A 53,859-nucleotide genomic window follows, 5' to 3' on the forward strand; every position below is an offset into this window, starting at 1 on the left:
TCACCGCGAAGAATCCGGTCCCCGGCCGGGGACGCATCGCGGTACGCGGCGTCGCCAGGCAACTGTCGCGCGAGGAGACCACCTTCACCGTGCTGTTCGCCGACGACGATTCCGAACAGGCCCGCATGGAGGCCACCCGCCGCGACTTCGTCGCAAACGTCAGCCACGAGCTCAAGACCCCGGTCGGCGCGATGAGCCTGCTTGCCGAGGCTCTTCTGGAATCCGCCGAGGACCCCGACGCCGTGCGACACTTCGGTCAGCGCGTGCTCGGCGAATCGCGCCGCCTCGGCAAGATGGTGACCGAGCTGATCGCCCTCTCCCGCCTGCAGGGCGCGGAGAAACTGCCCGAACTCGAGGTGGTGGACGTGGACACCGTGGTCACGCAGGCGGTCGATCGTTCCCGCACCGCCGCCGAAGCCGCCGGGATCACGGTCAGCACCGACCGCCCGAGCGGGCTCGAGGTGCTCGGCGACGAAACCCTGCTGGTCACCGCCCTGTCCAACCTGGTGGAGAACGCGATCGCCTACTCGCCGGCCGGTTCGCACGTGTCGGTGAGCCGCTCGCTGCGCGGCGATCACGTGGCGATGGCGGTCACCGACCGCGGCATCGGCATCGCCAAGGAGGACCAGGAGCGGGTGTTCGAGCGATTCTTCCGGTCCGACAAGGCGCGTTCGCGTCAGACGGGCGGCACCGGACTGGGCCTGGCTATCGTCAAACACGTGGCCGCCAACCACAACGGGGAAATCACCCTGTGGAGCAAGTTGGGCACCGGATCGACGTTCACCTTGCGCATACCCGCCCACCACGAAGCAGGCGCCGACGACGACCACGACGGCGCCGTGGTGAGCACGATAGAAACAAGCCCGCGTCCTACCGGACCGGGCCGACCGAATGGTGTGGAGGCACGCAGATGACGAGTGTTCTGATCGTCGAGGATGAGGAGTCGCTGGCCGATCCGCTCGCGTTCCTGCTGCGCAAGGAGGGTTTCGAGGTCACCGTGGTCGGTGACGGGCCGTCCGCGCTCGCCGAGTTCGACCGGTCCGGTGCGGACATCGTCCTGCTCGACCTCATGCTGCCCGGCATGAGCGGCACCGACGTGTGCAAGCAGTTGCGCACCCGCAGCGGCGTCCCGGTGATCATGGTCACCGCTCGCGACAGCGAGATCGACAAGGTGGTCGGCCTGGAGCTGGGCGCCGACGACTACGTCACCAAGCCGTATTCCGCTCGCGAACTCATCGCGCGCATCCGCGCGGTGCTGCGCCGCGGCGCGGGCGACGAACTGGACGGCACCAACGAGAGCGGCGTGCTGGAAGCCGGTCCGGTCCGGATGGACGTCGATCGGCACACCGTGATGGTGAACGGCAAGCCGGTCACGTTGCCGCTCAAAGAGTTCGATCTGCTCGAATACCTGCTCCGCAATTCCGGGCGGGTGCTCACCCGCGGTCAGCTGATCGACCGCGTGTGGGGCGCCGACTACGTCGGCGACACCAAGACTTTGGATGTGCACGTCAAGCGACTGCGCTCGAAGATCGAGGCGGACCCGGCCAAGCCGGAACACCTGGTCACGGTGCGCGGCCTCGGCTACAAACTGGAGGCATGACCGCCCGCGCGGCGCGGAACACGAACGGCCGAGAGCACCGCGGTGCTCTCGGCCGTCGCGTCGGCGGACGTCAGGGGAAGTAGATCCAGGTGGTGCCGAGCGGGGTCTCGGTCTTCTGCAGGGTGATCCAGCCCAGATCGTCTTCCTGCATGCAGTCGTAGAGGTCCGTGGTGTTGGTGCCGCGGCAGGCGATGGTGTGCGAAGTGCCGTACGGGCTGGCGATCAGGAGCTTGCCCGCGGCCTTGGCGTTGACCGCCGCCGGATCGGTGGCCGCCACGAACTCCGTGGTGAAGTCGTAGAACTTGTGCGGGTCGCCGTTCGGCTCCGCGTGGGCTACTCCGGTCAGCGAGAGGGCGGCGCCCAGGGCGATGGTCGCCGCGGTGAGAACTTTCTTGGACATAACGGCACATCAAACCCCATCGGAGTGAAGCGCGCATGGCGACGGGGTGAACCACGCGCGGTACCGCGCGGCGAACGGCCGCCCTATCGGGCGCTCGGTCGGCAAACGATCAGGCGAGCGGATCCGTGGAATCGGGCATCCGCTGGGCATGCACCGTCGCCGGATGGATGGCGATCAGGCCGAGGCCCTCGCGGCGCTTGCAATGTCTGGCCAGCTCCGCGTAGGCGGGCGCGCCGATCAGTTCGGTCAGCTCGGGGCCGTAGGACTGCCAGACCGGCTTGCTGCCGACGTGCGCGTCGGGGGAGCCGGAGCAGTACCAGTCCAGATCCTCGCCGCCGGGCCCCCAGCCGCGGCGGTCGTACTCGGTGATCACGGTGCGCAGGATCTGCACGCCGTCGGGCCGGTCCACCCAGTCCTGGGTGCGGCGGATCGGCAGCTGCCAGCACACGTCCGGCTTCACCTCCAGCGGCTCCATGCCGCGCCGCAGCGCCATGGTGTGCAGTGCGCAGCCGACGCCCCCCGCGAAGCCGGGGCGATTCAGGAAGATGCAGGCGCCCTCGAACCGGCGTGTGCGCAGCGCGGGCTCGTCGTCCAACTCGTCGAGTTCCAGGTAGCCGCCCCTGGTGATCTTGCCCTGCGCGTTGGTCGCCTCGCCCCGCAGCTGCCAGTCCTGGGGTGTGAGCATCTTCACAGCGCGACTCAGCCGTTTGCGGTCGTCCTCGTCGGAGAGGAACGCGCCGTGCGAGCAGCAGCCGTCATCCGGCCGGTCGGACAGGATGCCCTGACAGGCGGGGGTGCCGAACACGCACGTCCACCTCGACAGCAGCCAGGTCAGATCGGCGACGATCAGATGCTCGTCGTTTGCCGGATCGACGAACTCGATCCACTCCCGGGGAAAGTCGGGATCGACTTCGGGGGCTGGGTCGATCTTCCCCGCTGGTCGGGGCCGGGTCTGGCTGCTCTGGGATGCGCCTACCGTCACGAAATAGGACGCTAACAGTTCAGTCGCCTGGGTTGTAGTGCCGCGTCACCCAGTACCGTGTTCATGTGCGGCTTGGGGTACTCGATGTCGGAAGTAATACCGTTCACCTGCTCGTGGTGGACGCGCATCGTGGTGGTCACCCCCTGCCGATGAGCTCGACGAAGGCCACCTTGCGGCTGGCGGAGAACATCGACGCCGCGGGTTGCATCACCGAGGCGGGCGCGCAGCGGCTGATCGACACCGTCGCCGAATTCGCCAGCATCGCCGAGACGTCCAAATGCGTCGAACTGATGCCGTTCGCCACCTCGGCGCTGCGCGAGGCGGCCAACTCCGAAGAGGTGCTCGGCCGCGTGCGCGCCGCGACGGGCGTCGACCTGCGGGTGCTGACCGGCGTCGACGAGGCGCGGCTGACCTTTCTCGCGGTGCGCCGGTGGTACGGCTGGAGCGCCGGGCGCATTCTCAATCTGGACATCGGCGGCGGCTCGCTGGAAATGACCAACGGCGGCGACGAGGAACCCGACGTCGCGGTGTCCCTACAGCTCGGCGCGGGCCGGTTGACCAGGGAATGGCTGCGCGAGGACCCGCCGGGCAAGCGGCGGGTGGCCGTGCTGCGCGACTGGCTCGACGCCGAGTTGGTGGTGCCCGCGAAGAAGCTGCTCGAGCCGGGTAAGCCCGATCTGGCCGTTGGCACTTCGAAGACATTCCGGTCCCTGGCCCGACTGACCGGAGCGGCGCCCTCGGCGGCGGGCCCGCGGGCGCGTCGTACACTCACGAGCTCGGGCCTGCGGCAACTGATTGCGTTCATCTCGCGAATGACGGCGGCGGACCGTGCAGAATTGGAAGGCGTAAGTTCCGATCGGTCACAGCAATTGGTGGCCGGCGCATTGGTCGCGGAGGCGAGTATGCGGGCACTTTCGCTTGATTCCTTGGAGATTTGTCCGTGGGCGCTGCGTGAAGGGCTCATCCTGCGCAAACTGGATACCGATATGAATGGTGGACCCGAAGCAACGTACTCAGCGGGCACGGCGACCGGAGACGGTCGGCCCGCGTCCGGCGGCGGCACGCCCGCCCCGGGCTCGATCGGGACGGTGTCGTCATGAGTGAGGACTCCAAACAGCTGTCGGTCGCGGAACTGCTGGCACGAAACGGCCAGCAGAGCGGTGGCTCGTCCGGCGGTGGCAGGCGCCGCCGCAGTGGCCGGGGCATCTCCGTCGCCGAACTGACCGGCGACCTGCCGGTCATCCGGGAAGGCGGTGGTCACTCCGCGCACGCGGCGCCCGATGCCGGTGCGGAGGAGCCCGCCTACGCGCCGCCCTCGTTCGATCCGCCCCCGCCGGAGCCTGCGTCCTACGCGCCCGAGCCGCAGCCCGACCCGTCGTCGTATTCGCCCATGTCGGGCCCGATTTCGATGTACGACCCGCTGGCCGGCTACGCGCAGCCCGACCCGCCGCGAGCCGATCCGCCCCCCGGGCGATCCAGCCGGGTCATGCCCGGCCGGGACATGCCCTCCGCGCGGCACGGCACGTCCTACGATCCACTGTCGCCGGATACCCCGGTGTCGGACCTGTTTTCGGCGGCCCCCGGTCCGTACGTGCCCGACCTGCCGGGTGGCGTGCCCGAGACGCCTCCGCGCTCGGGGCGCAGGCGCAGGCGGGAGGAACCGGAGGAGGAGGCCACCGAGGTCCGGTCCTGGCATGAGGTCCGGCCCGAGCCGTTCGGCCGGGACCCGCTGCCCGGTCGCGGAGCAGGCGAGCCGGGCCGCAACGGTCGCGCGGAGTTCGACGAGCCCGGCTTCGGCCGCTCGCCTCTTCCCGAGCGTAACGGCGCCGGGGGCGGTCGCGCCGCGCGGCGCAGGGCGGCGGAGGCCGCGGAAGCGGCCGAGGATCTCGGCCCGTCCACCGCGGCCTGGTCACCCGCCACCGGTGGTTTCGCCCCGGAGTCGGAACCGCTGCCCCTCCCGCCGCCGCCCGATCCGCGTCCGAAACCGGGCAGGCCCGCGGCGCCCGATCCGCAGCCGGATGCGCACCGAAGACCAGCTCGCCGGGAGGGCGTCGGCGAGAACGGTCTACCGGCCTGGTCGGCCCGGCGGCACAAGCCGCAGGGCGATCCCCCGCCGGAATCCGGCGGCATTCCGACGGCCGCGTGGTCGCTGGCCAACCAGGACCAGCAGTTGCTCTCCGGCCAGACGGTCGCAGGCGACCTGCTGCGCGATGGCGTCGACCGGGCCGAGCGCGGCGCTGCGCGGCGCGGCGGTCGCGGTGGGCGCGGTGGGCGCGCCGCCGAGGTGGCGGAGATGGACGGCGTCACCGACGTCTACGAGCCGATCGAGCTGGACGAGGGCGACGATGACGACCTCGCCGACGAACCTCGCGCCGCCACCAGGGCAACCGCGCCGCGCCGGTCCAGGGCGGCCAAGAAGGCGGAGGACGACGAAAACCGGCGCCAGTGGATGATCCTCGGCGGACAGAGCATCGGCGCCGCTGTCGCGGGCATGCTGCTGTTCAAAGGCTTCGAGCGCATGTGGGAGATGCTCCCGTGGGTGGCGCTGGCGCTGGCGATGATCGTGATTCTCGGTTTGGTGGCCCTCGTGCGGATTCTGCGCAGGACCGACGACATCCTCAGCACCGTGATCGCCGTGGTCGTTGGCATCTTCGTCACGCTGGGGCCGTTGGCATTTCTTCTCAGCACGAACTGAGCAGGGAGCAGTCGTGGCGAATATAGGACAGGCGAACGAGACCGGGGTGGGGTCGCGCACCGGCGCGGGCCCCCCGGAAGACGGCGGGGATCTGTCCCGGCCGAAGCCGATCCAGGTGGGGCTCTCGACCGCCTCGGTGTACCCGCAGAATACGGAGGCCGCGTTCCGGTACGCCGCCGAACTCGGTTACGACGGCGTCGAGCTGATGGTCTGGGCCGAGCCCGCCAGTCAGAGCATCGCCACCGTGCAGGCCTACTCGCGCCAGTACGGTGTGCCGGTGCTTGCGGTGCACGCGCCATGCCTGTTGATCTCGCAGCGGGTGTGGGGTTCGGATCCCGTGGCGAAACTCGAGCGCAGTGTGCGCACCGCCGAGTCGCTCGGCGCGAGCACGGTGGTCGTGCACCCGCCGTTCCGCTGGCAGCGCCGCTATGCCGCCGGGTTCGCCGCGCAGGTGGCCGAGCTGGAAGACAACAGCCCGGTGATCGTCGCGGTGGAGAACATGTTCCCGATGCGGGCGGACACGCTGTTCGGCCGGCGGGAGGGTGCGGTGAAACGGCTGGAGCGGCGCGGCGGCCCGGGTCCGGCGCTCACCGCCTTCAGCCCCTCCTACGACCCGACCGACACCGGCTTCCGCCACTACACGCTGGATCTGTCGCACACCGCCACCGCCGGTGCCGACCCCTTGGCCCTGGCCGCCCGCATGGGCCCCGGTCTGGCCCATCTGCATCTGGCCGACGGCCGGGGCGCCGCGCACGACGAACATCTCGTTCCCGGCGAGGGCTCCCAACCGTGCGTGGAGGTGTGCGCGACCCTGGTCCGCACCGGTTTCACCGGTCAGGTCGTCGCCGAGATCAATACGCAGAACGCGCGCACCACCAAGGAGCGGGCCGACATGCTGCATCGCACGCTGGCCTTCGCGCGCAAGCATCTGGTCGTGGCCGCCGCGCCCACTCCCGCCGGCGCGAGCCGGAGGTCGCCCGAACCACCGATGTGACGCTCGTCGCTACTCCGGTATGCGGCGATGCGATCCTGTCCGAGGTGCGTTGTACGCTGTACGAACCCCTCGGCGGCAATCCGGCTACGTGGCCGCGAATGCCGCCATCGGGTGAGGTCGACGCAGGACAGGAGTGAGGATGACGACGGAGCTGACGGCCGATTTCGGCCCGGCGGCCACGACCGACGCACCGTTCAGCCGGGTGTGCGCGCTGGAAGAGGCGCCGCCGACCACCCCGGGAACCGGTCGCTATCTGGGCATCATCGACGACATCTGGACGGTCGGCCCGAAGGTGCACGGCGGGACGATGGTCGCCGCGAGCGCGGCGGCGGCGACGAATTGGCTGCGGGCGTCCGATCCCGCGCTGGTCGGCATGGCGCCGATCGCCGCCAGTTCCGATTTCCTCGGCGCCCCGAATCCCGGCGAGGTCGAATACGAGGTGCGGGTTCGCAAGATCGGTCGGCAGATCTGCCTGGCCGACACCGACCTCGTCCAGGACGGTCGCGTCCTGGTGCGCACGGCGCTGACGTTCAGCCGCCTCGACGACGCCGACCCGATCTACGCGCCGGAGCATTCCGACATGCCCGAGCAGCCGCCTGCCGACGCCGTCGGCTATGAGCCCGGCTCCACGATGGGCGACATCGTGCACGTCGGCCGCGGCGCCGAGATCCATCTCGACCGCGAGTGGGCCCGCTTCCTCGAGGGCGCGAAGGGCGAGCCGCGGCTGCGGATGTGGATGCGCCCGAGGCCGGGCGACGAACAGGACCCCGACGTCGCGATGTACTTCGCCATGATGAGCGCCGACATGAGTCCGCCGGTGCCGATGAACCTCGGTCACTTCGGCTGGGCCCCCACCGTGCAGATGACCACCTACCTGCGTCGCAGGCCCGCGCCGGGCTGGCTGCGGATCATCGCGACCACGCACGAGGTGGGTGGCCGCATGTTCGACGAGGACCAGTTGGTGCTCGACTCGACCGGCGCGGTCGTCGCGCAGAGTCGTCAACTGGCGCTCGTTCCCCAGCGCTGAGCCCCGGCGCGCGCCGTCTAGCCTTGAGCCCCATGACGAGAATTGCGGTGATCGGTGGCGGGCGCATCGGGGAGGCGTTGGTCGCCGGGTTGCTGGAGTCCGGGCGGCTGACCAAGGACCTGGTCGTCGTGGAGACCCACCGGGAGCGGGCCCATCAGCTCGCCGACCGCTTCGGGATCCGGGTCACCGACGACTTGGCCGATGCCGCCATCGGCGCGGATCTGCTGGTGATCGCGGTGAAACCGGGCGATGTGGACGCCGTGCTCGCGCCGCTGGGCAAGGCGGAGATCGGCAGCGACCGCGATCAGGTCCTGGTCTCGCTGGCCGCCGGTGTGCCGACGGCGCGGCTGGAGGGCAAGATGCCCGCCGGATTCCCGGTGGTGCGGGTGATGCCGAATACGCCGATGCTGGTGGGGCAGGGGATGAGCGTCATCGCGCCGGGTCGCTACGCGCGCGAGCAGCATCTGGAGCTGGTCGCCGAGATCCTCGGCGCGGTCGGCAAGGTGGTCACGGTGGCGGAGAGCCAGATGGACGCGGTCACCGCCGTGTCCGGATCGGGGCCCGCCTATTTCTTCCTGGTCGTGGAGGCCATGGTCGACGCGGGCGTCGGGCTGGGGCTCACCAGGGATGTGGCCACCCAGCTCGTCGTGCAGACCATGGTCGGCTCGGCCGCCTTGCTGGACGGCTCTGGTCAGACCGCCGTGGAACTGCGCGCCGCGGTCACCTCGCCTGCGGGGACCACCGCCGCGGCGATCCGCGAGCTGGAGCGTGCAGGACTACGTTCGGCATTCCTGGAAGCGCTCTTCGCGGCCAAGCAACGGTCGGTCGAACAAGGCGCGTCCACGGAGTGACCGGTCTGTATGAAATCGGAAAACCCGATTTCTCACTCCCGTCGCAGTAACACCACTGGTCCCGCTAAGCTTCAAGGAGCACGTGCGTGTCTGTTCCGCCGGTGGGGAAGCCGGTGGCGCGGACGTGCCGGAGGTCAATGGTGCAATGATGTCTGCGAACAAGATGTCTGCGAATTCCGGAGCGTCCGGCGGCTCCGGTCCCGCGGGCGGTCGGGGGAATTCCCGTACTCAGCGAGAGGCCTCGACGCAGGGGCAATCCGTGCTCGGCGGCGGCACCCAGTTTCTCACCGTCGCCGAAGTGGCGAGTCTGATGCGGGTGTCCAAGATGACGGTCTACCGGCTGGTGCACTCGGGCGAGTTGCCCGCCGTGCGCGTCGGCCGCTCGTTCCGGGTGCACGCCAAGGCGGTACACGACTATCTGGAAACGTCCTATTTCGACGCCGGATGAGGCGGTTTCGAGACCAGCGGGGCGTGCCGGTACGATAGACCCTCGGTTCGTGTTCGCCCGCCGGTGGCATCGCTGTTCGTTGCCTCGTGGTATCCGGCGGCGCGAACACGGGGCGTGAGCTTGCCCAGCGACCCCGGCCCGTCGGCCGGGGCCGGGGCGGACGGACGTCCGGCAATCGCGCACGGGCAGCGTGCGCGCCGAGTAGAGAGAACGCGAGGACAACCCTATGGGTTCTGTGATCAAGAAGCGCCGCAAGCGCATGTCGAAGAAGAAGCACCGCAAGCTGCTTCGCCGCACGCGTGTCCAGCGGCGCAAACTCGGCAAGTAGGCATCGCTGCGTGTTAGCTGCGAGGGGCCCGTCACCAATAGGTGACGGGCCTTTTGTTTGAAATTTGAAATTTTGGAATCGCCATTTGTATCACGTGACTGAAGTCATCGTTAGATCCTGGTTAATCCTCTCGGTGAGCGGGTAGGCAGCCGCTACGCTGGGCACTGGGAATAATCACAAGGGCGGGCTGGCAAGGGAAAGGGTGCCGGTGGGTTCTGAGGGTCGGGAAGGACACGCGCCGAAGGTAGTGCTGGTCACTGGAGCCAGCCGCTTCTTCGGCGGCACGGTCGTCGCACGCCTCGCCCAGGATCCCGGGATCGAGCGCATTCTCGCCGTCGACACGATGACGCCGGGCCGAGAGTTGCAGCGGCGCATGGGCCGCGCCGAATTCGTGCGAGCGGACATCCGAAACCCGTTGATCCGTAAGGTGATCGATGGTGGTGAGGTGGACACCGTGGTGCACACCGCCCTGCTGACCCGCCCGCCCGCTGGCGGCGGTCGCGCGGTGATGAAGGATCACAACGTCCTCGGCGCGATGCAGCTGTTCGCGGTGTGCCAGAAGGTGGCTTCGGTGCGCCGGGTGGTGCTGCGCTCCTCGTCTGCGGTGTACGGGTGCAGTGCGAAGGATCCCGCGAAATTCAGCGAGGAAATGAGCGCCCGCACGCCACCGCGCGGCGGGTTCGCGCGCGACATGATCGATATAGAGGGTTATGTTCGCGGCCTCGCCCGGCGGCGTCCCGATATCGCCACGTCAATTTTGCGATTCGCGCCGATCGTGGGCCCGCGGCTGGCCGCCCGCGGTGCGCAATATCTGCGTTCGCCGGTGACCCCGACCGTATTCGGTCGGGACGCCAGGATGCAGCTGCTGCACGAGGAGGACGCGGTGGCCGCGCTGACCCACGCGGCACGGCGTACGGTCAGTGGCACGTATAACATTGCGGGTGACGGCGCGCTGACGCTGTCGCAGGCGGTCCGGCGGGCGGGCCGGATCGAGTTGCCCGTTCCCTTCACGATGTTCCGCACGGCGGGTCGTTTCCTCATGAGCCCGGTGATGCGGGAGTTCTCCGCCGAACAGCTCGACTATTTCCACTTCGGCTGTGGCCTGGACACCACGCGCATGCGCACCGAACTCGAGTTCGTGCCGCGCTGGACAACGGTGCAGGCGTTCGACGATTTCATCGGGGGCGCAGCGTTGCGGCCCGTAGTCGATCCAGCGTGGATCGACGCCGCAGAACACAAACTGCTCGGCCTGCTCGGGGCCGGTACGGGAGCACACCAATGAATGACGTAGCGAAAGTCATCCAACTCCACGATCTGCAGATCGAGACGCGCCAGCGTCCGGTGCCACGCCGCCTGGCCGCTCCGAGTCCGGTGACCTCGCTGGTCGAGCGGCGCGCGGCGGTGACGCCCGCCGCGCCGCAGTCGCTGTCCGGGATGCTGCGCGGGGCGCTCGGCAAGCAGATCTCCAAGACCGCGGACTTCGCGCGCCGCAGGCTCACCGGCGACTACCAGGTCGACGAATTCGGTTTCGACGAGCACCTGCTCGAGTCGGTCATCCTGCCCGCCCTGCGCCCCCTGTCGGACCTGTGGTTCCGGGTAGAGGTCAGCGGGATCGAAAACCTGCCGGAGGCGGGTGGCGCGCTGATCGTGGCCAACCACGCGGGCACCGTGCCGCTGGACGGCCTGATGCTGCAGCTGGCCGTGCACGACCGGCACCCCAAGCAGCGCGCGCTGCGCTTGCTGGCGGCCGACCTGATCTTCGAGACGCCGGTACTCGGTGTGCTGGCGCGCCGCGCGGGCCACACCCTGGCCTGCCGGGAGGACGCCGAACGACTGCTGCGCTCCGGCGAGCTGACCGGCGTGTTCCCGGAAGGGTTCAAGGGCGTCGGCAAGCAGTACACCGATCGCTACAAGCTGCAACGCTTCGGCCGGGGCGGCTTCGTCGCCGCGGCGGTGCGCACCGGCGTGCCGATCATCCCGTGCTCGATCGTCGGCTCCGAGGAGATCTACCCGAAGCTGGCCGATCTCAAGCCGCTGGCCCGGTTGCTCGGCCTCCCGTACTTCCCGGTGACGCCGCTGTTCCCGCACCTGGGCCCGCTCGGCGCGGTACCGCTGCCGTCCAAGTGGTACATCGAATTCGGCACTCCCGTCCCGACCACGCCCTACGAGCCGGAGGCCGCCGACGACCCGATGACCATGTTCGAGGTCACCGACCAGGTACGCGAGACCATCCAGCAGACGCTCTACAAGCTGCTCACCAAGCGCCGCAACGTCTTCACCGGGTAGGGGTTGCTAGTGGTCGTCGCGGCGGCGGGTTACGGCGGCGGCGACGGCGCCACCTGCCGCGCCGAGGGCGAGGGCGGTGGGCACGCCGATCTTCGCGGCCTTGCGGCCGGTGCGGAAGTCGCGAATCTCCCAGCCGCGGTTCTTGGCGACTTCGCGTAGGTCCGAGTCCGGGTTGATCGCCACGGCGGTGCCGACCAGCGAGAGCATCGGCACGTCGTTGTGGCTGTCGGAATACGCGGTGCAGCGCTTGAGGTTCAAGCCCTCGCGGATCGCCAGCGTGCGCACCGCGTGCGCTTTGCCCAGGCCGTGCAGGATGTCGCCGACCAGTCGCCCGGTGAACGTCCCGTCCACGCTCTCGGCCACGGTGCCAAGCGCTCCGGTGAGGCCGAGCCGCTTGGCGATCACCTGCGCCAGTTCCACCGGGGTCGCGGTCACCAGCCACACCTGCTGGCCCGCGTCCAGATGCATCTGCGCGAGCGCGCGAGTGCCGGGCCAGATCTTGTCGGCGATGATCTCGTCGTAGATCTCCTCGCCCAGCGCGGCCAGTTCGGCGGTCGAGCGCCCGGCGATGAACGCCAGCGCCTTCTCCTTGCCACTGGCCATATCGGTGCTGTTCTCCTTGCCGGTGACCCGGAATTTCACCTGTTTCCAGGCGACGTCCACCAGATCGGAGGTCTTGAAGTACTTGCGCGCCGCCAGACCCCGGGCGAAATGCACGATGGATGCGCCCTGCACCATGGTGTTGTCGACGTCGAAGAACGCCGCCGCGGTCAGGTCGCGCGGCGCCTCGATGCCGGCCTCCGCCTCGCCCGCGGCGAGTTCCGCGTCGTGCAGGGTCAGCGCCGCGTCGGCGCTCGCCTCACCGGCCAGATTGGCCCGCAATTCCTCTTCACTCGGGCCGAAGGGGCTGCGCGAGATGCGGGCGAGCTGGTCTTGCAGACCCTGGCCCATCTGGCTCAGGTTCCACCGCGCCGGAAACTCACCGAATCGTCCCGCGATGAATCCGGCCCTCGCCACCTTCGATCGTTCCGGCACCAGTACCTCCGCCCGTCGCGCGAACCATGTCAACAGTAGCCGGATCATGCGACAGTCACGGCAGAAGGCGGCGCGCGCCACATTCGCGTGGCGCACACCGAGCCCTCGCGGTGTTCGGCCCCGGATTAAATTTCGGTCATGACCAATCACACACATTCGGTGACATTGCTGACTCGCGCGGGGTGCGGGCTGTGTGCGACGGCACTGCGACAGCTGAGCGTGATCTGCGCCGAATTCGGTATCGAACCGGGGACCGTCGACGTCGACGAAGCCGCCGCTACCGACCCTGGCCTGCGCGCGGAGTACGGCGACCGGCTTCCCGTCGTTCTGCTCGACGGCCGCGAACACAGCTATTTCGATGTCGACGAGACCCGATTGCGGGCGGACCTGAAGCGCTGAGTACCCCGTTTTCCGTCCGATTCGGCCGCTGCGCTGGTCGCGGCGGAAAATGAGGCCAATTTCACCGACTTTGTGCAGGGCTTCACAAGCAGTTACGGTGGTGGCACGCGACCCGCATGCCGAGGCTGCGGAGCCGCCCCGAAATCCGAAACTTCGACACCATGGCACCGGACCGTCCCCGGGTCAGCGGGGTCGAGCGACGAACCGGAGCCCGAGGCCCGGGACGAGGAGCCGACGACGTGACAGAGCAGCATGAGGCGCCAGGTGGCGTCTCCGGCAGGGCTCTGCAGAAGGACATCCCGCAGGCCACCGTCGCGCGGCTGGCTACCTACCTCCGGGTCCTCGCCATGTTGGCCGACGACGGTGTTGCCATCGTATCTAGTGAGGAACTGGCTGTCGCGGCGGGTGTCAATTCGGCCAAATTGCGCAAGGATCTGTCCTTCCTCGGCCCCAACGGAGTTCGCGGCGTCGGCTACGACGTGGCCAAGCTCCGCGCCCGGATCGAGGGCGTCCTCGGCCTGTCCCAGGGCCACCGCGTCGTGCTGGTCGGCGCGGGGAACCTGGGCCGCGCCCTGGTCGGCTACGGCGGATTCCGACGGCGCGGTTTCACGGTGGTCGGCATTTTCGACAGCGACCCCGGCGTGATCGGCATACCGGTCGCAGGCCTGGTGGTGCGTGACGTCACCGAGCTGGCCGCCGCGGTCGCCGATCTGAAGCCGACCATCGCGGTCATCACCGTGCCCGACGATGCCGCCCAGGACGTGTGCGACCGGCTCGTCGCGTCCGGACTGCAGTCGATTCTGAGCTTCGCCCCCTGCGAGCTGGTCGCACCGGCGACGGTCGAGGTCCGTCGCGTCGACCTGGCCGTCGAGATGCAGATGCTCTCGTTCGAACGGGTGCGCAACGCCGAGCAGCCCCCGCTGCCGGAGGTCGCGCACGCCGGGTCGGGGCGCATCGCGCACCGTCTGCCGACGCCGCACGCGGCGCCCGCGCACCCGGCGCTCCAGCACTCGGCAACCCCGCATACGGCAACCTCGCATACGGCAACGGAGCCAAGCAGCAAGGGATCGGTGGTCACACCATGAGTGAGCGCAGCGAGCGAATCATGCAGCACAGCACGGCGGTTGGCCCCGCCTGTGCCGGGACGGTGGCGGCATGAGCGTTCTCCTCGTCGGCATCTCGCACCGCAGCGCGCCGGTCCCGGTCCTGGAGAAGGTGGCCGTCACCGATGCCGACCGGCCGAAACTGATCGACCGCCTGATCTCCTCCAGCCGCGTGTCCGAGGCGATGATCGTCTCCACCTGCAACCGGGTGGAGGTCTACGCGGTGGTCGACGCCTTCCACGGCGGCCTTGCCGAGATCGGTGACCTGCTGACCAAGCATTCCGGCCTGCCGATGCCCGATCTGACGAAGCACGCCTACGTCCGTTACTCCGAGGCCGCCGCCGAGCATCTGTTCGCTGTGGCCAGCGGACTGGACTCGATGGTGGTCGGCGAGCAGCAGGTGCTCAGCCAGATCCGCGGCGCCTACGCCTCCGCCGACGCACAGCAGGCGGTCGGACGGACCCTGCACGAACTGGCGCAGCACGCGCTGCGGGTCGGCAAGCGGGTGCACTCCGAAACCGGCATCGATCGCGCGGGCGCATCGGTGGTGTCGGTGGCGCTCGATCGCGCGCAGCAGGTACTCGGCCCGCTGGCCGGCCGGACCGCCGCGGTGGTCGGAGCGGGCGCCATGGGCGGTCTCGCGGTCGCGCATCTCTCGCGCGCCGGGATCGGCCGGATCATCGTGGTGAACCGCACTCTCGCGCGGGCGCGCAGACTCGCCGAGACCGCGCGAACGCACGGCGTCGAGGCCGAGGCCATGGAGCTGTCGCGGCTCACCGAGGCGATGGCCGCGAGCGACGTGGTGGTCACCTGCACCGGTGCGGTCGGCACGGTCGTGACGCTCGCCGACACCCACCGCGCGCTCACCGAGCGCGAGCGCGGCGAGGAATTCGCCACCGTGGAGCGGCCGTTGGTGTTCTGCGATCTCGGCTTGCCGCGCGATGTCGAGCACGCTGTGGCCGGACTGCCCGGCGTCACGCTCATCGATATCGAGACATTGCAACGCGATCCGGCGGCGGGCGCCGCCGCAGGCGACACCGCGGCCGCGCGGTCGATCGTGGCCGACGAATTGGCCAAATACCTTGCCGGCCAGCGGATGGCCGAGGTCACCCCGACGGTGGCGGCGCTGCGCCAGCGCGCCGCTGAGGTGGTCGAGGCCGAACTCCTCCGGCTGGATTCGCGGTTGCCCGGCCTGGCCGACCCGGAACGCGACGAGGTCGCGCGCACGGTGCGCCGGGTGGTCGACAAGCTGCTGCACGCGCCGACGGTGCGGGTCAAGCAGCTCGCGTCCACGCCGGGCGGCGACAGCTACGCCGAAGCGCTGCGCGAATTGTTCGAACTCAAACCAGGTGCGGCCCAAGCGGTTGCCGCGCCGATGGAGATCACCGCGCTCGCCGGAGATCATGCGGAGATCACAGCGGCCGACGCGGAGATCGCGCTGGCCGACGACTTCACCGCAGGCCATCGCGGCGAGGAACAGGGGCAGACGGCATGACCATGGTGCACCGAGAAGACAACGCGACCGCGGAGGGCACCCGTACCCCGTGGCGGATCGGCACCCGGGGGAGCCTGCTCGCGCTCACCCAGGCGGGCACGGTGCGCGACGCGCTGATCGCGGCCGGGCAGCCGGCCGAGCTGGTCGTCATCAAGACCGCAGGCGACCTGTCGTCGGACCCGGTGCAGAAGATCGGCGTCGGCGTGTTCACCTCCGCGCTCCGCGACGAGCTGGCGGCGGGCGCGATCGACATCGCCGTGCACTCCTACAAGGATCTGCCCACCGCGCAGGACCCGCGCTTCACCATCGCCGCGATCCCGCCCAGGGAGGACCCGCGCGACGCACTGGTCGCACGCGACGGGCTGGTGCTCGGCGAGCTGCCCGCCGGCGCCAAGGTCGGCACCTCCGCGCCGCGGCGCGCCGCGCAGCTACGGGCGCTCGGGCTCGGCCTCGACGTCGTCCCGCTGCGCGGCAACCTGGACACCCGGTTGCGCAAGGTCAGCGAGGGCGAGCTGGACGCCGTGGTGGTGGCCAGAGCCGGACTGGCCCGCATCGACCGGCTGGACGCGGTCACCGAGGCCTTGGAGCCGGTGCAGATGCTGTCGGCGCCCGCTCAGGGTGCGCTCGCGGTGGAATGCCGCAGCGACCACGCCGCACTGGTGGAGATCCTCTCCGGACTGGACGACGCGGCCACCCGCGCGTCGGTCGTCGCGGAGCGGTCACTGCTGGCCGAACTGGAGGCCGGCTGCACCGCGCCGATCGGCGCGCTCGCCGAAGTGGTCGAATCGCTCGACGACGACGGACGGATCGTGGACGAGCTGTCGCTGCGCGCCTGCGCGGCGGCCGTCGACGGATCCGACGTGCTGCGGGCCTCGGTGGTCGGCGCCCCGGCCGACGCGGAGGAGCTCGGCCGTGCGCTCGCCCGCGAGTTGCTCGACATGGGTGCGCGCGAGTTGCTCGCCGCCGAACCGGATGACGGTTCCCCCACCCGGGCGGTGAGTTCGCCCGCCACAGACTTGCCCAACCCCAGCCCAATGGAGAACAGCCGATGAGCGGAAGCACAGGCACCGTGCCCTCGGGTATGCCGGAGCCGAGCGCAAGCGAGGTGCAGGCATGAGCCGAGCCACGAAGAAGCACCCCGGTCGCATCCTTTTCGTCGGATCGGGTCCTGGTGACCCGGCGCTGCTCACCGTCCGGGCCCGTGAGGTGATCGGGCGGGCGACGCTGGCGTTCACCGACCCGGACGTCGACAAGGGCGTGCTCGCCCTGATCGGCACCTCGGTCGAGCCGGGGCCGGACGGGAAACGTCCCGTCGACGTGCGGCCCGCGCTCGGCGAGCCCGCCGAGGTGGCCAAGACACTGATCGCCGAAGCGCGCGCCGGGCACGACGTGGTGCGTGTGGTCGCGGGCGACCCCATGACCACCGACTCGGTGATCGCCGAAGTCAACGCCGTCACCAGGTCGCACATGGTCTTCGAGGTGCTGCCCGGCCTGCCCAACGGCTCCGCGGTGCCCAGCTACGCCGGCATCGCACTGGGTTCCGGGCACACCGAGGCGGACGTGCGCGGCGAGGTCGACTGGGCAGCGCTCGCGGCCGCCCCCGGCCCGCTCGTGCTGCACGCGACCTCCGGGCATCTCGCCGAGACCGCGAGCGCCCTGGTCGAGCACGGCATGGCGCCGCAGACGCCGGTCGCGGTGACGGTGCGGGGCACCACCCGTCAGCAGCGCACCATCGAAGCCACCCTGGCCACGCTGAACAGCGCCGCCTCGGAACTGGTCGGCCCGCTGGTGGTGACCATCGGCAAGGTGGTCGCGCACCGGTCGAAGATGTCCTGGTGGGAGTCGCGCGCGCTGTACGGCTGGACCGTGCTGGTGCCGCGCACCAAGGATCAGGCCGCGGAGATGAGCGAACGGCTCGTCACGCACGGCGCCATCCCGATGGAGGTGCCGACCATCGCGGTCGAGCCACCGCGCAGCCCCGCCCAGATGGAGCGCGCGGTCAAGGGTTTGGTCGACGGGCGCTACCAGTGGGTGGTGTTCACCTCCACCAACGCGGTGCGCGCGGTCTGGGAGAAGTTCGCCGAGTTCGGCCTGGACGCGCGGGCGTTCTCCGGTGTGAAGATCGCCTGCGTGGGCGAGGCCACCGCGGAGAAGGTGCGGTCGTTCGGCATCAACCCGGAGTTGGTGCCCAGCGGCGAGCAGTCCTCCGAGGGGCTGCTGGCCGACTTCCCGCCCTACGACGACGTGTTCGACCCGGTGAACCGGGTGCTGCTGCCGCGCGCTGACATCGCCACCGAGACGTTGGCCGAGGGCCTGCGCGACCGCGGCTGGGAGATCGATGACGTCACGGCCTACCGCACGGTGCGCGCCTCGCCGCCGCCCGCGGAGACCCGCGAGATGATCAAGACCGGCGGCTTCGACGCGGTCCTGTTCACCTCGTCCTCCACGGTGCGCAACCTGGTGGGCATCGCGGGCAAGCCGCACGCGCGCACCATCGTGGCGTGCATCGGCCCCAAGACCGCCGAGACCGCCATCGAATTCGGCCTGCGCGTGGACGTGCAGCCCGAGGTGGCCCAGGTCGGTCCCCTGGTCGAAGCGCTGGCCGAGCACGCGGCCCGGCTGCGCGCCGAAGGCCTCCTGCCGCCTCCGCGGAAGAAGAGCCGCCGCAGTAGGTAGCTGTGTTGGGTTTTTCCAGCGCCTGCGGCGCTGGGTGTTCGCGGCCCTCTGGTGGCTCGCGTCCGAGCGACCACCGCTTGCTCCTCCGTCGCGTACGCGGCGGCCACTCGGACGCGAGCCGGGCCGCGAACGGCGCATGCTCGATCTCGCTTCGCTCGAAAGACGTGGTTGGGGTGTGCTGGGCGCGTAAGGCCGATCGCTACGACCAGAGCTCGCCGTTGTGGCCGCGTAGGGCGGATCCCGGCTGGCGACTGCGTTTACATGCTGGGCCCACGGCGGATGCCCGCTGCCCGCTGCCCGGCGAACAGGCGCCCGGCTGGGCATCGTTGCGCATCATGATGGGGGTCGGCCTGCGCGCCCGACCTCCGTCATCGGGCTTCCCGACGCCGATCTCGGCGAGGTGGTCGATATCGTTCGGTGCGTTACGACCCGCATCGTGATGTGGACTCGTGCCGTTCGTCGATTGTGAGCCCAAGGGATTTCCGGGCACCGTGATGGATGCGCTTTCGTTCGTGCGCGGTCGCGAAGGTGTGCTGCGATGCCGCTTCGCGACCGCGAGCCTAGAACGAGTGATCGGCGCTCAGTACCGCTTGCGCATCAAAGTGCGGACCATGGAGCAGGTCGCGTCGGACGGAGGTCGGATGCCGATCACCTCGGCGGTGTGCCTGATTCGCTTGTTCGTGGCATAACTCGGGGCGTAGACGCCGGAGTCGAGCAGCGCGATCGCCAGGCGCATCGCCTTCAGCCGCCGGTTGTGCAGGACGTACCACGCCCGGGGACGGCCCGCGGGCAGCCTGCGCTTCTCCAGCGGGGCATAGGGGCGATCGATGAGAACGGTTTGTGGTGTGCGCATTGGCATCCCTCCCGTGGCGATCGGGGGCGGAAGCCCCCTCGAACGTACCTTCGATTCTACCCGGGGGCACCGACAAAGTTCGCAGGCCACAAGGGCTTTCACACGGTCGGCGGCTCACATATCGTGCAACAGCCGCAGCGACTGCGGATGGCCCAGCGCGGCCGCGCGTTCCAGCCACCGCCGAGCTTCCCGCTGCGCCGGTGTGCGCCCGGTCGCGATGGCGGCGGCGGTTCGCAGCACCTCGGGGTCGGTGAAATCGCCTGCCAGGTAAGGCGTGTTGGCCGCGCGCAGCAATAGTGCGAGATGGAACATCGAGTCGGGGTCATCCGCTTCGGCGCCCTTGCGCAGCCACCGCTCACCCTCGGTTCGGTCGCCACGGTCCAGGTGCAGCGCGCCCAGCACCGCCATCGCATCGGTTCTTCCGCGGCGCGCGGCCTCGGTGAGCAGGTCGATCGCACGGTCGAATTCGCCGCGACGCGCCAGGTGCAGGCCCAGGCTGCGCATGGCCGTCGGGTTTCCGGCACGAACCGCTCGTTCGTACCACTGCTCGGCCTCTTCGTCGCGGCCGCGCCGATTCGCGAGTACGCCCATGTTGCAGAGAGCCTCGGGCAATCCGCGCTCGGCCGCGGGCCGCAGCCAGCGCTCGGCCTCGTCCAGGTTCCCGCGCTCGGTGTGCAGCAGGCCCAGCTGCATCCCCGCCGCCTCGTTGCCGCGCGCGGCGGCGGTCTCCAGCCAGCTGATCCCCTCGCCGATCCGGCCGTCGGCCCCCAGCAGGGCGCCGAGCATTCCCATGGCGGGCGCGCTGCCACCCGCGGCGGCCCGGCGCAGCCAGTGTTCGGCGCCCGCCGCGTCGCCCGCGTCCCACAGCGCTTCGGCGCGTCGTTGCATGGCGAGCAGTTCGACATCGCTCGGTCGCTCGGTCATCTCAGCACCCCGCCTCGCGAGACTCCGCGAATTCCACGTTGTCCATCATCGCGCCTGTTGGAGCGGGGTGCGGTAGCCGTTCGCCCGCGCGTACGCGGCCAGTTGCGCGTCGTAGTTGCGGAGGCTGTCCAGCAGCCAGGTGTGTCCGGTGTCCTTGACGACCACGATCGGCCCTCGGCTGCCCGGCGGAAGCGTGGGAACGGAGCCGTCGAGGTACCAGGATGTGGTCGACCACGGGAAGATGAAGGCCCAGCCGATGTCGGCGACCCGCTGCGGCGGACCGAGCTGCATGGGGTCGGCCGGAGTGGCATGGCGTGCGCTGTGCTCGGCGAGCAAGTGCCGTGCGCTGTTGCGGGCCACCCGCACGTCCAGCGGCCCCGAAGTCGTGCAGGGGAACCGCAGGCTGATCTCCGCCCCGGGGCGCAGCAGTCGGCCCGCCTCTTCCAGGACCCGGCAGGGTCTGCTCCGCAAGCGCAGGAAGACGCTGCGGGCGGTGTCGGAGAACCGCAGCTGCACCGCGGCGTCCTCGGTGCCGCCGACCAGGTGCGTACCGCGGCTGCGCACCCACTCGTGCTCGTCGGGACGGATGCCGAGGCTGGGAAAGGCCACGTGCGCGCATGGCATCACCCCGGATCCGGCCGATTGCCGGGCGAGGAACTCCACGCTGAAGTTCTGCCCCGTGGCGTCGGTGGCGCGCCAGGTTCGCAGTGCGGACGCGGGCGGGGGCAGACCGTCGGTCAGTACCGGCCACCAGTCCGACAGCAGTACCGCCACCCACGACTCGAAGTCGGCGGCTCTGGCCAGCGAGATGTCGATGTGCGGATCGGTCATGCTGTCCCCCAGCGGGTCTCGCCCCTAGTCGGAGTATGCGCCTCCGCGCGCGGTGCGAGGTGTGATTTCACACACCGTTATCAGTCGGATGACATGGCCGATCGCCGCGTAACGGGCCGGGGGCCGTAAGCGGGCGACGGGCGCTCGCGACAGCCGATCACGCCGGGCGTATCGTGCGATTCATGACCGGAATGGACCGCCCACGGCGGTTGCGCCGCACCCCGGCTTTGCGTCGTCTCGTGGCCGAAACGACACTCGAACCACGACAATTGGTACTACCGATGTTCGTGGCCGACGGCTTGGCGGAACCGCGCCCGATCGGCTCGATGCCCGGCGTGGTGCAGCACTCGCTTGACTCGCTGCGCAAGACGGCCGTCGAGGCCGTCACGGCCGGTGTGGGCGGCATCATGCTCTTCGGCGTGCCGCGCCCGGAGGACAAGGACGCCGTCGGCAGCGCCGCCGTCGACCCGCGCGGCATTCTCAACCGCGGCCTGCGCGTGCTCGCCGACGAGGTGGGCGACTCGACCGTGGTCATGGCGGACACCTGCCTGGACGAGTTCACCGACCACGGCCACTGCGGCGTGCTCGCCGCCGACGGCACGGTCGACAACGACGCGACGCTGGACCGCTACGTCGAGATGGCGCTGGCCCAGGCCGAGGCGGGCGCCGACCTGCTCGGCACCAGCGGCATGATGGACGGCCAGGTCGGCGCGATCCGGCGCGGCCTGGACGCGGCCGGACGCATCGACACCGGCATCCTGGCCTACTCCGCGAAATACGCCTCGGCGTTCTACGGCCCGTTCCGGGAGGCCGTCGGCTCCTCGCTGGAAGGCGACCGGCGCACCTACCAGCAGGACCCGGCCAATCGCCGCGAAGCGATCCGCGAACTGGAATTGGACCTGGCCGAGGGTGCGGACATCGTCATGGTGAAGCCGGCCATGTCGTATCTGGACATCCTGCGCGAGGTCGCCGATCGCACGACGGTCCCGGTCGCCGCGTATCAGATATCCGGTGAGTACGCGATGATCACCGCTGCCGCCGAGCGCGGCTGGATCGACCGCCGTGGCGCCGTCCTCGAGTCACTGATGAGTATCCGCCGCGCGGGCGCGGATATCGTGCTCACCTACTGGGCGACCGAGGCCGCGAACTGGCTGTCGTGACGAACATGGCGGGACCGTTCGCCGCGGGCCCGGCCCGGCCCCCGATGCCGGAGGACGTCGGTACCGCGCGGCAGCTGTGGTGGGGTGTGATCGGATTCGGCGTAGTGCAGTTGATCGCCTCGATGATCGCCGCGCTGGATCAGCGGCGCACGTTCGCCGAAGAGGTCTTCGAGCAGGCCAGGGTGCAGGATCCGCAGGTCACGATGGCCAGCGCGGAATTGATGGTGTCGCTGGTCTACGTCGTCGTGGTGCTGATCGGGCTCGGCGTCGCGGCGCTGGCGTCGGTGATCGTGCACCAGTTCGGGCGCGGCAAGCCATGGGCGCGCACCGTGCTGACGGTGCTCGGCGCGTGGGTGGTGGTGATCGGCGTCGGCGCGCTGCTGGCGATCGAGGCGGTGGCCGGGCCGGCTTCGCTCGTCGCGGGCGGCGCGTCCATCGTGCAGGCGGTGCTGGCGGTGGGCGCCATCTATCTGTCCCACCGGCCCGATTCCACCGCGTACTTCCAGCCCGGCGGGCGCTGATGCAACACGTTCCCAATTTGTCCGAGACAGTCCGGCATGTATGGTGAGGGTTGTCACAGTGGACGTGGGAACCGGTAGTCGTTTGTCATGCGTTGTCGTGTATTACGTGCGGGAACTCGGCAGATGGCTCCGGAGGATCGGAGGCATCGATGCGAGTGGTGATCCAGCAGCCGCACAGCATTCGGCGGGATCTGGCCGTCTTGAGTCTGTTGATCCTGTTCGCCGTGTTGACCGTCGCCGTGCTGTTGCTGCCCGGCCTGAGTCGCTGATCTCACTTCTCGCCGTGTCGGCGCGCGCTGCCGCGGGAGGCCCGGCGTGAGCGCTGCCGCCGTCTTGTTCGCCGAACCGGGCGCCCGCTGGCGCGCGGTGGCCTACGGTCCGATCCTGTGCCTGGCCGTTCTCGTCCTCGAATTCGCCACGGGCGGTGCCGTGCACTGGTTCGCCCTGGTGTTCTGCGCCGCGCTGATCGCGGGTTTCGTCGCCCTGCAGGTGGTCGCGGGCAAGCGGCACGTCAGTGTCGAGCTCACCGAGGAGACCCTGCGTTCGGGCACCGAGTCGCTACCGCTGGACTCGATCGCGGAGGTGCTTCCCGAGCGTGACGAGGATTCCTGGGACGACGAGGACTGGGAGTCGGCCAGGGCGCTCGGCGAGCTGAGCGGGGTGCCCCGCCGCCGCACCGGCATCGGTCTGCGGCTGGCCGACGGCGGTCTCGTGCAGGCATGGGCCAGAGACCACAAGGCGCTGCGAACGGCGTTGACCGAAGCCGTCCAGCGCAGTCCGGACGGAGTGGACCGATGAGGCGCTGGATCGTCGCGGTGCTCGTGGAACTGGATCTGTTCGTGCTCGCCCTGATCGCGGCGGCGCTGAGCGCGCGCGCAGGCGTGCGCACCACCGACTTCGCGCCGGCCGGCGACGCCCCGGGTTTCACCGCCACCCGTTACGCGGGCCCTTGGTGGCTGCTGGCCACGTTGCTCGTCGCGGTGGCCGGTGTGCTCGCCATCGACGCCGTGGCCCGGCTGTGGCGCGGTCGCCGCGGCGCCGCGACCGGCGGCTGATCGGCGCGAGTCCGTCTGCGGCCGTTTGACCTCGCGGAACGCGGGAACGCCACGGACATGAAACCAACTGTCCAGCGAACACTTTTCGGTGCGGTGGCGGCCGGTGTGATCGGCGCGGCTGCGGTCGTACCCGCCACCGCGTCCGCCGAAGCCGTTCCCGGAACGCCTGTTCCGGTGACACCGGTCTTCGCCGCTACTCCGCCCGCACCGTTGCTGCACTTGCTACCCACGCCGTTGGCGTGCCTGGTGACCACCGGGTTCGCCAAGTTCTGCCTGGGCCTCACGTAGCCCCGGATTGCCTGCCAACCGCTGCGGACGGCGCGCGAGCGAGTTACCGTGCAACCGCGCTCCGTCCGCTGCCCGACGCCTGCCGACTGTGCGCTTTGGCTGGAATGGCTCTGGGGCCGTTAGTATTTCGGCCGTAGTTGGAACGCGCGTCAATGAAGGAAAGTGTTTGATGAACCGGTTCGCCGTGAAGATCTGTGCCGCGTTTGCCGTGGCCGCCGCCCTCGGAATCGGGGCCGCGCCCGCGGGCGCGAACCCGGGATTGCCCCTGGAGGACGCGAACCCGGTCGACGCGCCGATTCTCGTGCCGGATTCGGGTTCGGCGGGGCCCTACAACGGGTTCATGTGCTTCCTGCACACTATGTCGGCGCAGGTCCCGTGCATGTACGCCTGACGGCGGCGTCGCGGCGCCCGCTCAGTTCCAGTGCTGGTAGATGTCCAGCACACGGCCGTTGCGGGCGCCGGGAGCGTTGAGATAGACGGTGACCGTCCCGTCCGGATGGCCTGCGGCCTCCAGGACCACTTGGCGCAGGGTTGCGTGCACCGCGCCGCGATCGTCGCGGTAGATCGCCGAGTCGTCCTTCAGCCCGGCGCCGATCCGGTTCGGCGGGACGACCATGGTGACCAGCGCCGGGATCGGTCCGCCTGCCAGCATGGTGGTCGCCGTGTGGTCCAGCGGGACGGCCAGCCGCGCCTGGTCGAGTTGATCGAACGGCTGCGCGGCGGCGGACCCGGCCCCGAGAGTCACGGCGGCTCCCGCGACGACGGCGAGCACACCCACGCTGACGATGGCAATCCGCATGCAGACCCTCCCGAACGATGGACGAATGTGAGCTGAGACTACGCACCGGCAACCGTCCAGCGATCGAATTTCGCGCGAACCTCACCTCGGCGTGTTGCCAGGCGGCTGCGGCCTGCATCACTGCACTACACCCTGTCGTCGAACCGATTTTCCGGTGCTGCGAGACTGGAACGCGTGAGTTCTTCTCCGCGCGTGACCAGTGCGACCGTGCCGGTTTCCGCTCAGCTCTTCGACCGGGCGAGTTCGGTGATTCCGGGGGGCGTCAACTCTCCGGTGCGGGCATTTCGATCCGTCGGCGGCACACCGCGATTCATCGCCTCGGCCGCCGGCTGCACGCTCGTCGACGCCGACGGCAACGAGTACGTCGACCTGGTCTGTTCCTGGGGGCCGATGATCCTCGGCCACGCGCACCCCGCGGTCGTCGAGGCGGTGCGCCGCGCGGCGAGCGGCGGCCTGTCCTTCGGTGCGCCGACCGAAGCCGAGATCGAACTCGCCGAGGCGATCGTGCGCCGGGTCACGCCGGTGGAGCGGGTCCGGCTGGTGAATTCCGGCACCGAGGCAACCATGAGCGCGGTCCGGCTGGCCCGCGGCTACACCGGCCGTACCAAGATCATCAAGTTCGCCGGTTGTTATCACGGTCACGTCGACGCGCTGCTCGCCGACGCGGGCTCGGGCGTCGCCACGCTCGGTCTGCCCACCTCCCCGGGGGTGACGGGCGCGCAGGCGGCCGACACCATCGTGCTGCCCTACAACGACCTCGAGGCCGTCGCCGCCGCCTTCGCCGCGAACCCCGGCGAGATCGCCTGCGTGATCACCGAGGCGGCGGCCGGCAACATGGGCGCTGTCGCGCCGCTGCCCGGCTTCAACGCTGGCCTGCGCGCCCTCACCACCGAGCACGGTGCGCTGCTCGTCATGGACGAGGTGATGACCGGCTTCCGGGTCAGCAGTGCGGGCTGGTTCGGCCGGGAAGGCGTCGCGGGCGATCTCTACACCTTCGGCAAGGTGATGAGCGGCGGACTGCCCGCGGCCGCGTTCGGCGGACGCGCCGAGATCATGAACCACCTCGCGCCGCTCGGACCGGTCTACCAGGCCGGCACGCTGTCCGGTAACCCGGTCGCGGTGGCCGCCGGCCTAGCCACGCTGCGGGCGGCCGACGACGCGGTCTACGCCGCACTCGACCGCAACGCACAGCGGCTCGGCGAGCTGTTCGGCTCGGCACTGAGTGCCGCGGGGGTCGGGCACCAGGTGCAATTCGCAGGCAATATGGTGAGCGTGTTCTTCGCCGAACGCCCGGTCACCGATTACGCCGCCGCCAAGGCGAGCGAGACCTGGCGCTACCCCGCGTTCTTCCACGCCCTGCTCGACGGTGGCGTGTACGCGCCGCCGAGCGCGTTCGAAGCGTGGTTCGTCTCCGCGGCGCTCGACGAGGACGCGTTCGACCGTATCGCTGCCGCCCTGCCCGCCGCCGCGCACGCGGCGGCGGCCGCCACCCCCGAAGGATCCCGCGCGTGACCTCCGACCTCGATCAGCCCGATGCCGACCGGCGCGAGCCGGCCAAGCCGTCCGCCGAGCCGGACGTGACCGCGACCAACGGCGCGGTCGCCATCGCATCGGTCATCGACCCGGTCGCGGAGGCGACCGTGATCGACGCGGGTGAGCAGTTCGCCGCCGCGACCCGGTCCGCGACCACCGAGCCCGTGGCATCCAGCCTGGTCGACGCGGGCGCTCACTTCGCCGCGGCCGCGGGGACGACGTCGCAGGCCGGGGGAGAAGAAGAGGCCCCCGAGGGCCCGGCGGAGGACGAGGCCCCCGAGCCGGTCGAGCGCGCCGAGGGCCGGATCAGCGCCGCCGAGCGGGTGCACGACGGCGGCACCGCCATCGAGACGATCGTGCACGTGCTGCGGCACGGCGAGGTGCACAACCCGAACGGCATCCTCTACGGCCGCCTGCCCGGGTTCAGCCTGTCGGTGACGGGGCGCGCGCAGGCCGCCGCCGTCGCGCGGACCCTGGCCGATCACGACATCGCGCTGGTCATCGCCTCGCCGTTGCAGCGCGCCCAGGAGACCGCCGAGCCGATCGCCGCGCAGCACGACGTCATCGTCCGCACCGACGAGAACCTCATCGAGGCGGGCAACACCTTCGAGGGCCTGCGGGTGTCGGTCGGCGACGGAGCGCTGCGCAAGCCGCGGCACTGGTGGAAGCTGCGCGATCCCTTCACCCCGTCTTGGGGCGAGCCCTACCTGCAGATCGCGCACCGCATGCTGGCGGCGGTGAACAAAGCCCGGGTCGAAGCGGCCGGGCGGGAGGCGGTGCTGGTCTCGCACCAGCTACCGGTGTGGACGCTGCGGCGGTTCCTCCAGGGGCAGCGGCTCTGGCACGACCCGCGCCAGCGGCAGTGCTCGCTCGCGTCGCTGACCTCGCTGGTCTACCACGGCGACACGCTCGTCGACATCGTCTACTCCGAGCCCGCGGGCGGCTCGGACCCGTCGGTGCACGGCGCATGACCCGCTCCACCGCGTTCCCCCTCCCGCCCTCGGTGCGCACCGGGCGGGCGCTGCCGGTTCTGCTCGCGTGCGTGGCGCTGATCGCCGCGCTCGCGGGTTGTTCGACCGGTTCGGACGCGGTGGCCTCCGGCGGCACCTTCGAATTCGTCTCGCCCGGCGGCAAGACCGATATCCGCTACGATCCGCCCGCCGCGCGCGGCACCATCGGCAAACTGGCCGGTCCGGACCTGATGACGGGGGGCAAGACCACCTCGGTCGAGGACTACGCGGGCAAGGTCGTGGTGCTCAACCTGTGGGGCCAGTGGTGCGGTCCGTGCCGCGCCGAGGCGCCCGCCCTGGAGCAGGTCTACGAGGCGACCAAGGACAAAGGCGTCGCATTCCTCGGGATCAACGTCCGCGATCCGCAACAGGACAAGGCCCAGGATTTCGTGGTCGACAACAAGGTCGGCTACCCGTCCGTCTACGACCCGTCGATGCGCACGCTCTTGGCGCTCGGCGGGAATTTCCCTACCAGTGTCATCCCAACCACGCTCGTCCTCGACCGGCAACACCGGGTCGCCGCGGTCTTCCTGCGGTCCCTGCTGGCCGAGGATCTACAGCCGGTAATCGAAAGTATCGCCGCGGAGGAATCACAGTGAATCGCGACCGCCGTACCCGCCACCTGCGTGCCTGCCGGCCACGGCAGGGCGCCCGACGCATCGGCGGAGGATGGGCCGTCGACGACCGGTGGGCGGGTATCGCCACCGTGCCGCGCAGCGTCGCCGCCGACTCCCTCTTGGACTTCGCCGTATTCGAGGCGGCCGAGGAACCCACCGCCACCGAGCACAAGGTGTCGTTGCGCCGCGGCGCCGGACGATCGCCAGAGGACACGCCGGAGGAATCGGTGTGACGCTTGCGCGCACCGCGCCGCATAACGGGGAGAACCGGTGATGGTGCTCGCCGGAGTCGGTGATTCGTTCCAGCAGACGGCGGCCTCCGGGCCGCTGCTACTGGCGCTCGGCGCGTGCCTGCTCGCGGGTCTGGTGTCCTTCGCCTCGCCGTGTGTGGTGCCGCTCGTGCCCGGCTACCTGTCCTACCTGGCCGGACTGGTCGGCGCCGAGGCGCCGCCCGCCACCGCCGCGCAGGCCACCGGGGGCCGTACCGGAGCAGCGGTGACCGCCGCCGAGTCGCTTCGCTCGGGGCGGATGCGGGTCGCGGGTGCGGCCGGCTTGTTCGTGGCCGGTTTCACCGTGGTCTTCGTGCTCGCCACGGCGACCGTCTTCGGCGTCATCCAGACCCTCAACGTGAACCGTGAACTGCTGCAACGCATCGGCGGCGTGGTGACGATCCTGATGGGCTTGGTCTTCATCGGCCTGGTGCCCGCGTTGCAGCGCGACACCCGGATGGAGCCGCGCAGGCTCACCAGCATCATGGGCGCGCCGCTGCTGGGCGGAGTGTTCGCGCTGGGCTGGACACCGTGCCTGGGCCCTACGCTCTCCGGCGTCATGGCCGTGGCCGCGGGCACCGACGGGACGACGGCGGTGCGCGGGGTCGCGCTGATCGTCGCCTACTGTCTGGGACTCGGTCTGCCGTTCGTCGTGCTGGCCTTCGGTTCGGCGAGCGCGTTGCGCGGGGTGGGGTGGCTGCGCCGCAATTCCCGCACCATCCAGATCATCGGGGGCCTTTTGCTCGTCGCGGTAGGCGCCGCGCTGGTGACCGGGGCGTGGGACCAGTTCGTCGCCTGGGTGCGCGACGCGTTCGTCTCCGAGGTGACCTTGCCGATATGACCGTGACCGACCAGCCGACGATCGAAAGCACCGAGCGGCCGCCCCGCCAATCCCTGCCCGGACGGGCCTGGGCATTGCTGCGCAACACCTGGCGCGGGCTCACCAGCATGCGCACCGCCCTGGTGCTGCTGTTCCTGCTCGCCCTGGCCGCGATTCCCGGCGCGTTGCTGCCGCAGCGCAACCTCAACGAGCAGAAGGTCGAGCAGTACATCGCCGACCGGCCGACGCTCGGCCCGTGGATGGACCGCTTCGAGCTGTTCGACGTGTTCTCCAGCTTCTGGTTCACCGCCGTCTACGTGCTGCTGTTCATCTCCCTGGTCGGTTGCATCCTGCCGCGCACCCTCGACCACTACCGCGCGCTGCGTACACCGCCGGTGCGGGCGCCGCGCAACCTGACCAGGCTGCCGCACCACTACTCGGGCCCGGCCGAGCGGTCGCCCCGGGAACTCGTCGACCACGCCCGCGCCCAGCTGCGCGGCTGGCGCACCGAGGTCCGCCCCGGCCCCCGCGAGGGTGAACTGGCGCTCTCGGCGGAGAAGGGCTACACCCGCGAACTCGGCAATCTGGTGTTCCATCTGGCGCTGGTCGGGCTGCTGATCGCCATCGCGGCGGGCAAGCTGTTCGGCTACGAGGGCAGCGTCATCGTGCTGGCGAACAACGGTCCCGGCTTCTGCACCACCTCGCCCGCGGTGTTCGACTCGTTCAAGGCGGGCAATGTCAACGACGGCACCGGGATGACCCCGATCTGCGTCCGGGTGAAGGATTTCCGAGCCGACTACCTGACCAACGGGCAGGCGGAGATGTTCACCGCGAACCTCGCCTACCAGGCGGGCGACGACCTGCGGACGAACACCTGGCGCGATACGCGGGTGCAGGTCAACCACCCCTTGCGCGTCGCGGGCGATCGGCTCTACCTGCAAGGTCACGGCTACGCGCCGACCTTCACGGTCACCTTCCCCAGCGGCCAGACCCGCACCGAGTCGATCCAGTGGCGTCCCGACGACGCCTCCACATTCCTGTCCAGCGGCGTGCTGCGGATCGACCCGCCCGGTGGCATGTACGCCACCGACGAGGAGCGCCGCAAGAACCAGATCGCGATCGAGGGGTTGTTCGCGCCGACGGCGATGTTCCACGGGTCGTTGCTGACCTCGGCGTTCCCCGCGATGAACGATCCCGCCGTCGCGGTGGATATCTATCGCGGCGACACCGGCCTGGATACCGGGAAGCCGCAGTCGCTGTTCGCGCTGGACCCCGAGCAGGTCAAACAGGGCCGGCTGGCCAAGGAGGCCAGGGTCAATCTGCGCCCCGGCGAGTCGACCACCTTGCCGAACGGCACCAAGGTCACCTTCGACGGCGCGCAGGAGTTCGTCAATCTGCAGGTCTCGCACGACCCCGCGCAGAAGTGGGTGCTGGTGAGCGCGCTGTTCATGATGGCGGGCCTGCTGGTCTCGCTGCTGATCAAGCGCAGGCGGATCTGGGTGCGGGTCTACCCGGCCGAGGACGCGGCCGGTACCGTTGACAAACGACGCACTGTAGTAGAGATGGGCGGGCTGGCCAGGACCGACCAGGCGGGCTGGGGCGGCGAGTTCGACCGGTTGCGCGCCCGCCTGCTCGACGAGCACGCCGAGACCACGGGAGAGTGACCATGCCGATCGACGAAACCATCGCCAGGTACAGCGATCTCGCGTTCAAGACGGCGATCGTGGTGTACGCGCTGGTGCTGGTACTGCTGATCTGGCAGTACGCGACGGCACGCAGCCGCCAGGTCAGCGAGCGTGAACTGGTGAGCGTGGGTGGCGGATCGACACCGCAGGGTCCCGGCCGGGTCGTCGAGCCCGCGCGGCGGCCGCTGTCGGAGCGGCTCGGCAACATGGCGTTCTCGGTGCTGATGGTCGCCATCGCGTTGCACGTCGGCGCGATCGTGTTGCGCGGCTTCGCGACCCACCGCTTCCCGCTGGGCAACATGTACGAGTTCGTCACGATGGCGACGGCCGCCGCCGTGTTGGTCGGGGTGGTGCTGCTGCGCGAGCAGCGCTATAGCGCGATGTGGGCGTTCCTGCTCGTTCCGGTATTGATCCTGCTGTTCCTCGCGGGCACGGTGCTCTACGCCGACGCCGCGCCCGTGGTGCCCGCGTTGAAGTCGTTCTGGCTGCCGGTGCACGTCACCATCGTGAGCGTGGGCAGCGGCGTGTTCCTGTTCGCGGGCGTGGCGAGCATGCTGTTCCTCTACCGCCTGCGCCAGCCGGACGGCGAGGAGTCCGACAACGTCCTCGGCGTCATCGCCCGCCGCCTGCCCGACGCCCGCACCCTGGACCGCCTGGCCTACAAGGCCACCATCATCGGTTTCCCGCTGTTCGGTGCCGGCGTCATCCTGGGCGCGATCTGGGCCGAGGCCGCCTGGGGCCGCTTCTGGGGCTGGGACCCGAAGGAAACCTGCTCCTTCATCGCCTGGGTCCTCTACGCCGCCTACCTGCACGCCCGAGCCACCTCCGGCTGGCGCGACACCAAGGCTGCCTGGATCAACATCGCCGCCTTCGTCGCGATGTTGTTCAATCTGTTCATCATCAACATGGTGATCAGCGGGTTGCACTCCTACGCTGGGCTGAACTGAGGCTTTACCCGCGCCTTCCCGCGCTCGACGGCGGGCTCGTCCGGGTCGCTGGACAAGTCGGAAGACAGCGGGCAGCTCCGTGGTACCTGCCGGGGGAAACAGCCATCCGTCGGGACAGCGCCGCCCTTACCATTGCGGCATGTCCGTTCCGGATGTAGGACACTCGGACCTCCCTGAGTACATGACATGGGAGGAGTTGGAGCGACTCCCCGAAGAGATCGCGGAGCGGATCGAGTTGTGGGACGGTCGCGTGGTCTGGTTGCTTCGCGGTCCTGCCGAGCATCAGACGTTCTCCAACCGACTCTGGGCCACACTCGAGCGCTGTGCTCGGAAGGACATGTCCGACAATCCCGAACAGTGTTGGCGCGTCACCACCGAGACGAACGTATTTCTGGGTCACGCCGGCAAGTCCAACTTCCTGACACCGGACTTCCTGGTCCACCGCTGTCTCGGATCCGCCTATCAGGATGTGCGCGGCAGTGACGTCGTCCTGGTCGGGGAGGTCCTGTCACCCGGCAACACGCAGACCGACATCGAAGCCAAAAAGGGGCGGTACGCCGGCTCGGGCATCCCGTGGTACTGGGAGGTGACGCTGGCCCGTGAGGTCAGCGCGATCGCCACCGTCCGCGCTTACGGTCTCGACATCGGCCATGCGCAGCTTCCGGACGGGGTTCACCCGCTTCGTGCCGCCAACTACATCCTCGCGGCCGAGTGGACTCACCAAGCCCCGGACGGCGTCGAGTTCGACTTTCCGTTCCCGATCAGCATTCCGTGGGCCGAACTCGAATACTGAGGAGATCGGCTCGCACGTTGATGCGGCTCGCCAGTGTGCGCAGCCGCATGCCGGCACCGCGATCGGTCACAGGGCCGCTGCGCCGATGAGCCGGGAGTGAGGCCGGTGGGGGCCGGGGTTGTGGTCGGATTGCCTTCCGGGGTTCAGGTTGGTCTGTCCGCCGGGGGTCAGATTCGCCTGCGGGCCGCAGGCCAGATCGGGCCAGGAACAGCTCGCCAGGTTGTGGTCCTGACCGGCTTGGGCGACACCGGCCGTCAGCAGACCCATACCGAGCAGGGCGGGTGCGGCGGCGATCGCCAGAGCGCGGGTGAGCCGATGGGTGCGGCGGGTCGAGCGCTGGTTTCGGATCATGTGGTGTGCTCCTCGGTATCGGTGTGGCGGGGCGGTCCCGCTGTCGTGATGACGCTGTCCAGCCTCATGGACACGGGAATGCGCCGAAAGGACACCAAGGGTGCACGGCCACCCACCCCCTGCGGTAAGCCGATTCCCCCGAGGTGGGCTTCCGTTCCGTCATCCGGCGGCTGGGGTCATCGACGATCCGCGATAGTTGAAAACGCAGCTTCATCAGGCTCGGTGCGTCGGGTGTTTCGCGCATACGTGCCGCCGAACGATTGGCGTTGGTGGTCGCGATGGCGCTCGGCGATCATCTTCTGGTGCGGAGGAACTCGGAGCCGGCCGGGAAACGTCGAGTACCGGAATTGGACGCAGCAGCAGGCGAGTTGAGGCTCAGACCTTGGCAGATGTCTTCTGCCGACGTCGATCTCGTGCGGGAAGCGGCGGATGACGAGTTGATTCCGCTGATCACCACGGTGCCGTCGGTCTACACCGCCGAGGAGGCGGCGAGCTTCATCGAGCGTCAGTGGGATCGAACCGAGAGCGGGAGCGGATACCCCTTCGTGATCGCGCGGGCGTCGGACGGTAAACCGCTCGGCAGTATCGGCGTGTGGTCGAAGGATCTCAGCGAAGGACGAGCGTCCATCGGCTACTGGCTGGTGAGATCCGCTCGCGGGCAGGGCATCGCGGCGCACGCACTGCGGACGGTCACCGCTTGGGCGTTCGAGCACCTGCCAGTTTCCCGGCTACAGCTCTATGTGGAACCCTGGAACGTCGCGTCCATCCGGACCGCCGAGCGTGCGGACTTCCGGCGTGAGGGGCTTCTGCGGGGGTGGCAGCTAGTCGGTGACAGCCGCCGCGACATGTACATGTACGCGCGGCTCCGGCCGACTCGGCCACAGGAGAGTCCGCTGCGCCGCGGGCAGGCCATTCGGGTTGCGCTACCGGCAGACGTCGACGGGATCGTCGAGCTGCTTTCAGCGGTCGCGGCCGAGGGCAAATGGATCAGGGCCGAGGCGCCGTTCGATACCGAAGCCGCTGCCCGCCGGATCCTGGCGATGTCGGGCGATGAAAAGCACGGCGTCTTCGTGGCCGAGATCGACGGATCCGTCGCAGGCACGGCGACGGTCGAATTCACCGCACGCGGCGTCACGGCCTTCGCCATGATGGTTGCAGCCGACCAGCGCGGACGCGGCATCGGAACGGCGCTGCTCGACCGAGTCGTCGAATGGTCCCGGGATCATGGCGCCCACAAGGTGACGCTCGAGGTATGGCCCCATAATCAAGCGGCGATGGCGTTGTACGACCGAGCCGGTTTCGAGGTCGAAGGTGTGCTGCGCGCGCATTACCGGCGGCGCAACGGCGAGCTGTGGGACGCGGTGCTCATGAGCCTGTCCTCGGCCGGTGCTCCTGGCATCGGCCGTGGCTCTGGCTAGGTCTCGGCCGCAGGGCAGTTCTCGCGTACGCGCAGGTTGCGAAGGCATTGCCGGGACCGCGGTGGCGAGCTGTGGGAAGGCGCTCGGGATCACTGAACGTCGTAAGCCGTGCCGGTGCGTGCCAAGAATGGACATTTCCCGGAATGCCGTAATTTTTATTGACGTCTTTGCGCGAGAACAATCTGGAGGAAAACATTTTCAGAGTTTGTGGCCGAATTGCGCGGGACCGTCTTCGGTTCGCTATGCGCGCAAAGCTCCGGTCGGCAACGCGCTGAAATATCCCACAGTGGAACCGATAACGCTACGAGTCCATCGTCCTACGAGACACGAGACTTCGCATGTCTGTTAACTAATCGCGCAAGCGCCTACGGGGGCGCCCGTGCTACGGCAGCCGGGTGGGTCTAGAGCCGCGCGACGCAGACGACGAAATGCCGTTGCTGGTAGACGATTCCGCTGTCGGCCGAGCCGCAGGCGTTGACGTCGACGGTGTTCTGCTTGATGTCGATCACCCGGACCGCCCCAGGGGCGGGGGCCGCGCAATCCAGTCGCTTGGGACTGCCGGGGGTCAGTTCCATGCAGCCGCCGACTACCCAGTCGATGTCCAGGCAGAGCGCGGCCTGTGCCGCCCCGTGCAGGGTCTCGTTGTAGGTCTGGTCGGCGTCGGTGGGGCACGCGGCGTTCGCGGGCGCCTTCTCGATGACCTTGTAGACGGAGTTGGGGCTGCCACAAGCGGTTTTGTCGATCCCGCCCGCGCCGCCGAGCTGCACGCAGTCGCCGATGCTCACCTGCAGGCTGGTGGCGCTCTTGTTCGACGCGCCACGCATCGCCGAGGTGGTCGGCAGGGGCTCGGTAGTGGTGGGCAGTTCCTCGGTCGTCGGCGGAGGTGTCGATGTGGTTGGTGCGGTGGCGGTCTGGGCGGCTGCGGCCGGCTCCTCGGCAGGGCCGGACATCGATAGCGCGGCGGCGACCACGAGGGTGGCCGCCAGTCCGGTCCCGACCATGAAGGCGGCCAGGGTGATACCGGCGCGGACACGTTGGCGCGACACGTACGTCCTCCAGAGCTGTGAACCCTTCGACCCACCTAGCGACTCGAAGTTGTGAATCTTGCGGATTGAAGACCACGCCATGCTTACACTACGCGGCACGTCCGCGTCGAGTTTTGCTTCCCAGGCATAGCGATCCGCCCGGGGAATTCACCTGCGTGCGCGGATCCGAAGCTTAGTGATCACAATTGGATAACGAACCGCTCGATCGCGTGTGCCGACCGCCAGATCTGGAAACAAGTCACGGGCGCTGTACAGTCACACGCCATCCGGCCTCCGGAGCCGGTGTCTCGGTGAGAAGGAATTCCAGAATGAAGTTCGGCACTATTGCCGCCATTACGCTCGGTGCGGTTGCCGCAGTGGGCATCACGGCGGGGGCCGCGAACGCGCAACCCGTAGAACCGGATCGAGAGATCACGACAGCAGGTGTCGAGCAGGGGGTGGACTACCGCACCACGGTCTCGCGCGAGACCGGGGCCATCAGCACCGCCGTCGAGCACGGCACCTTCGCGGTGGTCGATGACGGTACCAAGATCAAGCTGACCTCCGATACCGGAGCCGTGGTCGCCGAAGTGCCGCTGACCTTCCAGGTTTCCGGCAGCAAGCTCTCGGTGGCGCACGAAATCTCCGACAGCGGACGGCGTCTCGCGCTCACCCCGAAGGCGGACGCCAAGGAGATCGGCGAGATGCAGCCGATCAGCTCGATGAACCGGCTCATCGCCGAACTGAACCAGAACGTCGTCGGCGTGGTCGGCGGCGCGCTGCTCGGCGGACTGCTCGGGGCTCTGATCGGCCTGGGCTTCTTCAGCATCATCACCGGCCCGATCGGCTTGGTCGTCGGCGCGATCGCGGGCGGAGCCATCCAGGGCGGGCAGCCGTTCATGGACGCGCTGATGGCGGTCGTCAACGGCGAACCCTGATCGGTACCCGCGGATCGGGTGTGGCAGGCGCACCGCAGCGCGCCTGCCACACCCGGACCGGGGTGTCGATCGCCGTGGTGTCCGACGAGGGAGAGGGAGTTCCCCCCGGCGCAACGGCCACGGTTGATACGCGGAACAAAGAGAACGCGCGAACGCCGGATATCGCTGGACGCGTGCTATCGCGCGGGTACTGCGAACGATCAGCGCTCGGCGGAACCGGACTCGCCGTCGCGGTGCTGGCGAGATAGTCGCCAGAGGAACTCCGGGTCGTCGTCGGGTCCGATGACGCGCTTGCGCTGTGGTGAACGGGTCTGCGGGGCAGTGGGTCCAGTCCGCTCGGGGCCGAACGCCTTCCAGCACAACACCGCTATTGCCACCACCGCGATGAGTGCCAACAGGTACGTCACGTCGCTCACCTCCTGATTACGAGGGTAGCCGCGGACGTGACTCCCGCACACCGCAGACGCAGAAAATGGTCTGCGGGCGAGCGCGGACCCGAGCACGACGGGCCCGCGTGCCCTGCGATCAGCGTGCGGTCGCCTCGGTGGTCAGCGACTTGAGCAGCTGGAGTACTTCCGATTCGCGAAACCGGCGATGTCCGCCCGGTGTGCGCAGCGACCCGAGGCGCCCGGCGTGGGCCCAGCGCGTCACGGTCTTGGGGTCGACGTGGAACAGGGCAGCAACCTGGCCCGGAGTCAGCAGGGTGTCCTGGCCGCCGACGGTGATCGCAGTCATAGCAAACCTCTCCGTTCTCGACAGTTCCCTCATCAGATGGCGCCATCGTCGCACTGAAACCCCTAGGTACTCGAACCACCTACAGTTGGTAAAGGGGAGGTAATAGACAAATCGGATGTGCGCCCCACCCCCGGCATTGGGCGTGCACCGGGGGCGGGCAACAGCTTCGCATAGGCTGAGGGATGTGCGTGACGCAACTCCACCAAAAGGTGCTTCCGGACAGCAAACGGCTGGCGCAGGTCGTCGGCTGGCCCGCAATCTGACCCTCTACACCGTCGCCAGGTTGGGTCTCGTGGTAGTGCTGACCGCGGTGATCGTGCTGGCCGCGCGACTGGTGTCGGTGGACATTCCGTTGGTGGTCGCGGCCCTGTTCGCGCTCATCATCGCGATGCCGCTGTCACTGACCCTGTTCAAGCGGCTGCGGGCCAAGGTCAACGAGGACATCGCCGTGGTCGACGAGCGCAGGCGCCGCGACAAGGCCGAGCTACGGGCGCGGTTGCGCGGCGACGAGCCGCCCACCCCGCCGGAGTCGGGGACGTCTTCGTGAAGTCCTGCGATCACACCGCACCGCGCGACTGGGTCGACAACGCGGTGCGGTTGATCGACGCCGACTCCCAGCGCAGCGCGGATACCCACTTGCTGCGCTACCCGCTACCCGCCGGGTGGAACGTCCAGCTCTACCTCAAGGACGAGTCCACGCACATCACCGGCAGCCTCAAGCACCGCCTGGCCCGCTCGCTGTTCCTGTACGCCATCTGCAACGGCTGGGTGACCGAGGGGACGACCGTGGTGGAGGCGTCCTCCGGTTCGACCGCGGTCAGCGAGGCCTACTTCGCGCAGCTGCTCGGCTTGGACTTCGTGGCGGTGATGCCCGCGAGTACCTCCCCGCAGAAGATCGCGCTGATCGAGGCGCAGGGCGGTCGCTGCCATTTCGTGCGGCGCCCGCCGGACATGTACACCGAGGCGGCGCGGTTGGCGGCCGAATGCGGCGGTCACTACATGGACCAGTTCACCCACGCCGAGCGCGCCACCGACTGGCGAGGCAACAACAACATCGCCGAGTCGATCTTCCAGCAGATGGCGTTGGAGGCCAATCCGGTGCCGGAATGGGTCGTGGTCGGCGCGGGCACGGGTGGCACCAGCGCCACGATCGGCCGCTACATCCGGTATCGCAGGCATGCGACGAAGCTGGCCGTGGTCGATCCGGAGAACTCCGCTTTCTACGGCGGTTACGAGACGCGGGACGCGGGCTACCAGACCGGAATGCCTTCGCGGATCGAAGGCATCGGGCGCCCGAGGGTCGAGCCCTCGTTCGTCGGCCAAGTGGTGGACCGCATGTTCGAGGTGCCCGACGCGGCGTCCATCGCGGCGGCCAGGTTCGCGAGCGCGCGGCTGGGTCGCCGGGTCGGCGGATCGACCGGGACCAACCTGTGGGGCGTGTTCGCCCTGATCGCCGAGATGCTCGCCGAAGGGCGCGGCGGCAGCGTCGTCACCTTGCTGTGTGACGGCGGGGACCGTTATGCCGGAACGTATTTCGACGATGCGTGGGTCGCGTCCCATGGGCTGGATCTCGCCGGGCCCACCGCCGTCCTGGAAAAGTTCGTGGCGACCGGAATCTGGGACGCCTGATCGGTTCAGGCCTCGCCTGAGCGCGAGGCTTCTTGTTCGCCGAGCGTGGAATCGGGCTCTGTCATGCCCTCGCGTGTCAATTTTTGTTGACATCACACGCGAGCGTCAATAAAAATTGACGACATGACAGAAGCAACCACCCTGGCGGCCGCCGCGGGCAGCCCCGATCCGAAGGTCGGGCTGCGCGCGGTGCTCGCGCTACGCAGGCTGCTCGAACGTCTCGAAGCGATCCAGGTGGCCAACGCCCGTGCCCAGGGCTGGTCCTGGCAGGCGATCGCGGAAGCGCTCGAGGTGAGCAAGCAGGCGGTCCATCAGAAGTACAACCGGAAAGGCAGGAGCCGCTGATGTTCGAACGGTTCAGCAGGTCGGCGCGCACGGCGATCGTCGTCGCCCAGGAGGACGCGCGCGAACTCCGTGCGTCGAATATCGAGGTCGAACACGTGTTGCTCGGGTTGCTCGGCCAAGCCGAGCCGGAATTGGCGGCGTTGCTCGCGGAGGCGGGACTCACGCGCGACGGCGTGCGCCGCGCGCTGGCCGAGCAGGGCAATGGGGTTCCCCTCGGACCCGAGGACGCCGAGGCATTGCGGTCCATCGGCATCGATCTGGACGCCGTCCGGGAGTCACTGGAAGCGCATTTCGGCGAGGACGCGCTCGACCGCGCCGCGCCGGATCTTCGACGTGGGTCGTTCCCGTGGGGTCGCGGCGGGTACTACGGGCACATCCCGTTCACCAGGGAAGCGAAGAAAGTGCTCGAGCTCTCCCTGCGGGAGGCGCTCGGCCGCAAGGACAAGAGCATCGAATCCGGGCACATGCTGCTCGGCATCATGCGCGCCCCCAACGAGACGACGGTGCGCCTGTTCGGCGGGCCCACCGTGATCAAGGAGTTGCGCCCCAAGGTGCACGCCCTGCTCGACCGTGCGGCCTGAGCCCGCGGACATGCGCAGGCGGGGTTCCTGTCTTCCAGCGGCGCATGTCCGCACCCTGGGCCTAGCATTGGGCCATGCAGCTCGTGATTCGGTTGATCATCAACGCGGTGGCCATCTGGCTGGCCGCCTTCTGGGTCGACAAGATCGACATCCTCGCTCCCGAAGGCGGCAACGGCGCAAAGATCGCGGTCGTCCTCGCGGTGGCCGCGGTGTTCACGGTGGTGAACGCACTGGTCAAGCCGATCGTGAAGCTGCTGTCACTACCACTGGTGATCGTGACGCTCGGCCTGTTCCTGCTCGTGATCAACGCGCTCATGCTGTGGCTGACCGCCGAGATCACCGAAGCGTTCACCGATTACGGCCTGCGCGTCGAAGGTTTCTGGGCCGCGGTGATCGGCGGCATCATCGTCTCGATCGTGAACTGGGTGCTCGGCATCCTGGTGCCGGACGAGGACTAGTCCGCCACGCCGCTCGTGCGGAACTCGTCACCGGGCCGCGTCGGTCGGCACGGGCGCTAGCCCAGCCCGACCGCGAGCGCGGTGACCGCCGACCAGACCAGCAGGGCCAGGCCGGAATCCCGCAGCGCGGGAATCAGTTCCAGGCCGCCCTTGCCGCCGCGCACCGGCGCGTTGGCGCGCACCGCGAGCGGGATCGCGATCAAGCCGGCCAGTGCCCACGGTGTGCGGGCGACCAGCGCCAACGTCACGAGGAACGGCACGGCGAGCAGCGCGAGGTGCAGCGTGCGGGTGCGCGGGTCGCCGAGTTTCACGGCGAGCGTGACCTTCCCGGATTCGGTGTCGGTGGGAATGTCGCGCAGGTTGTTCGCGACGAGCACGGCGCTGGAGAACGCGCCCACCGCGACCGCCAGCAGCGCGCCCACCCAGTCGATCCGGTCCGCCTGCACGAACTGGGTGCCGAGCACCGCGACCAGGCCGAAGAAGACGAACACCGCCACTTCGCCGAATCCGCTGTAGCCGTACGGGTTGCTGCCACCGGTGTAGTACCAGGCCCCCGCCAGGCAGGCCGCGCCGATGAGCAGCAGCCACCACGCGCTGGTGAACACCAGCACCAGACCGAAGACGGCGCCGATGACCAGGCTGACGATCGCGGCGGTCTTCACCGCGCCGGGCGAGGCCAGCTTCTGCCCGACCAGGCGCAACGGGCCGACCCGGACGTCGTCGGTGCCGCGGACGCCGTCGGAGTAGTCGTTGGCGTAGTTCACGCCGATGATCAGCGCCAGCGAAACGAGCAGCGCGAGAATCGCTTTCCACCACACCGCACCGTCGACGGACGCGGCGGCTCCGGTTCCGGCGAGCACCGGGGCGATCGCGTTCGGCAGGGTGCGGGGTCGCGCGCCCTCGATCCATTGCGCTGCAGTAGCCATGTCCGCAGCATAATGGGCGCATTCGGGCACGGTCCGCCCTCAGCTCGCGCGCGGCGATCAGGCCGTTTCGGTAGTCGCCGCCTGCTGCAACCGCGCGAGCCCCTTTTCGAAGTCCCGGCCGACGAATTTGTCCATCGGGATGAACTTGCCGATGACGCCCATCAGGCCGGTCTGCCTGCCGGTCATCCGCCAAGTCACTTCGGTGCCGGTCTCGACCGGGTCCAGAATGAAGGTCACCATGTTGGTCGCCTTCATCGGCTTCAGGAACTCCAGGCGAACGCCGATCTCGTGGTCGGCGCTGCCGATGATCTCCATGCTGCCCGCGCCGGCTTTGCGGTTGCCGCTCCAGGCGTAGCGCGCGCCGACACCGGAGTCCGCGCCGGAATAACTGCGCTGCAGCTGCGGGTCGAGGTCCTCCCACGGCGACCACTCGACCCACTTGTGGAAATCGTTGATCAGCCTGTGCACACGCGCGGGCTCGGCCGTGACCACGGCCGATCGGACCACCTCGAACTCAGCCATGGGGGTCAGACTATGCCACCGACCGCTCACAGTCCCGGCAAAAAAATCGTGTCGGCCCCGTCGGGTCCGCTCGCCTACGATGACCGCGGGATGTTTCCGGAGCGCAGCGGCCCGCACGGCCACAGTCGAGCAGTGACGACGCCCGCAGGCGAATCGGTCGTGGTGGCCCTGCTGGGCGAGGTCGCGCTGCGCCGTGACGGCCTGCTGACGCCGCTGCCCGGCGCACGATCCCGGCTGCTGCTCACCGCCCTCGCGCTGCGCCCCGGCCGCAGCCGCGGCGCGCACGCCCTGATCGAGGATGTCTGGGGCGAACAGCCGCCTCGGTCGCCGATGAACGCGCTGCACACCCAGGTCTCCCGGCTGCGGTCGGCACTGCCGGAGGGCGCGCTGGAAATCGGCCCGGCGGGCTACCGGTTGACGCTCGCCGCCGAACAGGTCGATTTGTCCTCGGTAGGCGAGCGCGTCACGCGGGCGCGCGAGCTGCACGCCGCGGGTGACATTTCCGGATGTTTGGCGCAGATCGCGAGCGCGCGGGCGCTGTGGCGCGGGGATCCCGGCGCCGATCTGCCACCGGGTGAGCTCGCCGACGAGTTACGCCACGCGGCCGGGCGGCGAAGCGCCGAACTCGATGAGCTCGAACTCGCCGCACGCGAGGGCGGCGGTGACATCGACGGCGCCTTGGACCTGGCTCGGCTGCGCGCCGCCGCGGACCCGTTGGACGAGCCCGCGCAGCTGACCCTGATGCGTCTGCTCGCCGCCTCGGGACGGAGCAACGAGGCGCTGGAATCGTTCGCGGCCTTCCGTTGGCGATTGGCCGACCAGCTCGGCGCCGATCCCGGACCGGCGCTTTCCGCGGCGCATACGGCGATCCTGCGCGGCGAGCCGATCGGGCTCACCGCCCCGCCGCGTGCCACGACGCCGGTGGCGAGCGCGGGATACCGAACCGGGTTCCCGGCCACTTCCACGCCCTCGGCCGAAGCGGCCCCGGAACCGCAGCCCGCCGCGATGGGGCTGCGCGCCGCCCCCAACGCGCTGCTCGGCCGGACGGACGATCTCGCCGCGCTCACCGATCTGCTGGACGACTCCAGGGTGGTGACCGTGCTCGGCCCGGGCGGCGCGGGCAAGACCAGGGTCGCGAACGAGCTCGGTGCGCGGGTGGCGCGCACCCGCCCGGTGGCGCTGGTGGAGCTGGCCTCGGTGCGTGCCGAAGGAGGCGACGCCAGGGTCGAGATCGAGGCGGCGATCGCCGCGGTGCTCGGGCTCAGCGAGGTCACCTTCGACACGGCGACGCTGCGCTCCGGGCAGACGGTCGATCTGCGCAGGCGGTTGCGCGACGCGGTGTCGGCGCGCTCGATGCTGCTGATCCTGGACAACTGCGAGCATCTGGTCGACGCGGTCGCCGTGGTGGTCGCCGACCTGATCGGCGCCGCGCCACGGCTGACCGTGCTCACCACGAGCCGGTCGCCGTTGACGATCACCGCGGAGGCGGTGTATCCGTTGCCGCCGCTGACCATCGATCCGGCGGGCTCACCCGCCACCGAGCTGTTCGCCGCCCGTGCCAGGGCCGTGCGCCCGGCGGTCCGGCTGGACCCCGAGATCGTCGCCCAGCTCTGCCACACGCTCGACGGGCTGCCGCTGGCCATCGAACTGGCCGCCGCCCGCGTCCGGGCGATGAGCGTCGAGGAGATCAACGAGCGATTGGCCGATCGGTTCGCGCTGCTGCGCCACGGGGACCGCAGCTCGCCCGAACGGCATCGCACGCTGCACGCGGTGATCGACTGGAGCTGGAACCTGCTCGATACCGAACAGCAAGCGACACTGCGCCGGTTGTGCCGATTTCCGGCCGGTTTCACGCTGGCGGCCGCCGAGGCGGTCGCGGGTGGAGCCGACGTGACCGATGTCGCCGCGGCCGTCGACGGTCTGGTCAACCAATCGCTGCTCACCGTGCTGGACGACGAACTGCTCGGCACCCGCTATCGCATGCTGGAGACGGTGCGGGAATTCGGTGAAGAGCAGCTGGTCGCCACGGCGGGGGAGCCGGACGCGGTCGACACCCGGATGATGCGGTGGGCCAAGGACTACGCCGATGACGCGGCGAGCCGGTATATGACCGGCGATCAGGTTCACCTTGCCCTCTCCGTGGCGGCGGAGCTGGACAACTTGCTCGCCGCGCTGCGTTGTGGCATCGAACGACGGGATGCCGCAACGGCCTACACGGTGTTCCCGGTTGTCGCCACGCTGTGGGTGATCCGCGGATCTCATATGGAAGTGATCGCCTGGGCCCAGCGGGTCATCGAGCTGGAACCGGCCGACTTCGGTCCGGAAGGTCCGCGTCCGGACCTCGTGCTCGTCACCTACCAGATGACCTTCCTGCATCTCGCTTACACCAACGGCAGCGCCAGGGAGATCGCCGCGCTGCGCCTGCGCGTGCGCCGCTTGCTTCGTCTCTCCGTCGAACTCACCGAGAACAGCCGATTCGTCGCCGGGGTGGTGCTCACCAGAGCCGATGCGCGCGGACTCAGCAGGCTGCTCGCCGAGGCGGCGCGTTCGGCCGATCCGGAGACCAGGGGCACGGCGCTGTTGCTGCGGGCCAACATCCGGGAAAACCTCGGCGACGTGCGCGGCTCCACCATCGATGCGATGAAGGCGCTGGAAGTCCTCGGACACGAGAACGTCTGGAGCGTGGCCATGGTGAGCAGGCACCTGGGACAGGTCTGTGGACAGATCGCCCAGTACGCCGAATCGGTGACCTATTACCGCCGCTCGCTCGACTTGCTGCAGCGGCTCGGCGCCTACGAGGACACGGTGGAGATCCGCAGCCTGCTGGTGGCTTCGCTGGTGGGCGCCGGCGATCTGGAGCAGGCCCGGCGGGAACTGGACCTCGCGTTGGGCACGCCGGACCTGGACACCTCGTCTCTCGGACAGAATCGGCTGCTGTCCACGGTGATGCAGAGTTCGGCTGAACTGACATTCGCGACCGGCGACAGCGCAGGCGGATTCGCGCGCTACGAGCGTGCGCTGGAGCTGTTCGGCTGGCCGGACCAGGCGCTCGGTCCCGGGCCCGGCGCCCTGATGCTCGCCGCGGCGGCGCTCGCCGCGCAGGTGCTCCACGGCGGCGCCGGCTCGAGCGCGGTCCTGGCCGCACAGCTGGCCGAGCTCACCGTGCCGATGATGACCCAATACCGGGATTTGCCACAGATCGGCGGTGTCGCCTGCGCGGTCGGGTCGTATCTCATCGCCGTCGACCGCGAGGTCGGCACGGGTCTCGACTTGTTGGTGCTAGCGCCGAACGTCTTCTGCCGTCAGGATTTCCCCTCCATGCGCTGGCAGCGGCACCTGGACGCGGCGATCGCGAAGCTCGGTGCCGACCAGGTCGCGCAAGCCCGCCGCCGCCTCGGCCACCTGCGCCGCGGTGAATCCGCCGACCGCATCATCCGAATGCTCCACAGCTTGAGCGCCACCCACTGACGGTCGTCGCTTACGTGATTGGTTCTTCGCCGACGCTCTGGCATGCGCGGGGGATTCCGGCCGTACGACATACGCCGAAAGCAGGCCGGGTAACAGTCGTCACCCGGCCTGCTCGTGTGTGGAGAGCGCTCATGCCCGCCGCATGTACGCCTTGACCGTGAGCGGTGCGAAGATCGCGATGACCACCAGCGCGCCGATCAACGACCAGGCCAGGTCGCCGCCGAAACCGGCGCCGTTCATCAATCCGCGGCACGCGTTCACCATGTAGTACACGGGGTTCACGTGATTGAGGCCCTGCATCCAGCCCGGCATCGTGCTCACCATGGCGAAGGCGCCGGACATGAAGGTCAGCGGGAACATGATCATCATCGAGATGCCCTGCACGCCCGCGGCACTCTTGCCGGTGACCCCGACCAGCGCCCAGATCCAGCTGATCGCGAACGAGCAGACCACGATGACCAGACCCGCCGCGACCACGCCGAGCACACCGCCCTCCGGGCGGTAGCCGATGGCGACGCCGACGACGATGGTGAGCACGGTCGCGATGACGTAGCGCACCATGTCGGCCAGCAGCGCGCCCGCCAGCGCCGAGATGCGGGCGATGGGCAGGGACTTGAACCGGTCGAAGACGCCCTTGTCCATGTCCTCACGCAACTGGGTGCCGGTGACCACCGAGGTGAGCACCACGGTCTGCACCAGGATGCCGGGGATCAGGACCGGCAGATAGTCGTGCACGCTGCCGCCGATGGCGCCGCCGAAGATGTAGGCGAACAAGGCGGTGAACAGGATCGGCTGAATCGTCACGTCGAACAGCTGCTCGGGCTTGTGCTTGATCTTCAGCAGGCCGCGGTAGGCCATGGTGAACGAATTCGACACCGCCTGGCCCAGCGGAACGTGGTTGCTGACTTCGGGAATCTTCGTCGGCGCGGCATGGCGCGCCTCGGTCCTGGTGATGGTGGTCATGCTGGGTTCCTTATCGGCGTGCGCGGGCGCTTCGTGGTCACGCAGGCTGGCGCCTGCGGGCCGGGCGTTCACGCCGCGCTCTTCTCGGACTCGTCGGTGGTGTCGTCGGCGGGGTGGCCGGTGATGGTGAGGAAGACCTCGTCCAGGCTCGGCTTGGTCACGGTGATCTCGTCGACGCCGATCTCCCGCTCGCGCAGACGGATCAGCAGATCGGCGGTGACGCCGGCGTCGGTCAACGGCGCGGTGAGCCGCCCGGCCTCCGGGGTGATCTGCGCTTCGACGCCGAGGAAATCGCCGATGATGTGGCGCGCCTCATCGAGCCTGCCGCGATCGACCAACGTCAGGTGCAGGCTGGAGCCGCCCACGGAGGCCTTCAGTTCGTCGGCCGTGCCGTCGGCGATCACCTTGCCGTGGTCGATCACCGCGATCCGGTCGGCCAGCTGGTCGGCCTCGTCCAGATACTGGGTGGTGAGCAGCACCGTCGCGCCTTCCCGGACGAGGCGGCGGATGGTCTCCCACATCTGGGCGCGGGTGCGCGGGTCGAGGCCGGTGGTCGGTTCGTCGAGGAACAGCAGCGGCGGCGTCGCGATCAGGCTGGCCGCCAGATCGAGCCTGCGCCGCATGCCGCCGGAGAAGTTCCGCAGCGGCTTGTTCGCCGCCTCGGTGAGATCGAACTCCTCCAGCAGGTCGGCCGCTTTGCGCCGGGCATCGATGCTGCTGAGCCCGAGCAGGCGGGAGAAGACGATCAGGTTCTCGGTGGCGGTCAGGTCCTCGTCGACGGAGGCGTACTGGCCCGTGACGCCGATGAGCGAGCGGACCGCCGTCGGCTCCGCCACCACGTCGTGGCCGAAGATGCGGCCGCGGCCGCCGTCCGGTCGCAGCAGGGTCGCGAGCATGCGGATGGTCGTGGTCTTGCCTGCGCCGTTCGGACCGAGCACGCCGTACACCGAGCCCTGCGGCACCGCCAGGCTCACCCCATCGACGGCACGCTGTTCCCCGAACACCTTGACCAGGCCGTCCGCCTCGACGGCGAGCGCTGAAGTTGGTGCGAAAGAAGTCATGTGGACAACTGTGGACACCGAGACTTGCACGGCTCTTGCGCGGCGCTGTCGCATGACATGCCGGACGGAGCGGGGCAGCGCGCTGCCCCGCTGCCGCTAGTGGGTCGAGTCGGCCAAAAGGTATTCGCGGACTTTGGCGCGGTCGGGCTTCCCGGGGCCGCGGAGGGGGAACTCGTCGAGAACGGCGAGTTCGCGGGGAGCGGCGATGGAGTCCAGTTCGTCGGCGACGTATTCGCGCAGCTCGGCCAGGTCGGGGGTGGCACCGGGGGCGGGGATCACGGCGACGGCGACGCGCTGGCCGAGGCGTTCGTCCGGCAGGCCGACGACGACCACCTCGCTGATCGTGGGGTGGTTGATCAGCACGGCCTCGACCACCTGCGGGATCACCAGCAGGCCGCCGGTGGTGATCGCCTCGTCGAGCCGTCCGGTAATGCTCAGCAGGCCGTTGTCGAAGGCGCCCGCGTCCTCGGTGCGGAACCAGCCCGGTTCGGCGAAGGCGGGATGGTCGGGCTGGTTGCGGTAGCCCGTGGCGATCATGGCGCCGCCCAGCACCACCCGGCCGTCTTCGATCCGGACCTTCGTGCCCTCCAGCGGCACGCCGTCGTATACGCAGCCGCCGCAGGTCTCGCTCATGCCATAGGTGCGCACCACGGTGATGCCCGCGGCTCGCGCGCGCTCGTAGACCGGCTGCGGAGTGGCCGCGCCGCCCACCAGTACGCCGTCGAGCTCGGCCAGCGCGGTGGTGGCCACCGGCGACTCGAGCGCCTTGATCAGCTGGGTCGGGACCAGGGATGTGTAGCGCCGTTCACCGCGCATACCCGTGATCGCGCCGGCCAGCGCCTCGGGCAGGAATCCGCCGGACACGTCCAGCACGGTGGGTTCGGTCCCCGCCAGGATGCTGCGCAGCAGCACCTGGATACCGGCGATGTGATGGGTGGGCAGGGCCAGCAACCAGTTGCCGGGACCGCCGAGCCGGTCGTGTGTGGCGGTGCCGCTCGCGCGCAGGGCGGCCGAACTCAACATCGCGCCCTTCGGCACGCCCGTGGTGCCGGAGGTGGTCACCACCAGGGCGACTTCCTCGTCGATCGGCTCGCCGGGGGAGAGGGCGTCGCTCAAGCGTCTCGACTCGCGTCGATCGCTGTTGGGAACGGGCAGCCACGCGGCCCCGCTACCTTCCAGCGCCGCCCGCAGATGGGGCATGACATCGCCGAGACCGGACCCGGTGGGCATCGGCAGGGTGCGCAGTGTCTTACTCATGCCATGCCTCGCCGCTCGCCAGGCTCGGTCGTGCCCAGAGCCGCTGTCCCCATGGCTCGCTCGCTGCACTCCCTCACGGTAGGGATCGTGTCATGCCCGCGTAACCGCGTGCGGAACGGGTCGGTATGCCGGAGTGGCGCACCCGCGGCGCGGTCACCCGGTCGGATCGGGGCTCAAGTACGACAGACATCGAGACTGCGATTCACTCGGTCGGACGGGACACGGACACAGCCGGCCCGGACGTCGGCGGTCGGGTGGCCGTCCGAGCGTTATCGTCCTCGCCGGTTCTCGCGTTGGCAACTCGGTGGCGCCCGCCGAACTACCGATCCGAACCGTTGCTACGACGGCGACCAGCGGGAATCCCGCCTGATCGGATGCGACGGCGGGACCTCCACCAGAACGACCGGCACGCCGTCGGGATCGTGCACCCACATCTCGTGCAAGCCCCACGGCTCCTCGACCGGTGCACGGTCGATCGCGATGCCCTTCAGCGCCAGTTCCGCGGCGGCGGCGGACACGTCGCGCACCTGGAGCCAGATGGCGCCCTCGAACGACGACGATTCCCCCGACCCGCCGTGCGCGGCCACCTCGATCAGCGATTGGCCCGCGAAGAAGACGGTGCCGCCCGGATATTCCCGCGCGATGGCCAGCTCCAGTCCGTCCCGGTAGAACGCGAGCGTGGCCTGGTAATCGGCGGGCCGCAGGATGATCCGGCTGCTGAGGATGTCCATATCAGAAGTACCAGGGGTAGGGAGTCCAGTCCGGCTCGCGTTTCTGCAGGAACGCGTCGCGGCCTTCGACGGCTTCGTCGGTCATGTAGGCCATCCTGGTCGCCTCGCCCGCGAAGAGTTGCTGGCCGACCAGACCGTCGTCCAGCAAATTGAACGCGTACTTCAGCATGCGCTGCGCCTGCGGGGATTTGCCGTTGATGTCGGCGGTCCACTCCAGTGCGACGTCCTCCAGCTCGGCGTGGTCGACGACCTTGTTCACCGCGCCCATCTGGTGCATTTCCTCGGCGGTGTAGGGGCGGCCGAGGAAGAAGATCTCGCGGGCGAACTTCTGGCCGACCATCTTGGCCAGGTAGGCGCTGCCGTAGCCGCCGTCGAAGCTGCCCACGTCGGCGTCGGTCTGCTTGAAGCGGGCGTGCTCGCGGCTGGCCAGGGTGAGGTCGCAGACCACGTGCAGGCTGTGACCACCGCCCGCGGCCCACCCGTTCACCAGGGCGATCACCACCTTCGGCATGAAACGGATCAACCGCTGCACCTCCAGGATGTGCAGGCGGCCCGCGCGGGCCTGGTCGACCGTGTCCGCGGTGTCACCGCTGGCGTACTGGTATCCGCTGCGGCCGCGGATGCGCTGGTCACCGCCGGAGCAGAACGCCCAGCCGCCGTCCTTGGGGCTGGGGCCGTTGCCGGTGAGCAGCACCGCGCCGACGTCCGAAGTCATCCGCGCGTGGTCGAGTGCCCGGAAGAGTTCGTCGACCGTGTGCGGGCGGAACGCATTGCGCACCTCCGGCCGGTCGAACGCCACACGCACGGTGCCCTGCTCGATGTGCCGGTGATAGGTGATGTCGGTCAGGTTCTCGAATCCCGGAACGGGACGCCACAGCTTCGGATTGAACGTCACCCGGGCAATGCTAGGTCGCGCTGCGCCCGAAAGTCGTGAGCGGGCAGAGGGATCTCGATTTGACGGTGTAAAAATACGCGTTACCGTGCAAGTTATGAGCGAGCAAGTGAAACCGGTTATCGACCGGAGCGCGGTGGACGGGTCCCGGTATGAGAAGCACGGCGGATTCCCGAAGGTCACCCCCGCGCGGGTCGGACCGAACTTCGGCGGATTCGTGGAAGCCATGCGGACGTTGCAGGATCTCGCCGTCTCCGTGGACGCGCCCGACGACGTGTTCGGGGCCGCGCAGGCCAAAGCCCGCGAGCTGATCGATCTGCTGGAGCCCTATCGCGCGCCCGAGTTGCAGGGACCGGCCGGCCGCGCCGTCGAACTGCCGGGACGGGGAAGCCTTCTGCTGCTGCCGTGGCAGGTGGTCGAGGCGGGGCCGGGCGGCATCGAGATGACGGGTGTGTTCCGCCGTTTCCATCTCGGCGGCAACGGCGCCGCGCACGGCGGTGTGCTGCCGCTGCTGTTCGACGATCTGCTCGGCATGATCGTGCACTACGCCGGGCGGCCGATCAGCCGCACCGCGTACCTTCATGTGAACTACCGCAAGATCACTCCGCTGGAAACACAACTGACGGTTCGCGGACGGGTCGACCGGATCGAAGGGCGCAAAACTTTCATCGCCGCCGAATTGCTCGATGAGCAGGGCGATCTGCTCGCCGACTGCGAAGGTCTGATGGTGGAGTTGCTCCCGTGGCAGCCGTAGCCGGGTGAATGCTGGCGCGGGTGCGTATAGTTGCCCTCGCTCGTTCATCGATACCGATCCGGAGGAACCTGAAAGTGGTTGCAGCACTGTCTGAATCCCTGCTCGACGACGCGAAGCGCCCGGCTTTCCTTGCCGACGCCGTCGAGGTTCTCGATGCCGAGGTCTCGGACAAGGGTGGTGCGTCCGGCCTGGCTGTGAAGGGTGGCTACGCGGCGGTCAAGAAGATCAGCCCGTCCATCGTGCCCGATGCGCTGGAGTCGTTGGCGCCCAAGTTCGTCGCGCAGCTGGAGCCGTTCTGGCAGGAGTACACGGCGTCGGGCTCCGGCAAGTTCGCCGATCTGCTCGTCGCCAAGTCGGACGAGGTCGCCGAGGCGTTGCTCGCCGTCACCGACGCTCGGGCCGAATCCTCCACTCGCCCGGCCCTGCAGAAGGTCTACTCCTCGATGCGTTCCTCGGCGAAGAAGAACGTCATCGAGGCGCTGCCGCGCGTGGGCGACCTGATCCAGAAGCACGCTCAGTAGTTTTTCCAGCGCCTGCGGCGCTGGGTGTTCGCGGCCCCCTCTTGGCTCGCGTCCGAGCGACCACCGCTTGCGACTTCGTCGCGGACGCGGCGGCCACTCGGACGCGAGCCGGGCCGCGAACGGCGCGCATGCTCGGTCTCGCTTCGCTCGAAACCGGGAGCTGAGCGGTGTGGTCGAGGGTAGGAGTCAGGGCTACGATTTGAGTCCTGCCTTGTAACGGTCGCGTCCGAGTGATTACTGCTGGCCCTATGGTCGCGGACGTAGCCGGTGCTCGGAGGGGAGCAGGGCGGTGTTTGTGCAGCGCCTGCGAAGCCGCAGTGTTGCGGGTCCCTCCTTGGAGCGCGACCACGCCTACCAATAGCGACCTCCCTGCGCATGATCGAATGTCAGCCGGGCCGCGATAGCGACCTCCCTGCGCCATGTTCGGACGTCAGCCGAGGCGCGCGGGCTCGTCGGCCTCCTCGGGAGCGATCGCGGCCCGGAGGCAGTGTCCGAGGACACGTGTGATTGCGAGCCTCCCGGCGGCGACTTCCAGTTGACTGTCTGCCAGTCTGGAGACGTGAACCCGTCAACAGCACAAGCGCAGGTCGTCGTCGACGAACTCGTGCGCGGGGGCGTGCGGGATGTCGTCCTGTGCCCCGGCTCCCGGAACGCTCCGCTGGCCTTCGCCCTCCAGGCTGCCGACGCGGCGGGGCGGCTGCGGCTGCATATGCGGATCGACGAGCGAACGGCGGGCTTTCTCGCCGTCGGGCTCGCGATCGCGAGCGGGCACCCGGTCCCGGTCGTGATGACCTCGGGCACCGCGGTGGCCAACCTCGGGCCGGCCGTGCTGGAGGCGAACTATGCCCGCGTCCCGCTGGTGGTGCTCAGCGCCAACCGACCCTATGAACTGCTCGGCTCCGGAGCCAACCAGACCGTCGAACAGCTCGGCCTGTTCGGCAGCCAGGTCCGCGCCACCATCTCGCTCGGTCTGGCGGAGCAGGAGGCCGGGGACGCCGAGCACCCGCCCTATGGCCAGCAGAACAGCCAGTGGCGTTCCGCGGTGTGCCGGGTGCTGGCGGCGGCGCGCGGCACTCGCTCCGGCAACGCGGGCCCGGTGCACTTCGATGTCCCGCTGCGTGAGCCGCTGGTCCCCGACCTGGCGCCGGGTGAGTCTGCTCCCACGGGTCGCGCGGGCGAGTGCGCCTGGACCGAGACCCAGTACGCCACCCTGGACGTGCCGCTCGATCTCGACCTCACACCGGACACGGTGGTGATCTCCGGACACGGCGCCGGGTTGCGCCCGGAGCTGGCGGATCTGCCGACCGTCGCCGAGCCCACCGCCCCCATGCACGGCCCCGCGCTGCATCCGCTGGTGCTGTCGCTGCTGCGGCCGAAGCAGGCGATCATCACCGGCCGCCCGACCCTGCACCGGCAGGTCTCGAAGGTGCTCGCCGATCCGGACGTCCGGGTCTACGCGCTCACCACGGGTCCGCGCTGGCCCGACGTGTCCGGCAACGTGGTCGGTACCGGCACGCGCGCGGTCATCAGCGGCGCTCCCAGCGCGGGATGGCTGGAGCAGTGTCGTGAACTGAACGCGAAAGCCGACCAGGTGGTGCGCGCCGAACTCGCGCGGCATCCGAAACCCACCGGGCTGCACGTCGCCGCGGTCGTGATGGACGCGCTGCGGGACGGCGACCAACTGCTGCTCGGCGCCTCGAACCCGGTGCGGGACGCCGCGCTGGTGTCGCATCCGCGGCCGGGGATCAAGGTGCTGTCGAATCGCGGCGTGGCCGGGATCGACGGCACGGTGTCCACCGCGGTGGGCGCCGCCCTGCACCACGAGGGGCGCACCATCGCGCTGATCGGCGATCTGACCTTCCTGCACGACGCGTCCGGTCTGCTGATCGGCCCCGGCGAACCGCGACCGGCCGACTTGACCATCGTGGTGGCCAACGACGACGGCGGCGGCATCTTCGAGCTGCTCGAGCAGGGCGACCCGCAGTACGCGGGCGTGTTCGAACGGGTCTTCGGCACCCCGCACGGCATGGATCTCGCCGCCTTGTGCGCCGCCTATCGCATCCCGCACCGGCAGGTGGACCCGCAACAGCTGGCCGTCGAGCTGACCGGGCACGCCCATGGCATGCGGGTGCTCGAGGTGGCCACCGAGCGGTCCAGCCTGCGGGAACTGCACGCGACGGTGCGGGCGAAAATCCAGCCCTGAGCCGTACGGTCAGAAGCCGAATTCGTCCTCGGGGTCGTCGTCCATCGGAACCACGATGGACTGCTCGAGCACGTCCGCCGGATTCGCCTCCAATACGTCGCGTTCGGGAATCGCCCGTCCGACGGCGTCGTCCTGCTCCGGCAGGTCGTCGGCGACCACCGGCTCCTCCGGATACGCCGGGACGGACTGCTCGGCGAGATCCGCCTCCGGGACCGCGTCGGCAAGGGGATCTGACATCGTGCGCTCCTCTCCGCGTGGGCGTCTCGATGGGCATACCCGTCGCGGGATGCCGCAATCGAGGCGGACGATCGACTCCGACTGCATCGAGGATGCCCGTGGTCGGGACGGACGGCAAGCATTTTCGCCTCAGCGTTGTCGCTCTTCGTCGACCCGCGCCGCCGTGGCATCGGCGGGGTGCTCGACCAGTGCGAGCGTGCGTCCGGCCATGAACCGCGCGGTCCGCACCGCCGTCCCCGATCGCGTCACTTCGCTGACTTCGACCACGCCACGCGCGATCCTGACTTCGACCCGCCGCCCCGCCCGGGTAGCCGCGATCTCGTAACTGCGAGATCCGTCGCCGACGTCGACGACGATCTCCACCCGATCACCCTTCATCTACCAATTATCCGCTTTTCCAGCGCATTTCGCCGCTACGAG

Annotated in this window: 61 protein-coding genes (1 of these 61 only partly in view); 41 read left to right on the forward strand and 20 right to left on the reverse strand. The window is 69.2% G+C overall.

Annotation, left to right across the window (positions count from 1 at the left end; genetic code table 11):
- Both ACZ6DL_RS11455 and ACZ6DL_RS11460 read left to right on the forward strand, forming a co-directional pair.
- Positions 1 to 914: the 3' portion of a sensor histidine kinase gene (locus ACZ6DL_RS11455; RefSeq protein WP_062968188.1), read on the forward strand. The gene continues 322 nt to the left of window position 1, outside the view; only the last 914 of its 1,236 coding nucleotides appear in the window; its start codon lies off the left edge, out of view; its stop codon occupies positions 912 to 914.
- Complete coding sequence (locus ACZ6DL_RS11460; RefSeq protein ID WP_043733312.1) at positions 911 to 1,600, forward strand: response regulator transcription factor; 690 nt, start codon at positions 911 to 913, stop codon at positions 1,598 to 1,600. The genes ACZ6DL_RS11455 and ACZ6DL_RS11460 overlap by 4 nt, the downstream gene beginning before the upstream one ends.
- Before the next feature lie 70 nt (positions 1,601 to 1,670).
- Here ACZ6DL_RS11460 and ACZ6DL_RS11465 read toward each other — a convergent pair whose 3' ends face one another.
- Positions 1,671 to 2,000 carry a hypothetical protein gene (locus tag ACZ6DL_RS11465; protein ID WP_466050404.1) on the reverse strand — a complete coding sequence of 110 codons (330 nt, stop codon included), beginning with the start codon at positions 1,998 to 2,000 and terminating at the stop codon, positions 1,671 to 1,673.
- A gap of 109 nt (positions 2,001 to 2,109) precedes the next feature.
- Positions 2,110 to 2,982: a DUF3109 family protein gene (locus tag ACZ6DL_RS11470; protein WP_466050405.1), complete on the reverse strand. Its 873-nt coding sequence runs from the start codon at positions 2,980 to 2,982 to the stop codon at positions 2,110 to 2,112.
- 65 nt (positions 2,983 to 3,047) lie between these two features.
- On the opposite strand from ACZ6DL_RS11470, the gene ACZ6DL_RS11475 reads away from it, so the two are divergent.
- From ACZ6DL_RS11475 to ACZ6DL_RS11515, 9 genes are all read left to right on the forward strand, one after another.
- Positions 3,048 to 4,082: a Ppx/GppA family phosphatase gene (locus ACZ6DL_RS11475; RefSeq protein ID WP_051175599.1), complete on the forward strand. Its 1,035-nt coding sequence runs from the start codon at positions 3,048 to 3,050 to the stop codon at positions 4,080 to 4,082.
- Positions 4,079 to 5,677 (forward strand): hypothetical protein, encoded by a 1,599-nt coding sequence (locus ACZ6DL_RS11480; protein ID WP_466050406.1) that lies wholly within the window; start codon positions 4,079 to 4,081, stop codon positions 5,675 to 5,677. Before ACZ6DL_RS11475 ends, ACZ6DL_RS11480 begins: the two co-directional genes overlap by 4 nt.
- 115 nt (positions 5,678 to 5,792) lie before the next feature.
- Positions 5,793 to 6,671 carry a sugar phosphate isomerase/epimerase family protein gene (locus ACZ6DL_RS11485; RefSeq protein ID WP_466050514.1) on the forward strand — a complete coding sequence of 293 codons (879 nt, stop codon included), beginning with the start codon at positions 5,793 to 5,795 and terminating at the stop codon, positions 6,669 to 6,671.
- A 139-nt stretch (positions 6,672 to 6,810) separates the two neighbouring features.
- Positions 6,811 to 7,698: a thioesterase family protein gene (locus tag ACZ6DL_RS11490; RefSeq protein ID WP_466050407.1), complete on the forward strand. Its 888-nt coding sequence runs from the start codon at positions 6,811 to 6,813 to the stop codon at positions 7,696 to 7,698.
- Between the two features lie 32 nt (positions 7,699 to 7,730).
- Positions 7,731 to 8,549, forward strand: a complete 819-nt coding sequence (gene proC, locus ACZ6DL_RS11495) for a pyrroline-5-carboxylate reductase (protein ID WP_466050408.1) — start codon at positions 7,731 to 7,733, stop codon at positions 8,547 to 8,549.
- Between the two features lie 145 nt (positions 8,550 to 8,694).
- Positions 8,695 to 8,997, forward strand: coding sequence for a helix-turn-helix domain-containing protein (locus ACZ6DL_RS11500; RefSeq protein ID WP_466050409.1), 303 nt, complete (start codon positions 8,695 to 8,697; stop codon positions 8,995 to 8,997).
- A 226-nt stretch (positions 8,998 to 9,223) separates the two neighbouring features.
- Positions 9,224 to 9,325, forward strand: coding sequence for a 30S ribosomal protein bS22 (locus ACZ6DL_RS11505; protein WP_003402602.1), 102 nt, complete (start codon positions 9,224 to 9,226; stop codon positions 9,323 to 9,325).
- A gap of 208 nt (positions 9,326 to 9,533) precedes the next feature.
- Entirely contained in the window at positions 9,534 to 10,607 is a 1,074-nt protein-coding gene (locus ACZ6DL_RS11510; protein WP_393232912.1) for an NAD-dependent epimerase/dehydratase family protein, read from the forward strand.
- Entirely contained in the window at positions 10,604 to 11,611 is a 1,008-nt protein-coding gene (locus ACZ6DL_RS11515; protein WP_466050410.1) for a lysophospholipid acyltransferase family protein, read from the forward strand. Before ACZ6DL_RS11510 ends, ACZ6DL_RS11515 begins: the two co-directional genes overlap by 4 nt.
- Positions 11,612 to 11,617: 6 nt before the next feature.
- Here the strand turns inward: ACZ6DL_RS11515 and ACZ6DL_RS11520 are convergent, their stop codons facing one another.
- Complete coding sequence (locus tag ACZ6DL_RS11520) at positions 11,618 to 12,562, reverse strand: HAD family hydrolase (RefSeq protein WP_466050516.1); 945 nt, start codon at positions 12,560 to 12,562, stop codon at positions 11,618 to 11,620.
- Between the two features lie 222 nt (positions 12,563 to 12,784).
- Here ACZ6DL_RS11520 and ACZ6DL_RS11525 point away from each other — a divergent pair, with 222 nt between their 5' ends.
- From ACZ6DL_RS11525 to ACZ6DL_RS11545, 5 genes are all read left to right on the forward strand, one after another.
- Positions 12,785 to 13,045, forward strand: a complete 261-nt coding sequence (locus tag ACZ6DL_RS11525) for a glutaredoxin family protein (protein WP_062968198.1) — start codon at positions 12,785 to 12,787, stop codon at positions 13,043 to 13,045.
- A 239-nt stretch (positions 13,046 to 13,284) separates the two neighbouring features.
- Entirely contained in the window at positions 13,285 to 14,130 is an 846-nt protein-coding gene (locus ACZ6DL_RS11530) for a redox-sensing transcriptional repressor Rex (protein ID WP_393232918.1), read from the forward strand.
- Between the two features lie 70 nt (positions 14,131 to 14,200).
- Positions 14,201 to 15,643 (forward strand): glutamyl-tRNA reductase, encoded by a 1,443-nt coding sequence (locus ACZ6DL_RS11535; protein ID WP_466050411.1) that lies wholly within the window; start codon positions 14,201 to 14,203, stop codon positions 15,641 to 15,643.
- Positions 15,640 to 16,695 carry a hydroxymethylbilane synthase gene (gene hemC / locus ACZ6DL_RS11540; RefSeq protein ID WP_357131122.1) on the forward strand — a complete coding sequence of 352 codons (1,056 nt, stop codon included), beginning with the start codon at positions 15,640 to 15,642 and terminating at the stop codon, positions 16,693 to 16,695. The genes ACZ6DL_RS11535 and hemC overlap by 4 nt, the downstream gene beginning before the upstream one ends.
- A gap of 61 nt (positions 16,696 to 16,756) precedes the next feature.
- On the forward strand, positions 16,757 to 18,319 hold the full coding sequence (locus ACZ6DL_RS11545; protein ID WP_466050412.1) for a bifunctional uroporphyrinogen-III C-methyltransferase/uroporphyrinogen-III synthase: 1,563 nt from the start codon (positions 16,757 to 16,759) through the stop codon (positions 18,317 to 18,319).
- Positions 18,320 to 18,899: 580 nt separating this feature from the next.
- Here ACZ6DL_RS11545 and ACZ6DL_RS11550 read toward each other — a convergent pair.
- The 3 genes from ACZ6DL_RS11550 to ACZ6DL_RS11560 all read right to left on the reverse strand — a co-directional run bounded on the left by ACZ6DL_RS11550 (position 18,900) and on the right by ACZ6DL_RS11560 (position 20,927).
- On the reverse strand, positions 18,900 to 19,172 hold the full coding sequence (locus tag ACZ6DL_RS11550; RefSeq protein ID WP_040870381.1) for a hypothetical protein: 273 nt from the start codon (positions 19,170 to 19,172) through the stop codon (positions 18,900 to 18,902).
- Between the two features lie 114 nt (positions 19,173 to 19,286).
- Complete coding sequence (locus ACZ6DL_RS11555) at positions 19,287 to 20,096, reverse strand: tetratricopeptide repeat protein (RefSeq protein WP_466050413.1); 810 nt, start codon at positions 20,094 to 20,096, stop codon at positions 19,287 to 19,289.
- A 45-nt stretch (positions 20,097 to 20,141) separates the two neighbouring features.
- Positions 20,142 to 20,927: a hypothetical protein gene (locus ACZ6DL_RS11560; protein WP_466050414.1), complete on the reverse strand. Its 786-nt coding sequence runs from the start codon at positions 20,925 to 20,927 to the stop codon at positions 20,142 to 20,144.
- Between the two features lie 182 nt (positions 20,928 to 21,109).
- Here ACZ6DL_RS11560 and hemB point away from each other — a divergent pair, with 182 nt between their 5' ends.
- The 6 genes from hemB (at position 21,110) to ACZ6DL_RS11590 (ending at position 24,342) form a co-directional block, all read left to right on the forward strand.
- On the forward strand, positions 21,110 to 22,087 hold the full coding sequence (hemB, locus tag ACZ6DL_RS11565) for a porphobilinogen synthase (RefSeq protein ID WP_466050415.1): 978 nt from the start codon (positions 21,110 to 21,112) through the stop codon (positions 22,085 to 22,087).
- A 5-nt stretch (positions 22,088 to 22,092) separates the two neighbouring features.
- A complete protein-coding gene (locus tag ACZ6DL_RS11570; protein ID WP_466050416.1) occupies positions 22,093 to 22,608 on the forward strand; it encodes a hypothetical protein in 516 nt (171 codons plus the stop codon).
- Positions 22,609 to 22,923: 315 nt separating this feature from the next.
- Positions 22,924 to 23,406: a hypothetical protein gene (locus ACZ6DL_RS11575; protein ID WP_466050417.1), complete on the forward strand. Its 483-nt coding sequence runs from the start codon at positions 22,924 to 22,926 to the stop codon at positions 23,404 to 23,406.
- Positions 23,403 to 23,663 (forward strand): hypothetical protein, encoded by a 261-nt coding sequence (locus ACZ6DL_RS11580; protein ID WP_466050418.1) that lies wholly within the window; start codon positions 23,403 to 23,405, stop codon positions 23,661 to 23,663. The genes ACZ6DL_RS11575 and ACZ6DL_RS11580 overlap by 4 nt, the downstream gene beginning before the upstream one ends.
- Positions 23,664 to 23,720: 57 nt before the next feature.
- On the forward strand, positions 23,721 to 23,951 hold the full coding sequence (locus tag ACZ6DL_RS11585; protein ID WP_466050419.1) for a hypothetical protein: 231 nt from the start codon (positions 23,721 to 23,723) through the stop codon (positions 23,949 to 23,951).
- Between the two features lie 169 nt (positions 23,952 to 24,120).
- Positions 24,121 to 24,342, forward strand: coding sequence for a hypothetical protein (locus ACZ6DL_RS11590; protein WP_357034484.1), 222 nt, complete (start codon positions 24,121 to 24,123; stop codon positions 24,340 to 24,342).
- 21 nt (positions 24,343 to 24,363) lie between these two features.
- On the opposite strand, the gene ACZ6DL_RS11595 is transcribed toward ACZ6DL_RS11590, so the two are convergent.
- Positions 24,364 to 24,750: a hypothetical protein gene (locus ACZ6DL_RS11595; protein ID WP_040870371.1), complete on the reverse strand. Its 387-nt coding sequence runs from the start codon at positions 24,748 to 24,750 to the stop codon at positions 24,364 to 24,366.
- A 174-nt stretch (positions 24,751 to 24,924) separates the two neighbouring features.
- Between ACZ6DL_RS11595 and hemL the strand changes: the two genes are divergently transcribed.
- From hemL to ACZ6DL_RS11635, 8 genes are all read left to right on the forward strand, one after another.
- Positions 24,925 to 26,262, forward strand: a complete 1,338-nt coding sequence (gene hemL, locus ACZ6DL_RS11600; RefSeq protein WP_393232942.1) for a glutamate-1-semialdehyde 2,1-aminomutase — start codon at positions 24,925 to 24,927, stop codon at positions 26,260 to 26,262.
- Positions 26,263 to 26,606: 344 nt separating this feature from the next.
- A complete protein-coding gene (locus ACZ6DL_RS11605) occupies positions 26,607 to 27,254 on the forward strand; it encodes a histidine phosphatase family protein (protein ID WP_195045987.1) in 648 nt (215 codons plus the stop codon).
- On the forward strand, positions 27,251 to 27,892 hold the full coding sequence (locus ACZ6DL_RS11610; protein WP_466050420.1) for a TlpA disulfide reductase family protein: 642 nt from the start codon (positions 27,251 to 27,253) through the stop codon (positions 27,890 to 27,892). Before ACZ6DL_RS11605 ends, ACZ6DL_RS11610 begins: the two co-directional genes overlap by 4 nt.
- Positions 27,889 to 28,143: a hypothetical protein gene (locus ACZ6DL_RS11615; RefSeq protein WP_040870368.1), complete on the forward strand. Its 255-nt coding sequence runs from the start codon at positions 27,889 to 27,891 to the stop codon at positions 28,141 to 28,143. The genes ACZ6DL_RS11610 and ACZ6DL_RS11615 overlap by 4 nt, the downstream gene beginning before the upstream one ends.
- Before the next feature lie 40 nt (positions 28,144 to 28,183).
- Positions 28,184 to 29,020 (forward strand): cytochrome c biogenesis CcdA family protein, encoded by an 837-nt coding sequence (locus ACZ6DL_RS11620; protein ID WP_466050421.1) that lies wholly within the window; start codon positions 28,184 to 28,186, stop codon positions 29,018 to 29,020.
- Complete coding sequence (gene resB / locus ACZ6DL_RS11625; protein WP_466050422.1) at positions 29,017 to 30,663, forward strand: cytochrome c biogenesis protein ResB; 1,647 nt, start codon at positions 29,017 to 29,019, stop codon at positions 30,661 to 30,663. Before ACZ6DL_RS11620 ends, resB begins: the two co-directional genes overlap by 4 nt.
- 2 nt (positions 30,664 to 30,665) lie before the next feature.
- Positions 30,666 to 31,631, forward strand: a complete 966-nt coding sequence (ccsB, locus tag ACZ6DL_RS11630; protein ID WP_466050423.1) for a c-type cytochrome biogenesis protein CcsB — start codon at positions 30,666 to 30,668, stop codon at positions 31,629 to 31,631.
- Positions 31,632 to 31,770: 139 nt separating this feature from the next.
- Positions 31,771 to 32,424: a Uma2 family endonuclease gene (locus ACZ6DL_RS11635; RefSeq protein WP_466050424.1), complete on the forward strand. Its 654-nt coding sequence runs from the start codon at positions 31,771 to 31,773 to the stop codon at positions 32,422 to 32,424.
- Positions 32,425 to 32,490: 66 nt separating this feature from the next.
- On the opposite strand, the gene ACZ6DL_RS11640 is transcribed toward ACZ6DL_RS11635, so the two are convergent.
- Positions 32,491 to 32,775 carry a hypothetical protein gene (locus tag ACZ6DL_RS11640; RefSeq protein ID WP_466050425.1) on the reverse strand — a complete coding sequence of 95 codons (285 nt, stop codon included), beginning with the start codon at positions 32,773 to 32,775 and terminating at the stop codon, positions 32,491 to 32,493.
- A gap of 278 nt (positions 32,776 to 33,053) precedes the next feature.
- Between ACZ6DL_RS11640 and ACZ6DL_RS11645 the strand changes: the two genes are divergently transcribed.
- On the forward strand, positions 33,054 to 34,193 hold the full coding sequence (locus ACZ6DL_RS11645) for a GNAT family N-acetyltransferase (protein WP_466050519.1): 1,140 nt from the start codon (positions 33,054 to 33,056) through the stop codon (positions 34,191 to 34,193).
- Positions 34,194 to 34,594: 401 nt separating this feature from the next.
- On the opposite strand, the gene lppU is transcribed toward ACZ6DL_RS11645, so the two are convergent.
- Positions 34,595 to 35,239: an LppU family putative lipoprotein gene (gene lppU / locus ACZ6DL_RS11650; protein ID WP_466050426.1), complete on the reverse strand. Its 645-nt coding sequence runs from the start codon at positions 35,237 to 35,239 to the stop codon at positions 34,595 to 34,597.
- A gap of 308 nt (positions 35,240 to 35,547) precedes the next feature.
- Between lppU and ACZ6DL_RS11655 the strand changes: the two genes are divergently transcribed.
- Positions 35,548 to 36,156, forward strand: coding sequence for a DUF8020 domain-containing protein (locus tag ACZ6DL_RS11655; RefSeq protein ID WP_040870361.1), 609 nt, complete (start codon positions 35,548 to 35,550; stop codon positions 36,154 to 36,156).
- A gap of 200 nt (positions 36,157 to 36,356) precedes the next feature.
- On the opposite strand, the gene ACZ6DL_RS11660 is transcribed toward ACZ6DL_RS11655, so the two are convergent.
- Positions 36,357 to 36,563, reverse strand: a complete 207-nt coding sequence (locus ACZ6DL_RS11660; protein WP_043733248.1) for a hypothetical protein — start codon at positions 36,561 to 36,563, stop codon at positions 36,357 to 36,359.
- Between the two features lie 118 nt (positions 36,564 to 36,681).
- Complete coding sequence (locus ACZ6DL_RS11665; RefSeq protein WP_040783886.1) at positions 36,682 to 36,891, reverse strand: BldC family transcriptional regulator; 210 nt, start codon at positions 36,889 to 36,891, stop codon at positions 36,682 to 36,684.
- A 184-nt stretch (positions 36,892 to 37,075) separates the two neighbouring features.
- On the opposite strand from ACZ6DL_RS11665, the gene ACZ6DL_RS11670 reads away from it, so the two are divergent.
- The 5 genes from ACZ6DL_RS11670 to ACZ6DL_RS11690 all read left to right on the forward strand — a co-directional run bounded on the left by ACZ6DL_RS11670 (position 37,076) and on the right by ACZ6DL_RS11690 (position 39,904).
- Positions 37,076 to 37,438 (forward strand): DUF4229 domain-containing protein, encoded by a 363-nt coding sequence (locus ACZ6DL_RS11670; protein WP_466050427.1) that lies wholly within the window; start codon positions 37,076 to 37,078, stop codon positions 37,436 to 37,438.
- A complete protein-coding gene (gene cds1 / locus ACZ6DL_RS11675) occupies positions 37,435 to 38,520 on the forward strand; it encodes an L-cysteine desulfhydrase Cds1 (RefSeq protein WP_466050428.1) in 1,086 nt (361 codons plus the stop codon). The genes ACZ6DL_RS11670 and cds1 overlap by 4 nt, the downstream gene beginning before the upstream one ends.
- 123 nt (positions 38,521 to 38,643) lie before the next feature.
- Complete coding sequence (locus ACZ6DL_RS11680; RefSeq protein WP_040870358.1) at positions 38,644 to 38,865, forward strand: helix-turn-helix domain-containing protein; 222 nt, start codon at positions 38,644 to 38,646, stop codon at positions 38,863 to 38,865.
- Positions 38,865 to 39,446 carry a Clp protease N-terminal domain-containing protein gene (locus ACZ6DL_RS11685; protein ID WP_466050429.1) on the forward strand — a complete coding sequence of 194 codons (582 nt, stop codon included), beginning with the start codon at positions 38,865 to 38,867 and terminating at the stop codon, positions 39,444 to 39,446. Before ACZ6DL_RS11680 ends, ACZ6DL_RS11685 begins: the two co-directional genes overlap by 1 nt.
- A gap of 74 nt (positions 39,447 to 39,520) precedes the next feature.
- Entirely contained in the window at positions 39,521 to 39,904 is a 384-nt protein-coding gene (locus ACZ6DL_RS11690) for a phage holin family protein (protein WP_466050430.1), read from the forward strand.
- A 56-nt stretch (positions 39,905 to 39,960) separates the two neighbouring features.
- Here ACZ6DL_RS11690 and ACZ6DL_RS11695 read toward each other — a convergent pair whose 3' ends face one another.
- Positions 39,961 to 40,830 carry a 1,4-dihydroxy-2-naphthoate polyprenyltransferase gene (locus tag ACZ6DL_RS11695; protein WP_391462016.1) on the reverse strand — a complete coding sequence of 290 codons (870 nt, stop codon included), beginning with the start codon at positions 40,828 to 40,830 and terminating at the stop codon, positions 39,961 to 39,963.
- A 57-nt stretch (positions 40,831 to 40,887) separates the two neighbouring features.
- The gene (locus ACZ6DL_RS11700; RefSeq protein ID WP_466050431.1) at positions 40,888 to 41,352 is read right to left on the reverse strand and encodes an SRPBCC family protein; all 465 of its coding nucleotides are present in this window, start codon (positions 41,350 to 41,352) and stop codon (positions 40,888 to 40,890) included.
- A 132-nt stretch (positions 41,353 to 41,484) separates the two neighbouring features.
- On the opposite strand from ACZ6DL_RS11700, the gene ACZ6DL_RS11705 reads away from it, so the two are divergent.
- Complete coding sequence (locus tag ACZ6DL_RS11705; RefSeq protein WP_466050432.1) at positions 41,485 to 44,820, forward strand: AfsR/SARP family transcriptional regulator; 3,336 nt, start codon at positions 41,485 to 41,487, stop codon at positions 44,818 to 44,820.
- Between the two features lie 129 nt (positions 44,821 to 44,949).
- Here the strand turns inward: ACZ6DL_RS11705 and ACZ6DL_RS11710 are convergent, their stop codons facing one another.
- The 5 genes from ACZ6DL_RS11710 to ACZ6DL_RS11730 all read right to left on the reverse strand — a co-directional run bounded on the left by ACZ6DL_RS11710 (position 44,950) and on the right by ACZ6DL_RS11730 (position 49,727).
- Positions 44,950 to 45,783, reverse strand: coding sequence for an ABC transporter permease (locus tag ACZ6DL_RS11710; RefSeq protein WP_466050433.1), 834 nt, complete (start codon positions 45,781 to 45,783; stop codon positions 44,950 to 44,952).
- Between the two features lie 68 nt (positions 45,784 to 45,851).
- Positions 45,852 to 46,844 (reverse strand): ATP-binding cassette domain-containing protein, encoded by a 993-nt coding sequence (locus ACZ6DL_RS11715; protein ID WP_391462022.1) that lies wholly within the window; start codon positions 46,842 to 46,844, stop codon positions 45,852 to 45,854.
- 96 nt (positions 46,845 to 46,940) lie between these two features.
- Positions 46,941 to 48,101 (reverse strand): o-succinylbenzoate--CoA ligase, encoded by a 1,161-nt coding sequence (gene menE / locus ACZ6DL_RS11720; protein WP_466050434.1) that lies wholly within the window; start codon positions 48,099 to 48,101, stop codon positions 46,941 to 46,943.
- Positions 48,102 to 48,439: 338 nt separating this feature from the next.
- On the reverse strand, positions 48,440 to 48,832 hold the full coding sequence (locus ACZ6DL_RS11725) for a VOC family protein (RefSeq protein WP_466050435.1): 393 nt from the start codon (positions 48,830 to 48,832) through the stop codon (positions 48,440 to 48,442).
- Position 48,833: 1 nt separating this feature from the next.
- Complete coding sequence (locus ACZ6DL_RS11730; RefSeq protein ID WP_063051615.1) at positions 48,834 to 49,727, reverse strand: 1,4-dihydroxy-2-naphthoyl-CoA synthase; 894 nt, start codon at positions 49,725 to 49,727, stop codon at positions 48,834 to 48,836.
- A 94-nt stretch (positions 49,728 to 49,821) separates the two neighbouring features.
- On the opposite strand from ACZ6DL_RS11730, the gene ACZ6DL_RS11735 reads away from it, so the two are divergent.
- The 3 genes from ACZ6DL_RS11735 to menD all read left to right on the forward strand — a co-directional run bounded on the left by ACZ6DL_RS11735 (position 49,822) and on the right by menD (position 53,202).
- A complete protein-coding gene (locus tag ACZ6DL_RS11735) occupies positions 49,822 to 50,478 on the forward strand; it encodes a PaaI family thioesterase (protein ID WP_466050436.1) in 657 nt (218 codons plus the stop codon).
- Positions 50,479 to 50,552: 74 nt separating this feature from the next.
- Positions 50,553 to 50,999 (forward strand): DUF6918 family protein, encoded by a 447-nt coding sequence (locus tag ACZ6DL_RS11740; RefSeq protein WP_063051613.1) that lies wholly within the window; start codon positions 50,553 to 50,555, stop codon positions 50,997 to 50,999.
- A 559-nt stretch (positions 51,000 to 51,558) separates the two neighbouring features.
- Entirely contained in the window at positions 51,559 to 53,202 is a 1,644-nt protein-coding gene (gene menD / locus ACZ6DL_RS11745; protein ID WP_466050437.1) for a 2-succinyl-5-enolpyruvyl-6-hydroxy-3-cyclohexene-1-carboxylic-acid synthase, read from the forward strand.
- Between the two features lie 9 nt (positions 53,203 to 53,211).
- Here the strand turns inward: menD and ACZ6DL_RS11750 are convergent, their stop codons facing one another.
- Positions 53,212 to 53,439: a hypothetical protein gene (locus ACZ6DL_RS11750; protein ID WP_062968262.1), complete on the reverse strand. Its 228-nt coding sequence runs from the start codon at positions 53,437 to 53,439 to the stop codon at positions 53,212 to 53,214.
- Positions 53,440 to 53,568: 129 nt separating this feature from the next.
- Positions 53,569 to 53,817, reverse strand: coding sequence for a hypothetical protein (locus ACZ6DL_RS11755; RefSeq protein WP_062968263.1), 249 nt, complete (start codon positions 53,815 to 53,817; stop codon positions 53,569 to 53,571).
- Positions 53,818 to 53,859 lie beyond the last annotated feature (42 nt).

This window comes from Nocardia sp. NPDC041819 (genome assembly GCF_055590505.1).

Coding starts and splice junctions, on each gene's coding strand:
- ACZ6DL_RS11460 (WP_043733312.1), top strand. CDS start 911: ATGACGAGTGTTCTGATCGTCGAGGATGAGGAGTCGCTGGCCGATCCG.
- ACZ6DL_RS11465 (WP_466050404.1), bottom strand. CDS start 2,000: ATGTCCAAGAAAGTTCTCACCGCGGCGACCATCGCCCTGGGCGCCGCC.
- ACZ6DL_RS11480 (WP_466050406.1), top strand. CDS start 4,079: ATGAGTGAGGACTCCAAACAGCTGTCGGTCGCGGAACTGCTGGCACGA.
- ACZ6DL_RS11490 (WP_466050407.1), top strand. CDS start 6,811: ATGACGACGGAGCTGACGGCCGATTTCGGCCCGGCGGCCACGACCGAC.
- proC (WP_466050408.1), top strand. CDS start 7,731: ATGACGAGAATTGCGGTGATCGGTGGCGGGCGCATCGGGGAGGCGTTG.
- ACZ6DL_RS11500 (WP_466050409.1), top strand. CDS start 8,695: ATGATGTCTGCGAACAAGATGTCTGCGAATTCCGGAGCGTCCGGCGGC.
- ACZ6DL_RS11505 (WP_003402602.1), top strand. CDS start 9,224: ATGGGTTCTGTGATCAAGAAGCGCCGCAAGCGCATGTCGAAGAAGAAG.
- ACZ6DL_RS11515 (WP_466050410.1), top strand. CDS start 10,604: ATGAATGACGTAGCGAAAGTCATCCAACTCCACGATCTGCAGATCGAG.
- ACZ6DL_RS11520 (WP_466050516.1), bottom strand. CDS start 12,562: ATGGGCCAGGGTCTGCAAGACCAGCTCGCCCGCATCTCGCGCAGCCCC.
- ACZ6DL_RS11525 (WP_062968198.1), top strand. CDS start 12,785: ATGACCAATCACACACATTCGGTGACATTGCTGACTCGCGCGGGGTGC.
- ACZ6DL_RS11535 (WP_466050411.1), top strand. CDS start 14,201: ATGAGCGTTCTCCTCGTCGGCATCTCGCACCGCAGCGCGCCGGTCCCG.
- hemC (WP_357131122.1), top strand. CDS start 15,640: ATGACCATGGTGCACCGAGAAGACAACGCGACCGCGGAGGGCACCCGT.
- ACZ6DL_RS11545 (WP_466050412.1), top strand. CDS start 16,757: ATGAGCCGAGCCACGAAGAAGCACCCCGGTCGCATCCTTTTCGTCGGA.
- ACZ6DL_RS11550 (WP_040870381.1), bottom strand. CDS start 19,172: ATGCGCACACCACAAACCGTTCTCATCGATCGCCCCTATGCCCCGCTG.
- ACZ6DL_RS11555 (WP_466050413.1), bottom strand. CDS start 20,096: ATGACCGAGCGACCGAGCGATGTCGAACTGCTCGCCATGCAACGACGC.
- ACZ6DL_RS11560 (WP_466050414.1), bottom strand. CDS start 20,927: ATGACCGATCCGCACATCGACATCTCGCTGGCCAGAGCCGCCGACTTC.
- hemB (WP_466050415.1), top strand. CDS start 21,110: ATGACCGGAATGGACCGCCCACGGCGGTTGCGCCGCACCCCGGCTTTG.
- ACZ6DL_RS11570 (WP_466050416.1), top strand. CDS start 22,093: ATGGCGGGACCGTTCGCCGCGGGCCCGGCCCGGCCCCCGATGCCGGAG.
- ACZ6DL_RS11580 (WP_466050418.1), top strand. CDS start 23,403: ATGAGGCGCTGGATCGTCGCGGTGCTCGTGGAACTGGATCTGTTCGTG.
- ACZ6DL_RS11585 (WP_466050419.1), top strand. CDS start 23,721: ATGAAACCAACTGTCCAGCGAACACTTTTCGGTGCGGTGGCGGCCGGT.
- ACZ6DL_RS11590 (WP_357034484.1), top strand. CDS start 24,121: ATGAACCGGTTCGCCGTGAAGATCTGTGCCGCGTTTGCCGTGGCCGCC.
- ACZ6DL_RS11595 (WP_040870371.1), bottom strand. CDS start 24,750: ATGCGGATTGCCATCGTCAGCGTGGGTGTGCTCGCCGTCGTCGCGGGA.
- ACZ6DL_RS11610 (WP_466050420.1), top strand. CDS start 27,251: ATGACCCGCTCCACCGCGTTCCCCCTCCCGCCCTCGGTGCGCACCGGG.
- ACZ6DL_RS11620 (WP_466050421.1), top strand. CDS start 28,184: ATGGTGCTCGCCGGAGTCGGTGATTCGTTCCAGCAGACGGCGGCCTCC.
- resB (WP_466050422.1), top strand. CDS start 29,017: ATGACCGTGACCGACCAGCCGACGATCGAAAGCACCGAGCGGCCGCCC.
- ccsB (WP_466050423.1), top strand. CDS start 30,666: ATGCCGATCGACGAAACCATCGCCAGGTACAGCGATCTCGCGTTCAAG.
- ACZ6DL_RS11635 (WP_466050424.1), top strand. CDS start 31,771: ATGTCCGTTCCGGATGTAGGACACTCGGACCTCCCTGAGTACATGACA.
- ACZ6DL_RS11640 (WP_466050425.1), bottom strand. CDS start 32,775: ATGATCCGAAACCAGCGCTCGACCCGCCGCACCCATCGGCTCACCCGC.
- ACZ6DL_RS11645 (WP_466050519.1), top strand. CDS start 33,054: ATGGCGCTCGGCGATCATCTTCTGGTGCGGAGGAACTCGGAGCCGGCC.
- ACZ6DL_RS11655 (WP_040870361.1), top strand. CDS start 35,548: ATGAAGTTCGGCACTATTGCCGCCATTACGCTCGGTGCGGTTGCCGCA.
- ACZ6DL_RS11665 (WP_040783886.1), bottom strand. CDS start 36,891: ATGACTGCGATCACCGTCGGCGGCCAGGACACCCTGCTGACTCCGGGC.
- ACZ6DL_RS11680 (WP_040870358.1), top strand. CDS start 38,644: ATGACAGAAGCAACCACCCTGGCGGCCGCCGCGGGCAGCCCCGATCCG.
- ACZ6DL_RS11685 (WP_466050429.1), top strand. CDS start 38,865: ATGTTCGAACGGTTCAGCAGGTCGGCGCGCACGGCGATCGTCGTCGCC.
- ACZ6DL_RS11690 (WP_466050430.1), top strand. CDS start 39,521: ATGCAGCTCGTGATTCGGTTGATCATCAACGCGGTGGCCATCTGGCTG.
- ACZ6DL_RS11695 (WP_391462016.1), bottom strand. CDS start 40,830: ATGGCTACTGCAGCGCAATGGATCGAGGGCGCGCGACCCCGCACCCTG.
- ACZ6DL_RS11700 (WP_466050431.1), bottom strand. CDS start 41,352: ATGGCTGAGTTCGAGGTGGTCCGATCGGCCGTGGTCACGGCCGAGCCC.
- ACZ6DL_RS11710 (WP_466050433.1), bottom strand. CDS start 45,783: ATGACCACCATCACCAGGACCGAGGCGCGCCATGCCGCGCCGACGAAG.
- ACZ6DL_RS11715 (WP_391462022.1), bottom strand. CDS start 46,844: ATGACTTCTTTCGCACCAACTTCAGCGCTCGCCGTCGAGGCGGACGGC.
- menE (WP_466050434.1), bottom strand. CDS start 48,101: ATGAGTAAGACACTGCGCACCCTGCCGATGCCCACCGGGTCCGGTCTC.
- ACZ6DL_RS11725 (WP_466050435.1), bottom strand. CDS start 48,832: ATGGACATCCTCAGCAGCCGGATCATCCTGCGGCCCGCCGATTACCAG.
- ACZ6DL_RS11735 (WP_466050436.1), top strand. CDS start 49,822: ATGAGCGAGCAAGTGAAACCGGTTATCGACCGGAGCGCGGTGGACGGG.
- ACZ6DL_RS11750 (WP_062968262.1), bottom strand. CDS start 53,439: ATGTCAGATCCCCTTGCCGACGCGGTCCCGGAGGCGGATCTCGCCGAG.
- ACZ6DL_RS11755 (WP_062968263.1), bottom strand. CDS start 53,817: ATGAAGGGTGATCGGGTGGAGATCGTCGTCGACGTCGGCGACGGATCT.